The organism is Streptomyces sp. NPDC127119 (assembly GCF_042677425.1).
In the GTDB taxonomy this organism is placed as follows: domain Bacteria; phylum Actinomycetota; class Actinomycetes; order Streptomycetales; family Streptomycetaceae; genus Streptomyces.
This window is the reverse complement of the sequence record NZ_JBHXTO010000003.1, coordinates 1-56,533: the sequence shown is the minus strand read 5'-3', so window position 1 is coordinate 56,533 and position 56,533 is coordinate 1. Positions and strand designations below refer to the sequence as shown.

General features: G+C 70.6%; 53 protein-coding genes and 2 pseudogenes (1 of these 55 cut by a window edge). 27 read left to right on the top strand and 28 right to left on the bottom strand.

From position 1 onward, the window contains the following. Positions 1–1,206: the 5' portion of a SulP family inorganic anion transporter gene (locus ACFVH5_RS02290; RefSeq protein WP_385831379.1), read on the bottom strand. Its footprint begins 300 nt before the window's first position; only the first 1,206 of its 1,506 coding nucleotides appear in the window; the start codon lies at positions 1,204–1,206; its stop codon lies off the left edge, out of view. Positions 1,207–1,615: 409 nt separating this feature from the next. Between ACFVH5_RS02290 and ACFVH5_RS02285 the strand changes: the two genes are divergently transcribed. Further along, positions 1,616–2,026 (top strand): MerR family transcriptional regulator, encoded by a 411-nt coding sequence (locus ACFVH5_RS02285; protein WP_385831378.1) that lies wholly within the window; start codon positions 1,616–1,618, stop codon positions 2,024–2,026. A gap of 76 nt (positions 2,027–2,102) precedes the next feature. Here ACFVH5_RS02285 and ACFVH5_RS02280 read toward each other — a convergent pair whose 3' ends face one another. The 5 genes from ACFVH5_RS02280 to ACFVH5_RS02260 all read right to left on the bottom strand — a co-directional run bounded on the left by ACFVH5_RS02280 (position 2,103) and on the right by ACFVH5_RS02260 (position 6,369). Next, positions 2,103–2,684 carry a hypothetical protein gene (locus ACFVH5_RS02280; RefSeq protein ID WP_385831575.1) on the bottom strand — a complete coding sequence of 194 codons (582 nt, stop codon included), beginning with the start codon at positions 2,682–2,684 and terminating at the stop codon, positions 2,103–2,105. A 14-nt stretch (positions 2,685–2,698) separates the two neighbouring features. Beyond that, positions 2,699–4,090 (bottom strand): hypothetical protein, encoded by a 1,392-nt coding sequence (locus ACFVH5_RS02275; RefSeq protein WP_385831376.1) that lies wholly within the window; start codon positions 4,088–4,090, stop codon positions 2,699–2,701. Continuing rightward, the gene (locus ACFVH5_RS02270) at positions 4,087–4,896 is read right to left on the bottom strand and encodes an ABC transporter ATP-binding protein (RefSeq protein WP_384797845.1); all 810 of its coding nucleotides are present in this window, start codon (positions 4,894–4,896) and stop codon (positions 4,087–4,089) included. Before ACFVH5_RS02270 ends, ACFVH5_RS02275 begins: the two co-directional genes overlap by 4 nt. Before the next feature lie 88 nt (positions 4,897–4,984). Then, the gene (locus ACFVH5_RS02265) at positions 4,985–5,812 is read right to left on the bottom strand and encodes a zf-HC2 domain-containing protein (RefSeq protein WP_385831374.1); all 828 of its coding nucleotides are present in this window, start codon (positions 5,810–5,812) and stop codon (positions 4,985–4,987) included. After that, positions 5,809–6,369 carry an RNA polymerase sigma factor gene (locus tag ACFVH5_RS02260; protein ID WP_385831373.1) on the bottom strand — a complete coding sequence of 187 codons (561 nt, stop codon included), beginning with the start codon at positions 6,367–6,369 and terminating at the stop codon, positions 5,809–5,811. Before ACFVH5_RS02260 ends, ACFVH5_RS02265 begins: the two co-directional genes overlap by 4 nt. Before the next feature lie 214 nt (positions 6,370–6,583). Here ACFVH5_RS02260 and ACFVH5_RS02255 point away from each other — a divergent pair, with 214 nt between their 5' ends. Next, positions 6,584–7,324, top strand: a complete 741-nt coding sequence (locus ACFVH5_RS02255; RefSeq protein ID WP_385831371.1) for a vWA domain-containing protein — start codon at positions 6,584–6,586, stop codon at positions 7,322–7,324. 61 nt (positions 7,325–7,385) lie between these two features. Here ACFVH5_RS02255 and ACFVH5_RS02250 read toward each other — a convergent pair whose 3' ends face one another. Continuing rightward, positions 7,386–8,333 (bottom strand): LysR family transcriptional regulator, encoded by a 948-nt coding sequence (locus ACFVH5_RS02250; RefSeq protein WP_385831369.1) that lies wholly within the window; start codon positions 8,331–8,333, stop codon positions 7,386–7,388. Positions 8,334–8,421: 88 nt separating this feature from the next. Here ACFVH5_RS02250 and ACFVH5_RS02245 point away from each other — a divergent pair, with 88 nt between their 5' ends. From ACFVH5_RS02245 to ACFVH5_RS02235, 3 genes are all read left to right on the top strand, one after another. Next, positions 8,422–9,765, top strand: coding sequence for an aspartate aminotransferase family protein (locus ACFVH5_RS02245; protein ID WP_385831367.1), 1,344 nt, complete (start codon positions 8,422–8,424; stop codon positions 9,763–9,765). Positions 9,766–10,024: 259 nt separating this feature from the next. Next, on the top strand, positions 10,025–11,281 hold the full coding sequence (locus tag ACFVH5_RS02240) for a cytochrome P450 (protein WP_385831365.1): 1,257 nt from the start codon (positions 10,025–10,027) through the stop codon (positions 11,279–11,281). A 304-nt stretch (positions 11,282–11,585) separates the two neighbouring features. Next, on the top strand, positions 11,586–13,031 hold the full coding sequence (locus ACFVH5_RS02235; RefSeq protein ID WP_385831364.1) for an FG-GAP and VCBS repeat-containing protein: 1,446 nt from the start codon (positions 11,586–11,588) through the stop codon (positions 13,029–13,031). A gap of 373 nt (positions 13,032–13,404) precedes the next feature. On the opposite strand, the gene ACFVH5_RS02230 is transcribed toward ACFVH5_RS02235, so the two are convergent. Next, entirely contained in the window at positions 13,405–14,133 is a 729-nt protein-coding gene (locus ACFVH5_RS02230) for a S1 family peptidase (RefSeq protein WP_385831574.1), read from the bottom strand. Positions 14,134–14,238: 105 nt separating this feature from the next. Between ACFVH5_RS02230 and ACFVH5_RS02225 the strand changes: the two are divergent. The 3 genes and pseudogenes from ACFVH5_RS02225 to ACFVH5_RS02215 all read left to right on the top strand — a co-directional run. After that, positions 14,239–14,563, top strand: a pseudogene (locus ACFVH5_RS02225) (phosphotransferase); the annotation flags it as partial. Between the two features lie 176 nt (positions 14,564–14,739). Further along, the gene (locus ACFVH5_RS02220; RefSeq protein ID WP_385831362.1) at positions 14,740–15,192 is read left to right on the top strand and encodes an NUDIX hydrolase; all 453 of its coding nucleotides are present in this window, start codon (positions 14,740–14,742) and stop codon (positions 15,190–15,192) included. A 101-nt stretch (positions 15,193–15,293) separates the two neighbouring features. Continuing rightward, positions 15,294–15,473: a DUF6480 family protein gene (locus ACFVH5_RS02215; protein ID WP_384797804.1), complete on the top strand. Its 180-nt coding sequence runs from the start codon at positions 15,294–15,296 to the stop codon at positions 15,471–15,473. 43 nt (positions 15,474–15,516) lie between these two features. Here the strand turns inward: ACFVH5_RS02215 and ACFVH5_RS02210 are convergent. Beyond that, positions 15,517–16,334: pseudogene (locus ACFVH5_RS02210) on the bottom strand (phosphotransferase). A gap of 183 nt (positions 16,335–16,517) precedes the next feature. Between ACFVH5_RS02210 and ACFVH5_RS02205 the strand changes: the two are divergent. After that, on the top strand, positions 16,518–16,943 hold the full coding sequence (locus ACFVH5_RS02205) for a peptidase inhibitor family I36 protein (protein WP_385831360.1): 426 nt from the start codon (positions 16,518–16,520) through the stop codon (positions 16,941–16,943). Positions 16,944–17,047: 104 nt separating this feature from the next. Here the strand turns inward: ACFVH5_RS02205 and ACFVH5_RS02200 are convergent, their stop codons facing one another. Beyond that, positions 17,048–17,593 carry a 2'-5' RNA ligase family protein gene (locus ACFVH5_RS02200; protein ID WP_385831358.1) on the bottom strand — a complete coding sequence of 182 codons (546 nt, stop codon included), beginning with the start codon at positions 17,591–17,593 and terminating at the stop codon, positions 17,048–17,050. A 205-nt stretch (positions 17,594–17,798) separates the two neighbouring features. On the opposite strand from ACFVH5_RS02200, the gene ACFVH5_RS02195 reads away from it, so the two are divergent. The 6 genes from ACFVH5_RS02195 (at position 17,799) to ACFVH5_RS02170 (ending at position 22,743) form a co-directional block, all read left to right on the top strand. Beyond that, positions 17,799–18,209 carry a DUF4190 domain-containing protein gene (locus ACFVH5_RS02195; RefSeq protein ID WP_385831357.1) on the top strand — a complete coding sequence of 137 codons (411 nt, stop codon included), beginning with the start codon at positions 17,799–17,801 and terminating at the stop codon, positions 18,207–18,209. A gap of 580 nt (positions 18,210–18,789) precedes the next feature. Then, positions 18,790–19,641, top strand: coding sequence for an STAS domain-containing protein (locus tag ACFVH5_RS02190; protein WP_385831356.1), 852 nt, complete (start codon positions 18,790–18,792; stop codon positions 19,639–19,641). Beyond that, positions 19,638–20,054 carry an STAS domain-containing protein gene (locus ACFVH5_RS02185; protein WP_385831354.1) on the top strand — a complete coding sequence of 139 codons (417 nt, stop codon included), beginning with the start codon at positions 19,638–19,640 and terminating at the stop codon, positions 20,052–20,054. Before ACFVH5_RS02190 ends, ACFVH5_RS02185 begins: the two co-directional genes overlap by 4 nt. Continuing rightward, entirely contained in the window at positions 20,051–20,464 is a 414-nt protein-coding gene (locus ACFVH5_RS02180) for an ATP-binding protein (RefSeq protein WP_385831352.1), read from the top strand. The genes ACFVH5_RS02185 and ACFVH5_RS02180 overlap by 4 nt, the downstream gene beginning before the upstream one ends. After that, on the top strand, positions 20,461–21,687 hold the full coding sequence (locus ACFVH5_RS02175; protein ID WP_385831572.1) for an ATP-binding protein: 1,227 nt from the start codon (positions 20,461–20,463) through the stop codon (positions 21,685–21,687). Before ACFVH5_RS02180 ends, ACFVH5_RS02175 begins: the two co-directional genes overlap by 4 nt. A 204-nt stretch (positions 21,688–21,891) precedes the next feature. Continuing rightward, positions 21,892–22,743 (top strand): MarR family transcriptional regulator, encoded by an 852-nt coding sequence (locus ACFVH5_RS02170; RefSeq protein WP_385831351.1) that lies wholly within the window; start codon positions 21,892–21,894, stop codon positions 22,741–22,743. A gap of 170 nt (positions 22,744–22,913) precedes the next feature. Here the strand turns inward: ACFVH5_RS02170 and ACFVH5_RS02165 are convergent, their stop codons facing one another. Both ACFVH5_RS02165 and ACFVH5_RS02160 read right to left on the bottom strand, forming a co-directional pair. Further along, positions 22,914–23,636, bottom strand: coding sequence for an alpha/beta fold hydrolase (locus ACFVH5_RS02165; protein WP_385831350.1), 723 nt, complete (start codon positions 23,634–23,636; stop codon positions 22,914–22,916). Between the two features lie 149 nt (positions 23,637–23,785). Then, positions 23,786–24,757 (bottom strand): alpha/beta hydrolase, encoded by a 972-nt coding sequence (locus ACFVH5_RS02160; protein ID WP_385831349.1) that lies wholly within the window; start codon positions 24,755–24,757, stop codon positions 23,786–23,788. Between the two features lie 355 nt (positions 24,758–25,112). Here ACFVH5_RS02160 and ACFVH5_RS02155 point away from each other — a divergent pair, with 355 nt between their 5' ends. Then, the gene (locus ACFVH5_RS02155) at positions 25,113–26,561 is read left to right on the top strand and encodes an MFS transporter (protein WP_385831347.1); all 1,449 of its coding nucleotides are present in this window, start codon (positions 25,113–25,115) and stop codon (positions 26,559–26,561) included. 2 nt (positions 26,562–26,563) lie between these two features. Here ACFVH5_RS02155 and ACFVH5_RS02150 read toward each other — a convergent pair whose 3' ends face one another. The 6 genes from ACFVH5_RS02150 to ACFVH5_RS02125 form a co-directional block, all read right to left on the bottom strand. Further along, positions 26,564–26,755, bottom strand: coding sequence for a hypothetical protein (locus ACFVH5_RS02150; protein ID WP_385831345.1), 192 nt, complete (start codon positions 26,753–26,755; stop codon positions 26,564–26,566). Positions 26,756–26,760: 5 nt separating this feature from the next. Then, positions 26,761–27,225 (bottom strand): DUF5709 domain-containing protein, encoded by a 465-nt coding sequence (locus tag ACFVH5_RS02145; protein WP_385831343.1) that lies wholly within the window; start codon positions 27,223–27,225, stop codon positions 26,761–26,763. Positions 27,226–27,330: 105 nt separating this feature from the next. Beyond that, a complete protein-coding gene (locus ACFVH5_RS02140; RefSeq protein ID WP_385831341.1) occupies positions 27,331–28,356 on the bottom strand; it encodes a helix-turn-helix domain-containing protein in 1,026 nt (341 codons plus the stop codon). Beyond that, entirely contained in the window at positions 28,350–29,384 is a 1,035-nt protein-coding gene (locus ACFVH5_RS02135; protein ID WP_385831339.1) for a helix-turn-helix domain-containing protein, read from the bottom strand. Before ACFVH5_RS02135 ends, ACFVH5_RS02140 begins: the two co-directional genes overlap by 7 nt. 76 nt (positions 29,385–29,460) lie before the next feature. Further along, positions 29,461–30,438: an alpha/beta hydrolase gene (locus tag ACFVH5_RS02130; protein WP_385831338.1), complete on the bottom strand. Its 978-nt coding sequence runs from the start codon at positions 30,436–30,438 to the stop codon at positions 29,461–29,463. 31 nt (positions 30,439–30,469) lie between these two features. After that, a complete protein-coding gene (locus ACFVH5_RS02125) occupies positions 30,470–33,412 on the bottom strand; it encodes an AAA family ATPase (RefSeq protein WP_385831337.1) in 2,943 nt (980 codons plus the stop codon). A 691-nt stretch (positions 33,413–34,103) separates the two neighbouring features. On the opposite strand from ACFVH5_RS02125, the gene ACFVH5_RS02120 reads away from it, so the two are divergent. Continuing rightward, positions 34,104–35,813 (top strand): thiamine pyrophosphate-binding protein, encoded by a 1,710-nt coding sequence (locus ACFVH5_RS02120; RefSeq protein WP_385831335.1) that lies wholly within the window; start codon positions 34,104–34,106, stop codon positions 35,811–35,813. Between the two features lie 50 nt (positions 35,814–35,863). Beyond that, entirely contained in the window at positions 35,864–36,859 is a 996-nt protein-coding gene (locus ACFVH5_RS02115; protein ID WP_385831334.1) for a patatin-like phospholipase family protein, read from the top strand. A 251-nt stretch (positions 36,860–37,110) separates the two neighbouring features. On the opposite strand, the gene ACFVH5_RS02110 is transcribed toward ACFVH5_RS02115, so the two are convergent. Beyond that, entirely contained in the window at positions 37,111–37,680 is a 570-nt protein-coding gene (locus ACFVH5_RS02110) for a YrhB domain-containing protein (protein WP_385831333.1), read from the bottom strand. A 137-nt stretch (positions 37,681–37,817) separates the two neighbouring features. Beyond that, the gene (locus ACFVH5_RS02105; RefSeq protein WP_385831332.1) at positions 37,818–38,729 is read right to left on the bottom strand and encodes a LysR family transcriptional regulator; all 912 of its coding nucleotides are present in this window, start codon (positions 38,727–38,729) and stop codon (positions 37,818–37,820) included. A gap of 242 nt (positions 38,730–38,971) precedes the next feature. Here ACFVH5_RS02105 and ACFVH5_RS02100 point away from each other — a divergent pair, with 242 nt between their 5' ends. From ACFVH5_RS02100 to ACFVH5_RS02090, 3 genes are all read left to right on the top strand, one after another. Beyond that, positions 38,972–39,604 carry an NADPH-dependent F420 reductase gene (locus ACFVH5_RS02100; protein ID WP_385831331.1) on the top strand — a complete coding sequence of 211 codons (633 nt, stop codon included), beginning with the start codon at positions 38,972–38,974 and terminating at the stop codon, positions 39,602–39,604. Between the two features lie 55 nt (positions 39,605–39,659). Next, the gene (locus ACFVH5_RS02095) at positions 39,660–40,595 is read left to right on the top strand and encodes an SDR family oxidoreductase (RefSeq protein WP_385831329.1); all 936 of its coding nucleotides are present in this window, start codon (positions 39,660–39,662) and stop codon (positions 40,593–40,595) included. An 86-nt stretch (positions 40,596–40,681) separates the two neighbouring features. Then, complete coding sequence (locus ACFVH5_RS02090) at positions 40,682–41,353, top strand: NADPH-dependent F420 reductase (protein WP_385831327.1); 672 nt, start codon at positions 40,682–40,684, stop codon at positions 41,351–41,353. Positions 41,354–41,523: 170 nt separating this feature from the next. Here ACFVH5_RS02090 and ACFVH5_RS02085 read toward each other — a convergent pair whose 3' ends face one another. Further along, positions 41,524–41,997 (bottom strand): MarR family winged helix-turn-helix transcriptional regulator, encoded by a 474-nt coding sequence (locus ACFVH5_RS02085; protein WP_385831325.1) that lies wholly within the window; start codon positions 41,995–41,997, stop codon positions 41,524–41,526. Positions 41,998–42,059: 62 nt separating this feature from the next. On the opposite strand from ACFVH5_RS02085, the gene ACFVH5_RS02080 reads away from it, so the two are divergent. Next, positions 42,060–42,428: a VOC family protein gene (locus ACFVH5_RS02080; protein WP_385831323.1), complete on the top strand. Its 369-nt coding sequence runs from the start codon at positions 42,060–42,062 to the stop codon at positions 42,426–42,428. A gap of 67 nt (positions 42,429–42,495) precedes the next feature. Here the strand turns inward: ACFVH5_RS02080 and ACFVH5_RS02075 are convergent, their stop codons facing one another. After that, on the bottom strand, positions 42,496–42,723 hold the full coding sequence (locus tag ACFVH5_RS02075) for an aminoglycoside phosphotransferase (RefSeq protein WP_385831321.1): 228 nt from the start codon (positions 42,721–42,723) through the stop codon (positions 42,496–42,498). Positions 42,724–43,338: 615 nt separating this feature from the next. Here ACFVH5_RS02075 and ACFVH5_RS02070 point away from each other — a divergent pair. Genes ACFVH5_RS02070 through ACFVH5_RS02055 form a run of 4 tightly spaced genes read left to right on the top strand, consistent with a single transcriptional unit; the run spans position 43,339 to position 48,129 of the window. Further along, positions 43,339–44,490, top strand: coding sequence for a polyprenyl synthetase family protein (locus ACFVH5_RS02070; RefSeq protein ID WP_385831319.1), 1,152 nt, complete (start codon positions 43,339–43,341; stop codon positions 44,488–44,490). Next, positions 44,487–46,061, top strand: coding sequence for a phytoene desaturase family protein (gene crtI, locus ACFVH5_RS02065; RefSeq protein ID WP_385831317.1), 1,575 nt, complete (start codon positions 44,487–44,489; stop codon positions 46,059–46,061). The genes ACFVH5_RS02070 and crtI overlap by 4 nt, the downstream gene beginning before the upstream one ends. Next, positions 46,058–47,125, top strand: coding sequence for a phytoene/squalene synthase family protein (locus ACFVH5_RS02060; protein ID WP_385831316.1), 1,068 nt, complete (start codon positions 46,058–46,060; stop codon positions 47,123–47,125). Before crtI ends, ACFVH5_RS02060 begins: the two co-directional genes overlap by 4 nt. Next, positions 47,122–48,129: a DUF5914 domain-containing protein gene (locus ACFVH5_RS02055; protein WP_385831314.1), complete on the top strand. Its 1,008-nt coding sequence runs from the start codon at positions 47,122–47,124 to the stop codon at positions 48,127–48,129. The genes ACFVH5_RS02060 and ACFVH5_RS02055 overlap by 4 nt, the downstream gene beginning before the upstream one ends. A gap of 135 nt (positions 48,130–48,264) precedes the next feature. Here the strand turns inward: ACFVH5_RS02055 and ACFVH5_RS02050 are convergent, their stop codons facing one another. From ACFVH5_RS02050 to ACFVH5_RS02025, 6 genes are all read right to left on the bottom strand, one after another. After that, positions 48,265–49,767 carry an FAD-dependent oxidoreductase gene (locus ACFVH5_RS02050; RefSeq protein WP_385831571.1) on the bottom strand — a complete coding sequence of 501 codons (1,503 nt, stop codon included), beginning with the start codon at positions 49,765–49,767 and terminating at the stop codon, positions 48,265–48,267. A gap of 53 nt (positions 49,768–49,820) precedes the next feature. Beyond that, positions 49,821–50,552, bottom strand: a complete 732-nt coding sequence (locus ACFVH5_RS02045) for a class I SAM-dependent methyltransferase (RefSeq protein WP_384797714.1) — start codon at positions 50,550–50,552, stop codon at positions 49,821–49,823. Beyond that, entirely contained in the window at positions 50,549–51,775 is a 1,227-nt protein-coding gene (locus ACFVH5_RS02040) for a lycopene cyclase family protein (RefSeq protein WP_385831312.1), read from the bottom strand. Before ACFVH5_RS02040 ends, ACFVH5_RS02045 begins: the two co-directional genes overlap by 4 nt. After that, entirely contained in the window at positions 51,772–52,482 is a 711-nt protein-coding gene (locus ACFVH5_RS02035; protein WP_385831310.1) for an SDR family NAD(P)-dependent oxidoreductase, read from the bottom strand. Before ACFVH5_RS02035 ends, ACFVH5_RS02040 begins: the two co-directional genes overlap by 4 nt. Before the next feature lie 221 nt (positions 52,483–52,703). Beyond that, positions 52,704–53,378 (bottom strand): response regulator, encoded by a 675-nt coding sequence (locus ACFVH5_RS02030; RefSeq protein ID WP_385831308.1) that lies wholly within the window; start codon positions 53,376–53,378, stop codon positions 52,704–52,706. Beyond that, positions 53,378–55,585 carry a sensor histidine kinase gene (locus ACFVH5_RS02025; RefSeq protein WP_385831306.1) on the bottom strand — a complete coding sequence of 736 codons (2,208 nt, stop codon included), beginning with the start codon at positions 55,583–55,585 and terminating at the stop codon, positions 53,378–53,380. The genes ACFVH5_RS02030 and ACFVH5_RS02025 overlap by 1 nt, the downstream gene beginning before the upstream one ends. A 207-nt stretch (positions 55,586–55,792) precedes the next feature. Here ACFVH5_RS02025 and ACFVH5_RS02020 point away from each other — a divergent pair, with 207 nt between their 5' ends. Further along, the gene (locus tag ACFVH5_RS02020) at positions 55,793–56,455 is read left to right on the top strand and encodes a M23 family metallopeptidase (RefSeq protein WP_385831303.1); all 663 of its coding nucleotides are present in this window, start codon (positions 55,793–55,795) and stop codon (positions 56,453–56,455) included. Positions 56,456–56,533 lie beyond the last annotated feature (78 nt).

Sequence of the window (56,533 nt, the reverse complement as noted above, 5' to 3'; positions counted from 1 at the left end):
GAGATGGGCGACCCTCTTGGCGAAGATGACCATGGCGGTGATCGAGCCGACGACGACGCCGATGGCGAGGTTGTCCGTGGCGACCACGCAGACCACGGTGACAGCCATGACGGCGCTCTCACCGACCGGCATGCGCTTGAGGGTCTTGGGTGCGACGGAGTGCCAGTCGAAGGTCGCGAACGACACCATGACCATGACGGCGACCAGGGCGGCCATGGGGATGTCGGAGACGACCGGCCCGAAGACGATGCACAGCACCATCAGGAACACGCCCGCGAGGAAGGTCGACAGGCGGGTACGGGCTCCGGACACCTTCACGTTGATCATCGTCTGGCCGATCATCGCGCAGCCGCCCATGCCGCCGAAGAAGCCGGTGACGATGTTGGCGACGCCCTGCCCGATCGACTCACGGGTCTTCGAGGAGTGCGTATCGGTGATCTCGTCGACCAGCTTGGCCGTCATCAGCGATTCCATGAGACCCACGAGCGCCATCGCGAAGGCGTACGGGGCGATCGTCGTCAGGGTGTCGAGGGTGAACGGCACATCCGGCAGCCCCGGCACCGGCAGGGAGGACGGCAGGTCGCCCTTGTCGCCCACGGTCGGCACCGCGATCCCGGCCGCGAGGGTGATGACCGTCAGGATGACGATGGACACCAGCGGGGCCGGGACCACGGTGGTGATCCTCGGGAAGAACACCATCAGCGCCAGCCCGCCGGCGATCAGCGGATAGACGGGCCAGGGCACGTCGTGCATCTCGGGGACCTGGGCCATGAAGATCAGGATGGCGAGCGCGTTGACGAAGCCGACCATCACGGACCGAGGGACGAAGCGCATCAGTTTCGCCACCCCGAGCGCGCCGAGGACGATCTGGATGACGCCGGCCAGGATGACGGCGGCGACCAGGTATCCCAGGCCGTGCTCGCGGTTGAGCGGGGCGATGACCAGGGCGACGGCGCCGGTGGCGGCGGAGATCATCGCGCGCCGGCCGCCGACGATCGAGATGGTCACGGCCATGGTGAAGGACGCGAACAGACCGATCGCCGGGTCGACCCCGGCGATGATCGAGAACGAGATCGCCTCGGGGATCAGCGCGAGCGCGACGACAAGGCCACCCAGGACTTCGGTGCGCCAGACCTTCGGGTCGTTCAGCCACTCGGGCTTGAGGCCGCGCAGACGTACGGCAGGAGTTGGTGCGGTGGTGGACAAGGAGATGCGTACCTGTCGTGCTCAGGCACGTCCCACAGCGGACCGGGGCGTGCGGGAAGGACCGCGGGCTGCCGGGCCGGCGCCACGCGGACGACCCGCAGGACGGGTCGGATGTCGAGGGGAGGGAGGACGGAGCCGGAGCCCGGCGCGCGTGTTCGGCGCCGGCGGCTCGCCGTCAGGGGCGCAGGGTCACGGTGGGCAGGCAGCGGCGGCGACGGGCGTCGTGGGCTCGCGCACGCTCTCTCCTGCAAGAATCGGGACTTCGCCGGGGGCGCCATCGGCCCCGGAACGACAGCAGCGGGGTGGCCAGGCCACCCCCATCAGCAACTCTACCCTAACGTTAGAGTAGAGACTGGTGGGGTGGCACAGGACGCATACCGCCACGACGAGAAGGGCCGGGACCACGGGCGTGGACGACCAGCACATGCAGATCGGCGAAGTCGCCGCGCGGACCGAACTGTCCCTCCGCACCATCCGCCACTACGAGGAAACCGGCCTGGTCATCCCCTCCGCCCGCTCCCAGGGCGGATTCCGTCTCTACACCGAGACCGACGTCACGCGGCTCATGGTCATCCGCCGCATGAAACCTCTCGGCTTCACCCTCGACCAGATGCGCGACCTCCTGGACGCCACCGGCCGCCTCGACGACGAAGCCGGCCTCACCGACGACGAGCGCGAAGCGCTCGTCGACCGCATCCGCGTCTACGAGCGGGCCGCCTCCGAGCAGGTCGACAAACTCCGCGTCCAGCTCGCCCGCGCCGAGGAGTTCGCCACCACCTTGGCCACCCGCCTGCGGCAGAAGCCCGGCACACAAGCCTGACGTCCCGACACCGCAGGTGAGCCGGAGCCCTGCACAACCCGCACAACCCGCGGAACCGCTGGACGCCCGGGTCCGGCTACCGTCTCGGCCCCGCGAAGGCGTAGGCCGCTGTGCCGACGACGGTGAGAACCAGTGCCGTCCAGGTGCCCGCGGCCGTGCCGGGTGGCAGCAGCATCCAGGTCGCCACCTGCGTCGGCGTACTCGTCGGGGGCGGGGCGAAGAAGGCGTACGAGAGCCAGGCGAACGGCAGCGTCCAGGCGTACTGGCCGCCCGCGAGCGTCGCACCCAGGGCGACCAGCCCCATCAGACCCGCGCTGTCGCGGACGACGAACGCGGGGGTGGCCATGTCCTCGCCCATGCTCTGCACGGTCAGCAGCGCCGCGGCGACGACCGCTCCCGCGAAGAGCACGTGCGCCGCTCTGCGGGGCACCCAGCGGATCGCGGCCGTCCGGTCCAGCGCGAGGTCCTGTCCGCCGAGCCCGACCGAGAACGCCATCGCCCCGGCGGCGAGCACGAGCACGGGCAGCCCCGGCTCGGTGGGCCCCTCGCCCCCACTCCCGTCCCGGGCGAGGACCGCCACAGTGACCGCGCTGACGACCACCGCGGCGAGCGACGCGGGGACCTGGCGCGAGCGGGCGTACAGCGTCAGCCACCTCACCGGGATCAGCGGGATCACCGGGAAGCACCGCCCTTGAGCGCGGCGAGGGGTTCGCCCTCGCAGGACAGCGCGGTGGTGCGCATCGCGCTGATCCGGGACAGTTGTTCGTCCCGCGGCAGTGCCTTGAGCTTCTTCCACACCGGGCGGGCCGCGGCGGTCTGCTCGGCCGCGGGGAACCCGTTGCCCGCGAGGGGTTCGAGGGCGCCGGTGACCCAGGCGACCGCGACGCTCTGCGCGGCGGGGTCGGCCGCCGTGCCGCTCCAGCCGACGGGGACGCACATCGGCACCATGGCCTGCGCGATCAGGGCCCGGGTCAGTTCCTCGCCCCGCACGCCGGTGATCATGTCCTCGTCGAAGTCGAACAGCACGCTCTCGCGGGACCATCGGGGCGTGGAGCCCTGCGGCAGTACGGCGGCGTTCTCCCGGACCGTAACCGGCGCCTGCCCGCCCAGGGCGGCGTGCAGCAGGCGCAGCGCTTTCCTGCCCGGGCCCGCGACGTCGTCGAGCCGTGCCCGTTGTGTCGTCGTCACGCACACCGGGCCGTCGCAGACCGGTTCTGCGGCTGCCTGGTCGACGACGTACATCCGGTTCGGGTCGGAGGGCAGCACCAGCAGGGCGATCACCGCGCCCGCCAGGAGGGGTGTCAGTGCGGTGAGCCTGGCTCGCGGGGTCGCGGCGATCAGCAGGGCGAAGCCGGTCGCGGCCATGCCGAGCAGCCAGACCGTCTGCCCGAGGTGGACGGACGCGGAGAGCGTGACGAGTGCGTCGCGGACCTCTTCCACCGTCGGTGACAGCAGCGAGACCCGGTTCGGCTCGGTGCCCGGGAGCCCGCCCTCCATGACCGTTTTCGTCCGGCCCAGGGACATGTGCATCAGGACCGTGAACACGAAGGCGCCCATGGCCACCGCGGGCGGGGTGAGCGCGGACGGCAGGGCCCGCCCGGCCCCCATGCCCAGCACGGCCCCCGCGACGAGGAAGAACGCCCCGACCAGTGAGATCGGCAGCCAACCGGCGTGCGTGTAACCGGTGTTGCCCCACACCTGGACCCCGCCCACGAGGACCAGGAGCGCGAAGGCCGAGGTCAGCGTGAGTGCCGTCGTGCCCGCCAGTGCGGCAGCGCGGTGCCGGGCGGGGCGCGGCGTGCTCGTCAGTAGCTCGTACATCTTCGAGCGGTGGTCGCGCAGCCCTTGCAGCGCCCCGAGTCCCACGGCCAGCGGCCACAGGTAGAACAGCAGGGAGCGGGTCCACATGGCCATGGACGTCCACTGGGCCGTCCACGCCGTGGTGCCCCTCCACCACGCGGCGTCCACCAGGTACAGGAACGCCAGCGCCGGAACCAGGACCACCGCGCCGGCCCACGGGGCGACGGAGCGCCTCAACTCGGTGCGCAGCACACGGAGGTTCACCAACTGCCCCTTTCCTGGGCGGGGTTCTGCAGCAGCGCCGAGTAGCCGCGCTCCAGAGGGCTGTCGCCCACGTGCTCGGGGCCACCCGCCGCCGCCAGTTCGTCCGGGGTGCCCTGGAAGACCAGCCGCCCCTCGGCGAAGAGCACCACGTCGGTGCAGGCGGCGGCGACGTCCTCCACCAGGTGGGTCGAGACGAGCACACAGGTGTCGGTGCCCAGTTCCTGCAGCAGTTCGCGGAAGCGCAGGCGCTGTGCCGGGTCGAGGCCGACCGTCGGCTCGTCGAGGAGCAGGACCGTGGGGTCGTTGACGATGGCCTGGGCGATGCCGACGCGCCGCACCATGCCGCCCGACAGGGCCTTCATCCTGTCGTCGGCGCGGTCCGCCAGGCCCACCCGCTCCACGGCGCGCTGCACGGCGGCGGGGATGTCCGCCTTCGGTACCTCCTTCAGCCACGCCATGTACTCGACGAACTCGCGCACGGTGAAGCGCTTGTAGTAGCCGAACTCCTGGGGCAGGTAGCCGATCCGGCGGCGCAGCGCACGGTGCTCGCCCCGGCCGCCGACGGACTCGCCGAACATCTCCAGGGTGCCCTCGGTGGGGCGCAGCACGGTGGCCAGCGTGCGGATGAGGGTGGTCTTGCCCGCCCCGTTGGGACCGAGCAGGCCGTGTACGCCGGTGCCGAGCCGCAGGTCGAGGCCGTCGACGGCCATCCGTTTCCTGCCGACCCTGACCTTCAGCCCGGTGGCCTGGATCTCCCAGGCGTAGGCCGTCGGCGCGAGGTCGGCCGCGTTGACCGCGGACGTCATGTGGTGTTCCTTTCGGTTGGTTCTTGTCGACTGGCTTTTGTCGGCTGGCTTTTGTTGGTTGGTTCTTGTCGGTTGGTTGTTGCGTTGCTCATCGATGGGGGTCCAGCACGGTGTACGCGCTTCTGCGGGCGATCACGACCGCGGTGCCCAGTGCCGCGAGCAGCGCCCACACCGGCAGGCCGTCCGGCCGCAGCACGACGGCCGTCCGGCTGGTAGCCACGGTCGGCGCCATGACCACCGCGGCCCATACGACGCCCAGTGCGACAGCGGCACGGGTCATCCCGACGGCACCGCCGAGCGCCAGCGTCGCCGTGGTGAAGGCCAGGCAGGGCAGCAGCCACTGGGCCACCATCACCCCGGTCAGCCACCCGCACACCAGCAGCACGGGGACGACCACACCGAGCACGGACGCGGTGCGCCGCAGGACGAGTTGCAGCCCGGCCCTGGGCGCCGAGGCCGTCAGCTCGTACGCCGGGTCCAGTCCGCGGGCCCAGGACGCCGCGACGCCGAGTACGGGCAGGACCGGCGAGAACAGCAGCACCATCGACACCTCGCCCGTGCCCGCGCCGACCACGTCGAGCAGCAGGGCCAGCAGCGTGACGCCGACGACCATGGCCAGCCACGGCACCATCGCTGGTGTCATCCAGCGTGAGAGCCGCGACAGCCACGCCTGCCGGAACCGTCCGCGCCGCATCGTGGCGGTGACCGCCAGCCGGGGTTCCAGGCCGGACCACACGGTGCCGACCAGTGACGCCACCGCGGGCACCTCGGCGGTGACCACGGCGGACAACCGGTCGCGGCACACCCGGCACGCCTCCAGGTGGGCCTCCACGGCCCACACCTCGTCGGCGGCGAGGTCCGCGCCGCCACGCGCGTACCCCTCGATGATCCGCCCCGACGCGTGTTCCCCGCTCATACCAGCGCCCTCCGCATCGCCGTCCGGGCCCGCCTGGCCCGGGTCTTGACCGTGCCCTCGGGCAGCCCGAGCAGGACCGCGGTCTCCCTGACGGACAGCCCGTCGAGCACCATGGCCTGCAGTACCTGTCTCAACTCCGGCGCGAGGTAGCGCAGCGCGTCCCCGACCTCACCGCCGACGGTCTCCGCGAGCGCCTCCTCCTCGGCGGCGGGTGCGACCTCCGGCACGGCGGCGGCCGGTGGGGGCTCCGCGTGGTGGGCCCTGCGCCGGAACGCGTCGACCAGGCGGCGCGCCGCGATCGTCCACAGCCAGCCGGTGGCCGTCCCGCCGACCGCGGCCCCGGCGAACGCGCCCGCCGCCCGCCACACCGCCAGGTAGGTCTCCTGCATGACCTCCGCGACGATCTGCTCGTCCACGCAGCGGCGACGCAGGCGCACCGCCAGCCACGGCGAAGTACGCCGGTACAACTCCTCGAATGCGGCACGGTCGCCCTTCGCCACCAGCCGGACGAGACGCTCCTCGTCCAGCTCGTGCAGCGGTGCCCTGGCTGATCTCACACCTGCTAGACGCGCGGCCCTCGCGTCAGGTTTTCACTTTGCCGTGATCCACGTCACATCCGATCGGGGTCTCGCAGCGCAGCGGCAAAGCGGCGAACCAGTACTGCACAGACTGACCCCCGGCTCACGACTGCGCCCACTTCCGCGAAAAGCGCGCCAAATCCGCACCAGGGCACGCATTATGGCGATCGCACCCGCTACAGGAACGGCAACCATGACCGAAGTGCACAACGCCCCCGCGGCGGTCAGTCTGACCAAAGTGCAGACCGAGGCCCCGGGCCTCGTCAGTCTCTACAAGGCCGCCGGAACCAGCCTGCGCACACACGGCCTTGAGGGGGTGCGCGCCGCGGTGTACCTGGTCCTGGACCGGTCGGGGTCCATGCGGTCCTACTACAAGGACGGCACCATGCAGCACTTCGGTGAACAGGTCCTGTCCCTGTCCGCCCATCTCGACGACGACGGCACCGTGCCCGTGGTGTTCTTCTCCACCGAGGTCGACGGATCCACCGACCTCCGCCTCGGCAACTACCCGGGCCGCATCGACAAGTTGCACGAGAACCTCGGCCACATGGGGCGGACGAACTACCACTGGGCCATGGACGAGGTCATCGACCACTACCTCGCATCCGGCAGCACCGACCCCGCCCTGGTCATCTTCCAGACGGACGGTGGGCCCACCAGCAAGGCCGCCGCCGAGCGCTACCTGTGCAAGGCCGCCCGCCTGCCGCTGTTCTGGCAGTTCGTCGGGTTCGGCGACCCCGACGACAACGAGTTCGCCTTCCTGCACCGCCTCGACTCCCTGGCCGTACCGGACTGCCGCATCGTCGACAACGCGGGCTTCTTCCACGCCGGTCGCGACCCCCACACCCTGGACGACTCGCTGCTGTACGACCGGCTTCTGCGGGAGTTCCCGCAGTGGCTGACAGCAGCACGCACCGCCCAAGTGATCGAGTAGGCGCCGCCACTCGTCGTGGGAGGTGTCCGCGGGCAGTTGGCCGACGGCTCGCGGTGAACCGTCACGGCGTGCCGCTCGGCGGTGCCCCGGCGCCGCGCTCGGTGGGCGGTGTGAGGGGCGGAAGCGTCGGGTCGTGGCGCAGGGCGTCCAGGACGACGCGGACGGCGGCGCGGGTGGGGGTGCCGCGACGGACGGCGGCGGTGATGGTGCGGGTGACGGGGGTGGCGAGTTCACGCGTGGTCACGTCGTAGCGGCTGTGGGCGACGGCGAGGGCCGGGAGGAGGGTGATCGAGAGCCCGGCCTCGACGTGCTGCAGCGCCATCATGTAGTTGCTGAAACGGCACACGACCCGTGGTTCGAAGCGGGCCTGGCGGCACAGCCGCCGGGCGAGGTTGGCCATGTAGGACTGGGGCATGTCGAAGGCCCAGGCCTCGTGCGCGAAGGCGGCCAGGTCCGCGGGGCCGCGTCCGGCGGGATGGCCGGGTGGCAGGACCAGCAGGACCGGGTCCTCGGCCAGCGGCACCAGGTCGAGGTCCGGGCCCAGGGGAAGTTCGTCGAAGTCGGTCGTGGTGATGATGATGTCCGCGTCGGCCATACGCAGGGCGGGCATGCTCGCGTGCGGTTCCAGTTCGAGGATCTCGACGTCCAGGTGGGGGTGGGCGGCCGCGAGCCGGGTCACCGCCGGGACGGCCAGCGTGTGGATGGCGCTCTGGAACGCACCCAGCCTCACCAGCCCCGACGGCTCCTCACCGAAGCCGCGCAACTCGCACTCGACGCCGTCCATGTGATCGAGGATCGCGCGGGCCCGCTGGGCGAGGATCAGCCCGGCGGACGTCAGCCGTACCCGCCGCCCCGTGCGTTCCAGCAGTTTGGTGCCGGTCTCGGCCTCCAGGACGGCAAGTTGCTGGGAGACGCTCGACGGGCTGAGGTGGCCGGCCTGCGCCACCGCGCGCACCGTACCGAGCGTGTCCAGCTGGCTGAGCAGCCTCAGCCTCCACGGGTTCATCACCCCGGCGATTCTTGTACGGTTCTGCCGCACAGGAAAGCCGACATCGTGTGATGGACGCGAACCTCGACCCGTCCCTACCGTCGACGTCATGGCAGACGACAGGGCAGGCGACATGACCGGCACGGACCGCGACGCACAGTTCTGGCACGACGCACGGCGCCATCTGCTGCGCTACGGTGTGGCCTTCACCCCCGAGATCATCGAGCGCGCGAGCGGCAGCTTCGTGTACACCGCCGACGGCCGCCGGATCCTCGACTTCACCTCCGGCCAGATGAGCGCGATCCTGGGGCACAGCCATCCACGCATCGTGGAGTGCATCCAGCGGCAGATCGCCGGACTCGACCACCTCTTCAGCGGCATGCTCAGCCGCCCTGTCGTCGACCTGGCCCGACGGCTGGCCGGTACGCTGCCCGACCCGCTCGACAAGGTGCTGCTGCTCACCACGGGCGCGGAGTCGAACGAAGCCGCGGTACGGATGGCGAAACTCGTCACCGGCCGCCACGAGATCGTGTCGTTCGCCCGGTCCTGGCACGGCATGACCCAGGCCGCCGCGTCGGCGACGTACAGCGCGGGACGCAAGGGCTACGGACCGGGTGCGCCGGGCAACTTCGCCATCCCCGTCCCCCACTCCCACCACCCCGACATCACGCACCCCGACGGGACCCTCGACTGGCAGCGCCAGCTGGACCTCGCCTTCGACCTCGTCGACGCCCAGTCCACCGGCAGCCTGGCCGCGTGCCTGGTCGAGCCGATCCTCAGCTCCGGCGGGGTGATCGAGCCGCCCGCAGGCTACTTCGCCGCGCTGCTCCGCAAGTGCCGGGAGCGCGGGATGCTTCTCATCCTCGACGAGGCGCAGACCGGCCTGTGCCGCACGGGCACCTGGTACGCCTTCGAACGCGACGGGATCGTCCCCGACATCCTCACCCTGTCCAAGACACTCGGCGCGGGACTTCCGCTCGCCGCTGTCGTCACCAGCGCGGAGATCGAGGAACGGGCCCATGAGCGCGGCTTCCTCTTCTTCACCACCCATGTCTCCGACCCGCTCGTCGCGGCGGTCGGCAACACGGTCCTCGACGTCCTCGAAGCCGACCACCTCGACGAACAAGCGCGCAGCCGCGGGGAGTTCCTGCGCAAGGGTCTCGACGAACTCGCCGTCCGCCACCCGGTGATCGGCGACGTACGCGGCAGGGGCCTGCTCCTCGGCGTCGAGTTCACCACGGGCGACACCGACACCTCGGCCGGGGACGCCCTGGGCGCCCGAGTCACGGCCCGCTGCCTCGAACTGGGCCTGCACATGAACATCGTGCAACTCCCCGGCATGGGCGGCACGTTGCGCATCGCCCCGCCCCTGACGGCCACGGAGGAGGAACTGGCATGGGGCCTGGAAATCCTGGACCGGTCCCTCACGGAAACGGCCCGTTTCGTGGCTTGATACCAGGCTATCCGGTCACCTTACCGGGAGAATGAGACGACTTGAGTTCTTCGGTCTCAGCTTCGTCCGCTTCGTACATATGCGCGGGGGCCCCGTCGTTACGATGACGGTGGCGGGGTCGGATCCGGGGTTCGTGTCCGGCTGCGGTCCCGGCCCTGTCGGGCGGTCGGCCCGCACCCGGTACAGCTTCCTTCGCGGTACGGCCGCACACGGTAGGCGGACGCAAGGCAACGTATCCCACGTGCACTTGGAGCTGTCCATGCGGATCGACCGTTCGGAACTGTCGCTCGACCAGCCCGTGTCCTCGCTCGATCCCAACCGCGGCACCCACGAGGAGGCAGCCGAGTGGCTGCGGCACGGCCCCGTGGTGCCGGTGGCGTTGCCGGAGGACGTCCGCGCCTGGGCGGCCATGTCGGCCGAGGCGGCCCAGACGGTGCTGGACGCGCACCCCGACCTCTCCAGCGATCCGCGGCACTGGGGTGCGTACACGCGCGGGGAGATACCCGCCGGATGGCCCCTGCTCAACCTGATCGTCGGCGAGTCGATGCTCAATGCCGACGGGGTGGACCACCGCAGGCTTCGCCGACTGGTGAGTCACGCCTTCACTCCCCGGCGTATCGACGCGTTCGCACCCCGGATCCGTGAGATCACCCGGGAGTTGCTGGACGGTCTGGCGTCCGTGGAGCCAGGCGCGGTGACGGACCTCAAGGAGGGTTTCGCCTATCCGCTCCCGCTGTTGATCATCTGCGAGCTGTTCGGCCTCACCGATTCCGATCAACAGCGCCGATTACGTGGCCACTTCACGACCATGCTGAGCGTCGAGGTCAGCGGCGCCGAGCGGCAGGCGGCCGCCATCGGGCAGCGCGAGGTGCTGGCACGGCTGGTCGCCGACCGGCGCGCGGCCCCGCTCGGCGATCTCACCAGCGCGCTGATCGAGGCGTTGGACGACGAGGACGACAGGCTGACCGAGAAGGAACTGATCGACACCCTGGAGATCATCCTGCTGGCCGGCCACGAGACCACGGTCAACTCGCTGACCAGCACCGTCCACGCCCTGCTCACCCATCTCGACCAGCTCACCGCGCTTCTCGACGGCGAGCTGGACTGGCCGGCCGCCGTGGAAGCGGGCCTGCACTGGAACTCCCCGCTGCGCAACCTGTTCATGCGGTACGCGCTGCGGGACACCGTGCTCCACGGAGTGACCGTGCGCCGCGGCGAGCCGATCGTCGTCGGTCTGGCCGCCGCCAACCGTGAACAGCGCGGAACGGTCCCGGCGCGCTTCGACATCCGCGACTCCCGCCTCTACGACCGCCAGCTCGCCTTCGGCGCGGGCCCGCACTTCTGCCTCGGCGCACCTCTGGCCCGCCTGGAGAGCGCGATCGGGCTGTCCCAGCTCTTCGCCCAATTCCCCGCCATGCGGCTGGCCGTGCCCGAGTCGGAGCTGGTGCCTGTGATCTCCACGGCGATCAACGGCCTCGCCGCGCTTCCGGTCGTCCTGCGGCCGGCGTCCGCCTGACGCTTCGGCGATCCGATCCCGCCGCGCGGCTGTGCCCCTTCGCTGAGGCGAGGGGCGCCGCTGCTCCGGCTGCCTGAGGTCCGCTGGGTCCCTGACCCTGACCCTGTCCACGGACCACGTGGTCCGTGGACAGGGCGGACAGGAAGAGCAAGTCAGCAGGAGTGGGTCAGGTCAGCGGGAGCGGGATCGCGGTCAGCCACGTTCACCGGACGGCCACCTTCGCACAACCCTTCGTACGCCTCATGAGTCACAGCCCCGGAAGCCAGTAACCCTTGTTTCCCCTTCTGACTACGGGAGTTGCCCTGTGCGCGTACGTATCCTGGCCGCCACCGCCGCCGTTGTGGCACTGTCCGCCACCGGTCTCACGCTGCCGCTCACCGCAAGCGCCGCAGACGCGACAACCCCGCGGTTCGACTTCAACGGCGACGGATACGCGGACATCGCGGTCGGCATGCCCGACGCGACGGTGGACGGCAAGGCCAAGGCCGGCTACATCAGCGTGATCTACGGCGGCGCGGAGAGCCCGTACCAGTCCACCGGCGTCATCAGCCAGGCCGAGGCCGGCATCCCCGGCACGCCCGAGGCGGGCGACCGTTTCGGCTCCTCCCTGGCGCCCGTCGACGTGAACGGCGACGGTGTCTTCGAGCTCGTGGTCGGAGCGAGCGGGGAGTCACTCACCTCCGACCAGCTCAAGGACGAGGGCACCATCACCGTTCTGGAGAGCTTGCAGTGGCACCCCAAGGGCACCACCGTGGCCAGGGGCACATCCGAGTACAGCAGCATCGGGCGCACCATCGCCACGGGTGACTACGACGGCGACGGCGACACCGACCTCGCGTTCGGCGAGAACGGCGAGGAGCACGGTGCGCTCCGGTTCCGCCCCGGCCCTCTCACCGCCGCCCCGGTGACACCCACCACCCTGCGCCGCTACAGCATGGGCGGCGCCACCCGCGCCCTGGCCACCGGCGACTTCGACGGCGACGGCCGCGACGACCTCGCCGCCACCTGGCGGGGCACCGAGGACTCCAGCACCTTCATCACGCGCTGGGACGACCAGTCCGGGCCCGCCCAGTGGTACGCCGACGCCGACCGCGGCAGTGCGCTCGCCGCCGCCGACTTCGACCAGGACGGTACGGACGACCTCGCGGTCGGACTCGTACAGCCCAACCCCGAGTCGGAGAACACCCATTGCGAGAACCGGCTCGGCGGTGCGGTCCTCGTACTCAAGGGCTCGAAGGGCTCGAAGAGCGCAAACTTCGGCGCCGAGTACGAGTGCATCACCCAGTCGAGCCCGGAGGTCGGTGGTGCCGCCGAGGAGGGCGACGACTTCGGTGCCGCGCTGTCCGCGGGCGACCTGAACGGCGACAGCCGTCCGGAACTGGTGGTCGGCGTGCCCGGCGAGGACGTGGGCACCGTGAGGGACGCGGGCGGATACGTAACGATGAACGGCACGGAGCAGGGCCTGTACGGAGGACTGGCCCGTAGCCAGAGCACCCCGAACATGCCCGGCACGGCCGAGGCCGGCGACCGCTTCGGCGCCCAACTGGCCGTCGGCGACTACAACCGCGACGGGCTGTGGGACACCGCGGTGAGCGCACCCGGGGAGAACGCCGGTGAACTCAGGTCGGGTGGCGTCTGGTTCGCGCCGAGCAGCACGCAGGAGACGTACCCGCTGGGCAAGGCGCTGACCCCGTACGGCTTCGCGCTGCCCTACGGGGCCATCAAGTACGGCGAGGTACTGGGGCTTTAGGCATTCGCAGACATCCGCGTGCCCTCCGGCGCCTGCCTCTCGCCTCCCCGTCGTACGCTCCGGGCAACCGGTGCGCCTTCGGAGATACAGGAGCCTGATCGTCGCGCTCCGACGGGTTCCAGTAGCGGCCTGTCGGAGGGAACTGAGGCGGCCCCGCCCGGCGGGGAGGTGAAACGGGGCCGCCTGCGAGAGCGCCGTGAGCTCTCCGGCCGTGCGGCGCTCGATGCGACCGCCTGAGGTCCGGCGACGCCCTCTTATGGCGACTATCTCATCGCCCTGGATGCCTATGGCATATTCCAGCCACATGTTGGAGCGTGCAGCCCGGAGTACGGTTTCGGTTGTCTCACCTGCCTGCTTCGGTCACCCGGCCACCTCAGTAGATGCTGAGGCCATACGTCGACAGCCACTCGACCACGGGCTGGTAGTAAGTGACGCCGCCTACGCTGCAGTTCCCGCTGCTGCCTACGATGACGCCGAGCGCCGTGCCGCCCGAGAAGGCCGGGCCTCCGGTGTCTCCCGGCTCGGAGCAGATGCTGGACCTGAACAGCCCGGACACCACTCCCCCGCCGTAGTTGACGGTGACATTGACCGCTTGGATGCTGCCGCAGCGGTATCCGCCGACTCGCCCGACATGGCAGAGCGACTGCCCGATCGTGGGGTTCGCCGCGCCCGTGATGTCGCGAGTACCGGCGCCGGCGCCCAGCGACACCTCACCCGGGTAGGAAACGGCCGTGTTCGTGTACCGGACACTCGCATAGTCGTTGCCCGGAAAACTCACTCCCACGGTGACACCGACACTGACCGTCAGAGCGGCATCGGCGTACCAGGTGGTGGCGCCCTGAGCACACCGACCCGAAACGAACGCGTACATCGTGGAACCGGAACGGGCGTTGAAGCCCACCGTGCAACGGCTGACCGTGCTGTAGAGCGTGTCGCCGCCACGCACCACAACAGCCGCCTGCCCCTCCGCCCGCTCAACGGTGTGAGCGACCGATCCGGCAGCAGCGGACCAGCCGAATAGCAGCGCCACTACGACAACGGCACGGACGACAACTCGCAGATGCTTCACAGAGCGCAAGGCAGAACGCTTGGCAGTACGCATGGCAATCACGACGACCCCCTACGGCATGTACGTGCCAGCATGTGGCCCCTCGAACCTCGACGAACAGGCCGAAAAACGCCAACAACACGACACAGGAGACGCTACGACCCGGCCGGTTCGGACCAGGTGATCTACCGGCTCGGCAATGACCTGTCCGTGCGGGGCCCCGCCATACGGGAGCCATCCGACAGGCCATGAAGGAATCCGAACCGCTTGCTCAGCTCGCCCCGCACCTCCCGTTGGCCATCTGGCGGGGCTCCTGACCGCTCTTCAGGCCTTCGTTCCTGGGGATTCCCCGATCGAGGACGCTCGCGAGGACCTCACCGGCAGGCCGCTGGCCGACCGAGACCGCGCGACGCGGGCCGCTATCGCGGAGGTCGACGATGCGTTCGACGCAGCGGCCTTGACCGAGCTGTGGGATGCGGCGTTGATCAAGCGATTCCAGGTTGTCTTCCCGGTCAACCCCCAGGTAGATGATGGAGACCGTCCTGCCAATGAGATCGGCACCGTCGAAGGAAACAGACAACGCGCCGCCATGGGCACAGAGACGAGGCTGTAGCGTTCCCAACGGTGACGTCCCGTTTGATTCCGACCGTCCGAGGCCCCGTGCGACAACTCATTGCCCGCCTCTGGCGGCTCCTGCGCCCCGTTCAGAACCGCATTGTGTGGACCCTGAACGCCAAGTTCGTGGTTGGCGTGATCGGTGTCGTACGCGATGACGAGGGGCGGGTTCTGCTGCTGCGCCACCGCATGTGGCCGCCGAACCGTCAGTGGGGTCTGCCGAGCGGTTTCGCGCACAAGGGTGAGGACTTCCGGCACACCGTGGTTCGCGAGGTCAAAGAGGAGACCGGTCTCGATGTGGAAGTGGGCCGCCTGGTCATGCTGAACAGCGGCTTCCGCACCCGCATGGAAGTGGCCTATGAGGCGCGTCTCCTCGGCGGTGAACTGGTCCTCGATCCCTTCGAGATCCTGGAGGCCCGCTGGTGCCGCCCCGATGACCTCCCCGAGGGCATCCAGCCCGTGTGTCTACCCCTGGTACGCGGCGACACCACCCCCTGAGAGCATCGCCCGCTGCTTTGCGAGTGAGTTCTTGATCATCTGCTCCTGCATAGCGGTGATCTGCGGATGCGCGCACGTGCGACCTGCGTGAGCCTGAAGTCATGACAGATCCTCGCGTGCCACCACAGGAAACGCCCCCGGCCGAAGGCTCGATCGCCGAGGCACATGAGGAACGCGCGGACGGAGGAATGTGGGAACACCCCGGCGTCTGGGTCTGGCTGATCGCCCTGGGCGCCGTGATCTTCGCGGGCTTCTTCATCGCCCGCATCTTCGCTCTCTGAGCTTCTTCCGTAACCCCTGAAACCTCTGAGATCCCTGAAGCCGTCAGTCCCGCAGGGCAGCCTTGAACACCTCGTGGTGGGTCGCCAGCCAGCCCTGGAGGCGGTCCCAACGCTGCCAGCCACCGCGTTCGGACAACACCTGGGTGAAGACCGGGTCGCCGTCGGCCACTCGGTCGGCGACGAAGGTCCGACAGGTCGCGGTGGCCTGTTCGATCACGCCGGGCAGTTCAGCGCGCTCCTGTGCGGAGAGGCCGTAGCCGTCGGCGAGGATCCGCAGACGTGTCGGAACGTCCAGTCCCGTGGGATAGAAAGCCGCCGCGGACACGGGATCGAGCATGGGAACCCAGTAGCGGGCTGTCATGGCAACGTCCCACACGGCTCGGCCCGGGGCCGCCATGTCGAAATCGATCAGGGCTGCGGCACGGCCGTCGCGGAAGACGACGTTCTCCGGGCACACGTCGTTGTGGCACAGCATCGTTCCTCCGGCCGGGTCGGCCAGGGATCGGGGCCACTGGACACATGTGTCGACCGCGAGGGCCGCGCTGGCGTCGTGCAGGCGCCGCAGCAGGTTTCCCACCGATCTCAGCGCGGTCTCGGTCATCACCCAGCTCGGAAACGGCGGCAGAGCGACATCGCCGGGGATGAAGGTCAGTCGCTCACGGCCGTTCGTTCGGTGAGCTCGACCGGCTTCGGAGCCGCGTCGAACCCTTGCTCGTCGAGCGCCAGGAGGTGGGCATGGAGGGCGTGCGCGGAGTGCGGCGCCGGGCGTTCCACCAGGTCACCGTGGCGGAAGACCGCGCCCACATTCGCCATCCCGCCGAGCAGGGCTTCGCCCTCTGCCGTCTCGCCCTCAGCCGCCATGCCGATCACGCTACCGGCAGGTCGGCCCTGTGAGTCATGTGAGGCACGCCAAGGAGAACGGTCACAGCGTGTTCGCGTCTGTCCGTTCCGTCGCATTTCAATGCTCGCTGAATTGTTTGAGGCCGATGTGCTCGACAGGTGACGATGCGCGGACCGCATCACCGTCAACGAGGGGGAATCACCATGAGATTCAGCAAAGTCGCGGCACTCGCCGTGGCGTCCTTGGCGCTCACCACCGGCACTCTCGCCGGCCCCGCCTGGTCCGCACCGGCGGGCGCCAGCGACAACTCGCAAGCGAGCGTGGACGGTGTGGACGGCGTACCGGCACGGGGTGACGGCGGAGACTGCGCCTACGGACGGCTCTGCCTCTACACCCAGCCGAACTTCAAGGGCACCCGCTTCGATCTCTACGTCTGCGGCGACTACCGGCTGGTCCAGTGGAACGGCGCGGGGTCGGCCTGGAACAACCAGACGGTGGGCACGGTCGCCGCGTTCAAGAACCGGCAGTTCACCGTCATCGGCACCATCCCGGGCCGTGAGGCGAACGGGACGATCCACGGCTACAACAGTTACAACTTCTCGCCGGTCTGGTACGCGTACAACTGCTGACTCCGATCTCGGGGGCGGCTGGCCTTCGTCCTGGTCACGTGCACCTTGGTCGGAGCACCTGATCAGACGGAGGCCGCCCGCTTCCCGTAACCCTGGAGCGTCGGTCAGGATCTGGGAACACTGTCCAGCGGGGTGGCGGAGCGGACAACAGTGTCATACGTGCGGGCGCCGACCCACTCGCCCGTCAAGACGTCGTCCGGTCCGCCGGGCGCCGCGGAGAACAGCGGAGTTTCGGGGTACGCGGCGTCGCGGCCACGCGCGAGGGTGATGTGCGGCTTCCAGCGCTCGGGGTCATGGAGCGGGTTCAGCCGTCCGCAGGCCGGGGTCTCGCGCAGGGTGCGCCAGACCGCCTCGTGCAGGTGCAGCAACGCTTCGTCGGGCCGGACGGCCCAGGCCAGGACAGGCGTCCTGCCGTCGAACCGCACCGTTCCGTCGAGGTGCAGGGGAACGGGCAGAACCGTGAGGATGTGCTTGAGCCGGACGCGTACCTCGGGATCGAGTGTGTCGGCCGTGGCGAGAGTGAGGTGCGGGCGATTGGTCGGGTGCCGGTGAGCGGCCTGACTGGGCAGACCGGCATCCGACAGGCGGCGCCACACTTCGCGTACGGTCCGCTCGGTCGTCACGTCGGGCAGCAGCTCGACAGTCTCCACGCTGTCAGCGTACGTCGCCGCAGGTGGAGGTCGCGTCCCGCGGCGGGCCGCGAACACCTTCCACTCCCCCCCCCCACACACACGCCCTCGGGACAGTCGCCGTCGTGCGGCCCGTGTGACGGCATGTGATGCACGCCACGGGGAAGACGCCTGAGCACACCTACGACATGTGCTGCTCACGGTCAACGGAAAGCGAGGCCCGCGGATGGCTCACTACGGTCAACCCGCCTACCCCTATCCCGGACATCACGACAATCCCGGGGCGAGGACCAGCAACGGTCTGGCGATCGCGGCGTTGGTGCTCGGCATCACGGCCTGCGTGTTCTTCTGGACGGTCTTCGGAGGCGTCATTCTGGGCCTGGTGGGGCTGGTACTCGGAATCATCGCCGCCCGGCGCGCCCGCGGCGGTCGGGCTCCGCACCGGGTCATGGCCATCCTGGGCGCGCTCCTGAGCGCCCTCGCGGTCATCGCGTCCTCCGTCATCGTCGCGATCGGCGTCTCCTTCCTCACCTCGGACTCGTTCAAGGACTACAACGACTGCGTCCAGCACGCGGACAACAAGTCCGAACGTGAGCAGTGTTCCGATGACTTCGAACGCGATGTCAACGGCAACTGAATGTCCTGGCACAGCTCATCGGTCAGCAATCAGCGGTCAGCCGTCTGCAATCAGTAGCCAGCGGGGCACCATCCGATGCCACCGACGGTGGTTGCCGTCGGTGGCATCACTCACGGATGACGGCCGGATCCGCACCCGGAGCCGACCTTCACGCACTCGCCGGGCGAGGTCGAAGAACTCGTTCGTGCCCAGGCCGAGCACGGTGTCCCGGTCGGCGGCGCGGCCCGCGCCGACCGCCAAGGGCACCCGCCTCGCGCGCGAACGGTTCGGCATCGCGAAGTCGCTGCTCGGCCAGGCTCGGTCAGGCTCGGCCAGGGGCACACCTCTACGCACGCGGCGTCGTCAGGCGGTATCCCGGGCTACGACAGTCTTCGCCAGGTCTTCGCGCGGGAGATGTCCATCAGCCCTGCCGCCCACAGCGGCGGTGCACCACCGCACGCCGCCTGAGTCGCTGAGTTCTGCTGCTCAGCTGAGAGGGACCAACAGCCCGGATACTGCGGCAAAGTGGCGTCATTGGGACTCCCCTGGATGGCTTATGGTTCCCGGAGGGCCGTCTGGTCTGCTGACGAAGGATGTGCTCGTGGCTGGTGGGGGCGTTTCGGACCGTTTGGTCGAGTTGCTGTCCGTGCAGGGGGAGGACCTCGGCGCGAGCTGGGCGGACAAGGTGACCGGCCGGCTGGGTGGGCGTGTGAGCCGCGCGGAGATTCACCATGAGCTCCAGGAGATCTATACGGCGCTGGTGGCCGCGCTCGGCAGCGGGAGCCTGGACGGGCACGGTGACGCGTACGGCGAAGTCCGTGCTCTGCTCACCGAGCTGTCGCGCAACCGGGCCCGGCAGGGTTTCACCCCGACGGAGACCGCGGTGAGCGTGTTCGCCCTCAAGGAGGTCCTGGAACCGGCCTTGTCGGGCAAGGGCAGCGACCTGCAGGCGTATCTGAAGTTCGCCGGGCTGCTGGACACGCTGGGCCTGTTCACCATCGAGGTCTACGCGGCCACGCGTGAGGAGCTGGTGGCGGCGCAGGCCGAGCAGCTTCTGGAGCTGTCGACGCCGGTGGTGAAGCTGTGGGACGGGGTGATCGGTGTCCCGCTGGTCGGGACCCTGGACTCGGCGCGCACGATGGTCGTGATGGAGAAGATGCTCCAGGCACTGATCGACACGGGTTCCGAGCACGCCATCATCGACATCACGGGTGTACCGGCGGTGGACACCGAGGTCGCCCAGCACCTGCTGAAGACCGTGGTGGCGGCCCGGCTGATGGGCGCCGAATGCACGATCTCCGGGATCCGCCCGCAGATCGCGCAGACCGTCGTCGCCCTGGGAATCGACTTCGGTGACATCGTCACCAAGGCCACGCTGGCCGACGCGCTGCGGCATGCGCTGCGCCGCTCGGGCGTCACCCTCTCGACCACGCCGCAGGCGCGTGCCCGGTGAGTGAGCGCGTCCCGGTCCTGCAGATCGGCCAAGTACTGCTGGTCTCCATCCAGATCGATCTGGACGATCAGTCGGTGCTGGCGCTCCAGGACGACCTGGCGGCCAAGGTCGTCGAATCCGGCGCGCACGGGGTGGTCATCGACATCACCGCCCTGGACATCGTGGATTCCTTCGTCGGCCGGATGCTGGCCACGGTCGCCTCGCTCTCGCGTCTGCTGGACGCGCAGACCGTCGTGGTGGGCATGCGCCCCGCGGTGGCCATCACCCTGGTCGAGCTGGGCCTTTCGCTGGGCGGCGTGCGGACCGCGCTGACCCTGGAAAAGGGCCTGCAGGTGCTGGAGCGGGCGCATGTCTCGTCGCTGGGGGCCGCCGGCCCCGTAGGCGTGCTGCCGGATACCGCGGCAGGACGGTGAACGGCACTGCCGAGGCTCCTCAGCTGTTGGAGATCACGGCCAGTGCGGGCGTCGTACAGGCGCGTCAGCTGGCGCGCGCCCTGGCCCAGGAGTGTCGCTTCTCCCTGGTGGAGCAGACGAAGCTGATCACCGCCGCCAGCGAGCTGGCCCGCAACACGCTGATACACGGCGGCGGTGGCAGCATGGCGGCCCAGCTGGTGGACGAACGCGGCCGTCGCGGAGTACGCCTCGTATTCAGCGACAGCGGTCCGGGCATTGTTGACGTGGAACTGGCCCTGACCGACGGCTGGACCTCCGGCGGCGGTATGGGCCTGGGGCTGTCCGGTTCCAGGCGGCTGGTCGATGATTTCGTTCTGGACACCACCGCGGGGCAGGGAACCACAGTGACCATCACCAAGTGGGTGCGATGACCGGCCCGGGCGTCATACAACTGGTGGACTGCGAGGACGTGGCCTGGTTCCGTGACGGGTCAGAAGGCGCCCGTGGTGCCGCCGCCGCTCTGGGGCGGCGCGTCGGTCTGGGTGAGCAGCGCACGGCCGAGCTGGTACTGGCCGTGACGGAACTGGTCACCAACCTCACCAAGCACGCCGTCGACGGCTCTCTGCTGCTGCGCGTCCTGCGCAGCGACACCACGGCCGGGGTGGAAGTGGTGACCGTGGACGCGGGCCCCGGGATGGCGGACGTACCGGCAGCCCTGCGGGACGGCATGTCGACGCTCGGCACCCTGGGCATCGGCCTGGGTGCCATCCATCGGCTGGCCGATTCCCTGCACATACACTCCCGACCCGGTCTGGGCACGGTGCAGCTCGCCCGGTTCTGGCCCCGTCCTGTGCCTCCCCGCGTGGCCGGAGAACCCTCCGTCGGAGGCGTCACCCGGCCAATCAGCGGCGAGGAGGTCTGCGGCGATGCCTGGGCCGCGCGAACAGACACCGGCGTAGCGGCGCCACCGGTCCCGACCGAGAAGGCCGCCGACCTGTATCCGTCGGCCTCCGCCGTCCCCAACTGGGCGGACCTGACCGGGTTTCGGTCACCTGCGGCACGGACGCGGACGGCCTTGCGACAGCAGTCTTCCCTGCCTGCGGAAGCAACAGGGCGTTCCGCGCCCGTGCGTGCCTCTGTCGCCGGTCCGGGCCCTGGCGTGCTGGTGATGTCCTGCGACGGGCTGGGCCACGGACCGATGGCCGCCGCGGCAGCGCAAGCCGCTGTCCGCGCCTTCAGGACGGAGACGGCGGCCCGCACCCCGGAACAGGTGATGGAGCAGGTACACCGGGCGCTGCGCGGCACCCGCGGCGCGGCGGTGGCCATCGCCCGCCTGGAGCCCGACGGCCGCCTGCTGTTCTGCGGTGTCGGGAACATCACCGCCGCGCTGGTCACCCGCACCTCCCGCACCACGCTGCTGTCCCACCCGGGCATAACGGGCCATCAGATGCGCCAGCTGCGCACCTACGAGCATCACTTGCCCGCCGACGCCGCCCTGGTGATGCATTCCGACGGCCTCAGTGACCGCTGGAGCCACACGGATCTGGCAGGACTGCTGCACCACCCGCCCGCCGTGATCGCCACCGCACTGATGCGCCAGTCCGGAACCCGTCGCGACGACGCCAGTGCGGTGATCGCCAAGACGCCCCAGTGAAGGCGCAGGGGGCGTCTGGGAGCGGGTGTTCACCGTCCTGATGGCTCAGGCGGACGCCGATGAGGACCCCGGTCGGACGATTTCGGCGGACTCCACGTCTGCACTGCTCTCCTTCGGTCACCGATGAGTTTCGGTGAGCCCGGCGGTCCAAGTCGGTACACCTGACAAAGGGCCTGCCGAAGGGCCTGACAAAGGGAGAATCCGATGGGCACGACGCGCTCGCATCCGAGGACTCACATCGCCCGCCGCATGTTCGAGCTCCTGGAGCCGATCTGCCTGGTCACCTTCTTCGCCGACGAGTGCAACGAGGAACTGGCCGCACTCGGCCACCGCACCTACTGGGACGGCTACTTCGCCAGCCGTGCCGCACCACTGGGACGGGTGCCGGCCCAGGTCGTGCACGCGGCCTTCTACAACTTCGCCGACGGGGAGGCCGCACGGCACATCCCCAGCGCCTGGGAGACGATCCCGCCCGAGGCCTCCGTCGCCGCACGGTTGCGGGGCAGCGCGGCCTCCCTGCGGCGCATCCTCGGCGACGAGCTGGCCGGCTCCCCGGGCCTGGCGCGCGCCGCTGACCTGACCACCAAGGCCGCGACGAGCGCCCCCACCGAAGGCCGGGTGATGTACGCCGGCATGCGCACCCTTGAGGTGCCCGGCGAGCCCGTCGCCCGGCTGTGGCACTCCGCGACCATGCTGCGCGAGCACCGCGGTGACGGGCACATCGCCGCTCTCGTCGGCGCGCGTATCGGCGGCACGGAGGCCCATGTGCTCTCCGCTCTGGAACAGGGCATCCACCCCCCGGAGTCGTTCGGACGCATCCATCACCTGCCGAAAGAGCGCCTGGCCGCGGTCATGGACGGCATGCGCGCACGCGGACTCGTCGACATCGACGGCCACTTCACCGACGTCGGCCGCGCGACCAAACAACGCATCGAGACCCTCACCGACGAACTCGCCACCCCGCCCTACGACGCCCTGTCCCCCGCCGAACTCGACGAACTGATCACCGAGCTCGAACCCATCACCGCGGCCTTGGTGACCACAGGTTCGCAGTGACCAGCCTGCGGCCGAGGCCCGCAGAAAGGGGCCCCGGCCGGCGAACCCGGCTTCACCAAGGTCCCCGTCTTCACCAAGGTCAGGGCCCGCCCGTGTGTCTCCCGACGGGGCCGGCCGCGTACCGGACCGGACGTGATCCCGGCGGACCCGGCGGACAGGAAGCAGCCAGGTCAGGCGGAGACGCTCCGGACTGCTTCGCGGATGAGGTCCGCGACCTTCTTGGGGTGCGCGAGCATGACCAGGTGGGACGAGTCGACCTCGGTCGTGGTCATACCGGCGCGCTCGTAGCCGAAGCGCTCGACGTCGGGGTTGATGGTGTGGTCCGAGGAGGACACCAGGCCCCAGGACGGCTTGGTCTTCCAGGCCGCGGCCGGGGCCGCCTCGCCGAAGGCCGCGCCGGCCAGCGGACGCTGGGAGACCGCGAGCACCTTGGCCAGCTCCGGGTCCACGTCGGCCGCGAAGATGGCGGGGAACTTGTCGATCTCGACGGTGACATCCGTGCCGGGCTCGTCCGATCCCTCGACCGGGAACGGCGTGTACACCAGGGCCGAGGCGAGGTCGGAGTCGGGGAAGCGACCCTGCAGCTCGCCGAGGCTCTCACCCTCCTCAAGGGCGTAACCGGCCAGGAAGACCAGGCCCTTCACGTTGTCCTCGACACCCGCGACGGTGATGACGGCACCGCCGTAGGAGTGCCCCACCAGGACGACGGGGCCGGGTACGGCGCGTACGACCGAGGCGATGTAGGCGGCGTCGCCGGTCAGGCTGCGGTTGGGTACGGCCGGGACGAGCACCTTCAGGCCGTCGGCCAGCAGCTCGGGGACGACCCGGGCGAAGCTGGACGCGTCGGCGAAGGCGCCGTGCACCAGGACGACGGTGGGCGTGGAGTCGGTCATGGGAGTTCCTTGTCGTCGGTTGCGTGCGGTCCGAGATGTCTCAGGCGCGGGCGGCCGTCGCGCGCGGATGTTGGTCCGTTGTGGACGTTCGTCCCCGGTGGACGTTCATCCGTGGTGGACGTCCACCCGTGGTGACGGCCTCGCCCGGCTCAGCCCGCGTACAGGGCCTCGTGCAGCGTGCGTACGGCCAGGGAGATGGCCGTGTCGGCGGCGTGGGTCTCGCGCAGGGCGTTGAGCATCACGAAGTCGTGGATGACGCCCTGGAAGCGGACGGCGGTGACGGCCACGCCGGACTCGCGCAGCTTGTTGGCGTAGGCCTCGCCCTCGTCGCGCAGGACGTCGGCCTCACCCGTGATGACCAGGGCCGTGGGCAGACCCGTGAGCTGCTCCGTGGTGGCGCGCAGCGGGGACGCGGTGATCTGGGCGCGCTCGGCCTCGTCGGTCGTGTACTGGTCCCAGAACCACTGCATGCCGTCGCGGCGCAGGAAGTAGCCCGTGGCGAACTGGTGGTAGGAGTTGGTGTCGAAGTTCGCGTCGGTCACCGGGTAGAACAGCACCTGCTGGAGCAGCGGGACTCCGCCGCGCTCCTTCGCCATCAGGGTGAGGGCGGCGGCCATGTTGCCGCCGACCGAGTCACCGGCCACGGCGATCCGCGTGGGGTCCAGGTCCTTGGTCGCGCCCTGCTCGACGACCCAGCGCGCCACGGTCCAGTTCTGCTCGATGGCGACCGGGTAGCGGGCTTCGGGCGAGAGGTCGTACTCGGGGAAGACGACCGCGGCGTTGGCGCCGACGGCCAGTTCGCGCACGAGGCGGTCGTGGGTGTGGGCGTTGCCGAAGACCCAGCCGGCGCCGTGGATGTAGATGATGACCGGCAGGGTGCCCGTGGCGCCGGCGGGCTTCACGATGCGTACCCGGACGGTGCCCGTGGGGCCGCCCGACACCGTGATCCACTCTTCGTCGATCGCCGGCTTGGCGATCTCGCCGGACTGCACCTCGTCGACGGCCTTGCGGCCGTCCGCGGGGGCGAGGTCGAAGAGGTAGGGCGGGTTGGCGGTCGCCTCGGCGAAGGCAGCGGCGGCGGGTTCGAGCACGGGCTCCACGGGCGTGAAGGCTTCGGACATGTGCGTCTCCTGGGACTGCGTGGGCCCCCGGTCGGTCCGGCGCCCTTGAGGCCACCGTAGAAACGCTGTGCGCCCGGCAGTTGTCCCCGAGTGCACTCCTGTCGCCCCCGGAGTGCGGGTGCGGGGCGAGTGCGGGTACGGGGACGGCGACGGGTGAGGTCGCGGACGTGGTCCTCTGTGAGGTCGGTGCGCTGGAGGGGTGGTGGTGCGCTGGGGGGAATGCGCTCTGGGTGAGCGAGTGCGCTCCAGGGCCGGTGCCAGTGCGCGCACGGGACACCCCGCCGCTCGGACCGCTCCTAACGTGGCGGCTCGGCGGGTGACATCCCCGCCCGGACCGGACCCACTCGGGAGCACCATGAACGCCACCACCACCGACTCCCCCTGGGCGCCGCTCGCGGCACGTGTCTTCCGGGCGCTGTGGATCGCCCAGCTGGTCTCCAACATCGGCACCTGGATGCAGACGGTGGGCGCCCAGTGGCTCCTCGTCGGGGACAGTGCCGCGCTGATGACGCTGGTGCAGACGGCCGCCGGCCTGCCCGTCGTCCTGCTGGCGCTGCCCTCCGGGGTGATCGCCGACCGCTTCGACCGGCGTACGGTGCTGGTGACCGCGCAGTTCGCGATGCTGGCGGTGTCCGGCGTACTGGCCGTACTCGCGTTCCTGGACGCCCTGTCGCCGACGGTCCTGCTGCTCCTGACGTTCCTGCTGGGCTGTGGCACCGCGCTGATGGGCCCGGCCTGGCAGGCGATCCAGCCCGAGCTGGTGGAGCGGGAGCGGCTCGGTCAGGCGGCGGCCCTCGGGGCGGTGAACATGAACCTTGCCCGTGCCGTCGGCCCCGCGCTCGGCGGGGCGGTGGTCGCGGCGGCGGGCGCGGGCTGGGTCTTCGCCTTCAACGCCGCGTCCTATCTGGGCATCGCGACCGTCCTGCTGCTGTGGCGGCGCCCCGCCGCGGCGACCGCGCCACCCGCCACGAACGAGGGGCTGCTGGCCGCCCTGTACGCCGGCCGCCGCTACGTCTGGAACGCACCCGGCATCCGCCGGGTCCTGCTGCGCACGCTCCTGTTCATCCCCGGCGGCGCCGCCCTGTGGGCCCTGCTGCCGCTGACCGCGAGCCGCTCACTCGGCCTCGGCTCCGGCGGCTACGGACTGCTCCTCGCGGCGGTGGGCGTCGGCGCGGTGGGCGGAGCCTTCCTGCTGCCCCGCGCCCATCGTGTGCTGGGCGCCAACGGCACCCTCGCGGTCGGCGCCCTGATGTTCGCCGGGGTCCTCGCGGTGCTGGCCACCGTCCACACCCCGTGGCTGGTCGCGCTCGCCCTGCTCCCCGCGGGCCTCGCCTGGATCGCCGTCCTGTCCACGCTCAACGCGGCCGTGCAGACCCGGCTCCCCGGCTGGGTCAGGGCCCGCGGCCTCTCGGTCTATCTCCTGGTCTTCCAGGGCGGGCAGGCGCTGGCCGCTCCCCTGTGGGGCACGGTCGCCGACTGGATCGGGCTGAGCGCCTGTCTGCTGATCGCCGCCGCCACGATGCTGCTGAGCGCGGCGAGCGTACGGCGGTGGCCGCTGCGGAACGCCGAAGGCATCAACCCCTCGCCGTCCGACCACTGGCCGGCCCCTCCCCTGGTGTTCGCGCCCGGGGAGGCGGACGGCCCGACAGGACCGGTCCTGGTCTCCGTCGTCTACCGGGTCCAGGCGGAGCACTGGGCCGAGTTCACGGACCGGATGCACCGCGTGGCCCGTTCCCGGCGCCGTACCGGAGCCCTGTCCTGGGGTCTCTACCAGGACGGCCACGTCCCGGAGCGGTTCGTCTAGAACTACCTGGTCTCCTCCTGGGCCGAGCACCTGGACCAGCACCACGTCCGGCTGACGGCCACCGACCGCCGGTTCGAGGAGGAGGCGCGGGCGCTGCTCACCCCGGGCAGCGCGCCCGAGGTGACACACGCCTTCGACACCTCGGCGGGACCGCCGGTACGGCCCACGTCCCCAGCGACGGGAATCGAGGACAAGCAGGTCAGAAGTCCTCGGATTCGGGGATGACGTGCATCGCGGCCTCCTCCGCCGAGGCCCCGGCGCCGTCCAGGCCGCGGTCGGAGGCGAACAGGTCGGACTCGGTCACCTCGTGCGTGCCCTCGTCCGGCGCGAGGAGCCGGCCGGCCCGGACGTCGCCGACCTCGTCGTCGACGAGCTCGCCGTCCGTGTCCTCGCTGTCGCCGAGGTCGTCGCCCTCCGGGACGCCGATGTCCGGCACCTCCTCGGCCAGACGCTCGTCGAGGGTCTCCCCACGCTGCGCCTCCGCCGCCGTCACGCCCGTGTGCTCCACGGCCCAGGGCCGCTCCGGCGGCGAGTAGCCCTCGTCCAGGGCTTCCGTGCCGGCCCGGTAGTCCAGGGTGTCCGACGCGTCCAGTACGCCCGCGTCGTCCTGCACCTCCGAACCGTCCGGCTGGTAGACGTCGTCACCCATCGTCTCGTCAGTCATGTGCGCTCCATCGTTGTCGGGGTCGTGCAGATCGATCCGGCCGTCGCCCGGAAAGGGTAGAGGGCCTGCGGCTCGTCGTACGTGCAGTCGTACGCGTAGTCGCGGTCAGAAAGGGGCAGACAGAGACTCGGCCGTGTCGGAGGGGTTCCCGGGGTGTCGGTCCTCCGCCCGGACCGCGCCCGCGGCCCTGCGCCACTGCGCCGGCGACATCCCGTACACGTCGCGGAACGCGCGGCTGAAGTGGGACGGGCTGGTGAAGCCCCAGCGGACGGCCACTGCGGCCACGGGACGGTGGGCCGTCGAGGGGTGGACGAGTTCCGCGTGGGCCGCTTCCAGTCGCCGGGTACGTACCCAGGCGCCCACGGTGGTGTCGTGCCGCTGGAAGAGCTGGTGCAGATAGCGCAGCGAGATGCCGTGCCGGTCGGCGATGCTCTGGGGGCCGAGGCCGGGTTCGCCCAGGCGGGTGCGGACGGACTCGGTGATCCGGTCCCACAGGTCCGCCGGTTCGGTCGGCCGTCCGGCCTGTTCGAGGGCCACGGTCGCCAGGATGTCGACGACGGTACGGGCGAGTTGCTCACGCCGGGCTGGCCCGGCCCGCGCGACCTCGTCGACGAGTCCGTCGAGCAGCGGCAGCAGCAGCCCGGCGGCGCCCTCCGCGGTCTCGTCCACCACCGTGGCCGTTAGGGCGTGAAGTTGCCGTTCCTCCAGGCGCAGCAGGGCCCGGGGCACCATGAGGATGCGGGCCCGCTGCCGCTCGGGGAGCACGATCCGAAAGGGGCGCCGGGCGTCGAGGAAGGCCAGGTCGCCGGGGCGGAGTTCGGCGGTGCGGCCGTCCTGGAGCAGCCGGGCGGTGCCCTCCAGCTGGCGGCGGACCAGGAGGTGGGTCCGCGGGTCGGCGGCGACCGAGGCGGCCCCGCGCAGGACGGTTCCGGGGCCGAACTCCTGGGTGGCGATCTGGAGCGCGCCGAGCCGGTCGGCGGTCAGTTCGCCGTCCCACGGACGGTCCTGCTCGACGGTGACCTCGACGTCCACGAAGGTCCGTGAGAGGGCGCGCTGCCAGGAGGGGAGACGGTCGGCGGGCACCAGGTCCCGGGTGGAGCAGGACGCCCAGGGGGCGTGGCCGGTCAGCATGACGCCGTTCCTGCCCATACCCGGTCCCGCCAGTCCGTCGGTGACAGCCCGAAGGCGTTTCGGAAGGCCTTGCCGAGCCCGGCCGGGCCGGTGAACCCCCAGCGCTTGGCGACCTGGCCCAGGCTGACGGAACCCGGCGGCCGGGCCGCGAGCTCCTTGCGGCATTCCTGCAGTCGCTGTTCGCGGATCCACCGGCACACGGTGCTGTCCTCGGCCTCGAACAGCCGGTGCAGACGGCGGACCGAGATGCCGTGCGCACCGGCGATGACGGACGGCGTCAGCCCGGGGTCCGAAAGGTGCCAGCGGATGTATGTCCGGACGCGCAGCAGGAGCACGCCGTCGGCGCCCGGCAGTTCGGCGGGGTCCGCCCCCAGCTGGTCCGCCGCGGTCGCCGCCATGAGGTCGATGACGCTCTCGGCCAGCCGGTCGGCCGTCGGCGTCGCGTACGACGCCGAGGTGTCCGCCAGCCGGTCCAGCATCGGGGCGAGCAGTGCGGGGAGGCCGCCGCTCGGGCGTACCGAGCGGCCGGTGAGCTGCCGCAGGCCGCCGTCGGGGAGCTGCAGCAGCACGCGCGGAACCGCGAAGATCTTCATCCGGAAGCGTTCCGGGAAGACGGTGCGGAAGGGGCGGACGGTCTCGAAGAACCCGATGTCCCCGGTCCGCAGTTCGGTGGTGCGGCCGTCCTGTTCGACCTGGGCCCGGCCGGCGCTCTGCACGGCCACGAAGACCTGGCGTCCGTCGCCGCGGGCGATGGAACGCGGCGTCCGGTGGACCTGGCCGGGGTCGCACTCCACTGTGGTGATCTGCATGTTTCCCAGGTGGTCCGTCCGCAGGGCGGCGTCGTAGGCACGGCCTTCGGTGGTGATGTCCATCCCCACCAGGGTGTCGAACACGGCGTCGTGCCAGTAGTCCAGGCTCTCGCTCGGCGCGACCGAGCGGGTGGTCAGCACGGTGCTTCGCCCGCTCGCCGGTGCGGCCGGGCGCAGACGCCTCTCCTCGTGGGAGTGGGAGTCGATCGCGGTTGGCATACCGCCAGCATGGCGCGGCGGTGCCGGGCCGCGCATCAGTCGGCCGACTGCTCTCGGTCCGCCACGATGGCGATCGTCACGATGGTGATCGTTTCGAACGCGTACGCAAGAAGGCGCATCCGGTCAGGATCGCCGCCCGCGTGGGCTCGCTCTCGGCCAGGGCATGCAGTGCCACGAAGTCGTGGATCGTCCCGAGGAACCGTACGGACGCCGCCTCGACCCCGGCCTCGGACATCCGGCGCGCGTACTGCTCGCCCTCGTCGCGGGCCACGTCGGCCTCGGCGGTGACGACCAGCGCGGGCGGCAGCCCCGCCAGCTCCTCCGTGCGCGCCCGCAGAGGTGCCGCGGTGGGTTCGCTCCGCCGCGCGGGGTCGGCGACGTACCGCGTCCAGTAGGCGCGCAGTGCCTGGCGTGTGAGGAGGTAGCCGGTGGCGAACTGCCGTTGCGAGGCGCTGTCGCAGCGGGCGTCGGTGAGCGGGTAGTAGAGCAGCTGCGCCCCGATCCGCGGACCGTTGCGGTGCTTCGCCAGCATCGTGACCGCGGCTGCGAGCGTGGCCCCGCCGCAGTCCCCCGCCACCGCCAGCCGGTCGGGATCCAGCGCGAGGCCGTCGGCCTGGGAGACGGCCCAGCTCAACAGGGCGTAGCACTCCTCCAGGGCCACCGGGTAGCGGGCCTCGGGGGCGCGGCTGTACTCCGGGACCAGGGCGCACATCCCCGCCCCGGTGACGAGTTCGCTGATGAGCCGGGCATGGGTCTGTGCGTCGCCGAGCGCCCATCGGCCACCGTGCAGGTACAGCAGGGCCGGCAGCGGGCCGGACACTCCGGCCGGGCGGACGGTCCAGAAGCCGAGCAGCCCGGACGGGCCGACCGGTGCCACGCGGAAGACCGCGTCGACGTCGAAGTCCTCGAACCGTTCGGGCTGGGTCTCCCGCAGGGCCCGCCGCGCCGTGTCCGGGCCGAGGTCGTCGAGAGAGGGCGGGGTGGCGGAGGCGGTGATCAGGCGCTGCACGACGTGGTCGAGGGTCACAGCCGCACCCGGCTCTCCGGGTCTCATGGGCTCTCCTCCGACCGTTCTGTGGCCGCTCTCACCGGTCCTGTACCAGGTCACGGAGCTGATGACGGCTACTGATGCCGAGCTTGGGATACACGTTGTACAGATGCGAGCCTACGGTGCGCGGTGAGAGGAAGAGCCGCTCCCCTATCTCGCGGTTCGACAGACCGCTCGCGGCGAACTGGACGATCTGCCGCTGCTGTGCCGTCAGTTCCTCCAGCGGACCCGCGCTCGTGGGGGCCGGTGCGGCGCCGCTGGCGCGCAGCTCGATGCGGGCGGCGGCCGCGAGGGCGCCGGCGCCGAGGCGTTCCGCGGTCTCCAGGACCGTGGTCAGCTGTCGGCGTGCCTCCAGGGTACGGCGCCGGCGGCGCAGCCGGATGGCGTAGTCGAGGCGGACATGACCGCGCTCCCACGGCCATCGGCCGGCCCCGTGATTGACGAGCGCGAGCTGGAAGTGCTCCTCGGCCTCGCCGTCCGGGCCGACCATGGCGGCGGCGTGGTGCATGAGCAGCGTCATCCTGGTGCTCGGGCGCTCCCCCTGCTCGGCACGGACCCGTTCCAGGATCGGCAGCGCCTCGGCGGAGTGCCCGGTGCGCTGGGCGGCGACCGCGAGTTCGGCGATGCTCCGCGCGGACAGGTGGGGGTGCAGCGGCGCTCCGTCGGCGGTGAACAGTTCGCGCAGGTGCCGCCAGGCTCCTTCCATGTCCCCCTGCGCGAGGGCGGCGAGTCCGCGGGCACGCAGCAGCCGGGCGTGCGTGGCCCGGTTCTCGTCCAGGCCGACGGCACGCCACACGGCGGGGGTGAGCCGGAGCGTCTCCGTGAGGGTTCCGCGCAGCGCCCGGACGGTGAGTGCCTGTGCCTCCAGATCGGCCTGGAGGCGGGGCAGACGCAGTACCTCGGCCTCGGTCAGGGCGTCCTGGATGACGGTCTCGGCCTCCGGAAACCGTCCGATGGCCAGGAGGGTGTCGATGAGAGGGAGGACCGACCAGCCGCGCAGTCCGAAGGCTCGGGCGGCCCGCAGCCGGTCGTCGGCCGTACGCGACTGCCCCAGGTCCACGTCCGCCTCGTCCGCGTGGCGGGCCACTGTGGCGAGGACCGCACGGGCGGCCGGCGCGTCCGGTCCGGCGGGCTGGGCGTCCGGTCCCGCGGGCGAGGCGCCGTGCGGGCGGCCGAGGCCGGAGTGCGAGCCGGTGGCGGACTCCGGCCGGGCCACCACCGTGACCAGTGCTTCCAGTGCCCGTCGTGCATGCGGGGTGTCCAGGCGGAGCAGTGGGCCGGCCGCAGCGGGGTGCCACCGCGCGGACGCCTCGGCCTGCTGGGCGCGGTCGAGCAGTGTGGACAGGGCGGCCGTGTGCTCCGGCAGACCGGACTGGTCGGCGATGGCCGCCGCGAGGCCCGCGAGCGCGAGCGCGTGGGTCCGGTCGATCACCGGAAAGTGTTCGGCGACATCGGCCAGCACTTCGAAGGCCTCGCGCTGGGCGGACTCCTGGGAGAGGACGGAGGCCAGGGCGCCTGCGGCGGCACAGAGGAGTTCCGGGTCGGGTGCCTGGTCGGCTTCCGGGTCGGCCTTCGGGTGGGTTTCCGGGTCGGGTACCGGATCTGCACCCGGGTCGGCCTTCGGTTCGACTTCCGGATCGGCTTCCGGATCGGCTTCCGGATCGGCTTCCGGATCGGCTTCCGGATCGACGAACTCCCGGACGAGCCCTCCGTACAGCTCCCGTACCCAGCCGGGATCGCCCACCATGTGGGCCGCCGTCAGGGCTTCGGCCAGCCGACGCGCCCGTTTCGACCGGTGCGGGCTGAGCCGGGCCGCCTGCTCCAGGGCGTGCGCTGCCGCCACCGCGTCCCCGCGCCGCCAGGCGGACTCCGCCAGCAGGGCGGCGACGAACGCGTTGGGTCTCACGGTGGTGGCGGCCAGATGGCGGGCCCTGGCCTCGGGCAGCACGGCGATCTTCGCGAGGTCACGGTGTGCCTGCTGGCGTTCGCCGGCCGGACGCCTCAGATACGCGGCCGATCGCGCCAGCGGATGCCGGAAATCGAGCCGGTCCTCGACCAGTACGACCATATCCGCGGCCTCCGCCGGTGCCCACACCGCGAGGTCGTCGGTGCCCAGGGCCGCCATGACGGCGCCGACGGTCTCGCCGGGCCCGGCGGCCGCCGCGTACAGCAGGGCCCGGCGTGTCGGCGCGGGAAGCGCGTCCAGTCGTACGCCGAAGACGTGCTCCGCAGGCGGGTGCCGCGTCACTCCGGTGAGCGCGGGCACACCGCGGCTCAGTTCCACGAGGGCCAGTGGATTTCCCTCGGCCTCCGCGAGGATCTCCAGCCGGTGCCGGCCCGTGGGTGCCGACGGCTGCCGGTCGAGGAGCGCGGCGGCCGGGGCGTCGCTCAGCGGGCCCAGTCGCAGGGTCTCGGAGCCGGGCGGCGGTCCGGGAAGGTCCGTCTCGTGCCGGGCGGCGAGCAGCAACGTCAGCGCACTACCGGACAACAGCCGGACCGCGGTGAACAGTGCGTCCAGGAAGGTGCGGTCGCACAGGTCGGCGTCGTCCACGCACACCAGCACCGGCCGGTCCGCGGCGAGCCGGTCCAGCAAGGCCGTCACCGCGGAGTGCAGCTCCGCCCGGTCGCCGTCGTCCGCTCCCGGTAGGGCCGTCAGCACCCGTTGTTGCGCGGTAGGCAGGGCAGCGAGCTCGCCTCGCACCGGCGCTGCCAGCAACTGCTGCAAGCAGGCTTGCGCGTGCCCCGGATCCTCGGCCCAGCCCTGCGCGGACAGCACCAGTACGCCGTCGGAGGCGGCCCGCTCCCGAACGTACCGGAGTACGGTCGACCGCCCGATCCCCTCCTCGCCGAGGAGCAGCAGCGTCTGAGAGGTACCGGGCTCGCGCGTCACGCACCGCAGGATCCGCTCGACCTCGCCGTCCCGGCCCAGGACGACGGCCTCGTGGCCGGCCACGGGCTGCTGGGGCGGGTGGAGCGTCATGCACGTACTCCTGGGGCGGTGCGTTTTCCCTTACCTGAGGATTGTCGCCGAGACAGGGGCGAGACCGCTTCTGTCAGGTGACTGGTCACCGGCCCAGGTGACCGGCCTAGACAGCACCGACCACGTCCAGGCGCTCCCCGATGCGCCTCTCTCCGAGGACGCGGCTCCGCTGCTCTGCGCCGACAGGACGGCGTTCTCCCCACTCCTGGACTTGGTGGATGGAGACGAATACCCCGTGGTCGCTGGCAGCCGCCTGGGACTGGATGGAGGAATGCGCGCGCTCCGCAGACGCCGCGGTGCGAGGGACCGACTCGTGGGTTCCTCCTGTCGCGGAGGAGTTGGTGCTGGCCGCCAGGGCGAGCGCGTTGAGTCAGTGGTATCCGTTCAGCAGCCACAACTGCCTTCGGTGCGAGGACGGCCCCGCGTTCCGGATGCCTGGCGCACAAGACGTGAAGGAGCTTGCGGGGTCCATCTCCTTCGACTCCGACGGACCGCAGGGCCGTCCTGTCTTCCGCATCTGGAGCGGCCTCCTCCTCCGGAGGCCCGACCCCGTTGCCAAGCCCCGCACGGAGTGGCCGGTTCTCGCGCGTGGAGCCTCTCGGTCCTCAACTACGCTGCGGGCTTCAAGACCGGACAGAACGTAAGGAAGATCGCAAGACGGACATGCGGTGGGGCGAGACGGGGAGGGGCCATGAGGGTCTACGAGGCCATCGTCAAAGGGCTGGAAGGGATCGGGGTGAAGACCGCCTTCGGCGGTGCCGGGGAGAGTGTCGCCGACCTGATGCTGGCCCTGGAGGAGTCGCGGCGGATCCGGACGGTCATCACCCGTAACGAGCAGGCCGCGTCCTTCATGGCCTGTGGTGAGGCCATGTACACGGACCGGCTGGGTTTCTGCTTCGCGACGGCGGGCCCGGGCGCGTTCAACCTGATATCCGGGCTGGGTGTGGCGATGACCGACTCCTATCCGGTGCTGGCCGTCTCGGGTTACGCGCGGATGGAGTGGGAGGGGTGGGGGGCGCTCAACGAGACCTCGGGGGTGCACCGTACGGCCGACTCCCGGACCATCTTCGCGGCCACGACCAAGAAGTCGTTCCTGATCTCCGACCCGTCCGACACCTGTGATGTCCTGGAGGAGGCCGTCAACATCGCTCTGGGCGGACGGCCAGGACCGGTGCACATCCATGTGGCCAGTGACCTGAACGAGCGCGGCACCGAGGTGAAGAACTTCCGGCCGCTACGGCTCGACGTGGCGCCGGTACGGCCCGACCCCGCGCGGGTGGAGGAGATCGCGTCGGTTCTGGCGGACGCGCTCGGCCGGCGGAAGAAGATCGTGCTGCTCGCGGGCTTCGGCGCGGTACGCAGCGGGGCCGGGCCGGAGATCAGGCGGCTGATCGAGCGGTTCCAGATCCCGTTGGTCACCACGCTGGACGGCAAGGGCATCGTGTCGGAAGGGCATCCGCTCGCCGTGGGGGTCTTCGCCGACAGCGGTCACTCCAGCGCCTGGAAGGCCTTCCGTGAGGCCGATGTCGTCCTGGCCGTCGGGAACTCCTTCAACCAGCACGCCACCTTCGACTTCCGCGGCGACCTGTTCGAGGACAAGCAGCTCATCCATGTGAACATCGACGCGAACGAGTTCAAGAAGAGGTACCGGGCCGACCACACCCTGGTGTCCGACGCCCGCGAAGCGGTGGCGGCACTCGTCGACGCGCTGGATCGGCGGGTCGGTGAGGTGCCGCAGGTCGAGGTCGACGGCCAGGACTACGAGGCCCGGCGCATCGTCCGCCTGCCCGGCAAGCTCCACCCCGGCCAACTCGCGCAGGCGATCGGCCGGATGCTGCCGCCGCAGGGGATCCTGCTGGGCGACGCGGGCGCCCACACGGCCTGGCTCGGCTACTACGTGGAGCTGGAGGACGGGCAGCACTTCCGCAAGGCCGGTTCCTACGGGCCGATGGCCGGAGCCGTCAACAGCGCCATCGGCGTACAGCTCGCACACCCGGGACGGACCGTCGTCGTCGGCTGCGGTGACGGGTGTTACGCGATGAGCGGGTTCGAGCTGATGACCGCGGTCGAGCACGAGATCCCCGTCATCTGGGTCATCTTCAACGACGAGGAATTCAAGCTGATCAAGCTCTATCAGCTGTCCCAGCACGGCGAGTCCGGTCTGACCGAATTCCGGAACCCGGACTACTCGGCGTACGCGCGCGCCTGCGGTGCGGACGGCTACCGGGTGGAGACGCTCGACGAGTTCGAGGACGCGTTCCGCAGGGCGCTGGGCTCCGGCCGGCCCACGCTGATCGACGCCCACATCACCCGGTGGGCCGTTCCGCACTACAGCCCCTCACCCGACGGTGTGATCGCCGGTCTCGTGGAGGGCGTCGAGGAACGCCTCCGGGAGAACTGAGAAGAACCGACACCACGAGGAACTAGAAAAGGAACCAGAAGGGGGGAGCCATGTCCAAAGCGGATCTGGTTCTGGAAGGCGGCGGGGTACGCGGTCTGGGCACCGCGGGTGCGGTGATCCGGCTACTGGAGGAGGGGTACAACTTCCAGCGCGTGGCGGGCACTTCGGTGGGCGCCGTCGCCGCGGCCTTCGTGGCGGCCGGCATGGAGGCGGAAGAACTGCGCGAGGTCATGGAGGACCTGGAACTGCACCTGATACCCGACCGGGACCGGCTCGGCAGGTGGCCGATGCCGGGCGTTCCGATGCTGAGCGAAGGCGTTTCACTACTCCGCCGGCACGGGGCCTACCAGGGCGCCTGGATCCACAACTGGACAGAGACCGTACTCGCCAGGAAGAAGGTCACCACCTTCGCCGACCTGCGCCGCGAGGACAGCGGTAACTCCGCGGAACTGACCGAGGACCAGAAGTACAAGCTGGTGGTGACGGCCACCGACGTCACACGCGGTCGGCTGCTGAGGCTTCCCTGGGACTACCACCTCTACGGCCTCAAGCCGGAGGAGCAGTCGGTGGCCGACGCCGTACGGATGTCCCTGTCGATTCCCTTCTACTTCCAGCCGCGCACACTCCCCCACGGCGAGTCCGGCCAGGATTCGGTGATCGTCGACGGCGGGGTGCTGTCCAACTTCCCCGTCGAGGTGTTCGACCGCACCGACGGGGAGAAGAGCCGCTGGCGGACGATCGGCGTACGCATCCTGCCCGACCTGCCCGCGGGCATCGCCCAGCTGTTCTCGCTCCCGGCCCTGAAGCTGTTCCCGTTGCTGCACCTGCTCCAGCAGGTCGTGACGACCGCCGTCGTGGGCAACGACCAGAGCCATCTGGACCGCCCCGGGGTACGGGACCGGACCATCGCCGTCGACCTCCCGGCCCTCGGCGTCACCGACTTCGGCCTGAACCCGGAGCAGCGACAGGAGGCCGTCCAACGCGGCTGGCACGCGGCCGACGCGTATGTGAAGCGGTGTCCCACTGATCCGGATGAGGGCTCGTGACTTCTGATCGGAGGTGACGACTCAGGACTTCTGATCCGGGGTGACGGTTCGTGACTTCTCAAGAACCAGCGGCTCGCAGCGAACGGCCCCGCATACAAGGTTTAGCGACCCCTCTCAGATGGTGGATGAACGGTGACGGTGCTGCTGGGGACAGGCCAGCGAATACGGATGCGGATGCTGAAACAGCGGAGCTCCTTGTGCAGCAAGGGCTTGAGGTGCCCGGATGCTCCGCTTGGGCCGCCGACCCGTGCTCAACCGGTCTGGTCCCGGGTCCCGCGGCGAATGGTTTTGACCGCGAGTACCGGATCCAGAGGCTGCACGAGTTCACGGGCGGCCACGGCGAGAAGACGGTCCGGTACAACCTCATCCAGCAAAGCATGCACGTACTCGATGGCTTGCGCCGGCGACAGTACCGGCAGCTTCTGGCGCAGGGCCCGAACCGCGTGCATGCGTCCACGGGCAGCGGCGACTTCTCGTATCGCATCGTGGAGATCGTCTACTGCGGTTCGTACGGGCAACCCACGTATCCGACCCCGGTAGTCGTCCTCCCACGCTTCCGTCAGGGCGGACACGGGCCCGATCCCGTGAAGTCCCCCGTCGACGCGGTCAGCCAGGTACGGCCCGTTGCCGGCCAGCCTGTGTCTCGAATCCTGGGTGCGTACGAACTCCTCGGAATCCCAGACAACGATCCACACCAACTCGTGCTCCTCGACATGGACCACCGCCATGCGCATCGCCGCCACACCTGCAGTCCGCCATGCCTGATAGTCGCGCTCCAACTGTTCCTCGACAGCCTGCACCGCGGCCTCTCGACTGATCATGCGTGCAGCATCCCGTACAGGAGACGTACCCGCCAGGTTGGCGTGGTGCCGTCGATCCGCGGGTAAGCCTTGGCGCAATCGCATCTGGCGTACAGGTGCTTGCGCCGCTGTTGGCGCTGCTCTACCAGTCGGGTTCCTCAACCGCGCTTGGAAACAGCACCGCTCATGAGCTGCCACATTTCATCGTTTCCGCATTCCGCCGTGATCTCGGCCGTCGCCTGGGCCGCGGTGAAGAAGTCCTCGACCAGGGGCGAAGTGCGCGATGCCGCCACCGCGAGACATACCTGCTCGGGAGCGAGATCCGGAATGGGCACGTAGACGACTTCCGGATGTGAATAGAACACGGTCGCCGAGCGCGCCAGGAACGAGATGCCCCGGCCCGCCGCGACATGTTCGAGCGTCTCGTCCACTCCGCGCACCAGATACCCGGCGTTAGGGTGCGGGCGCCTGGTGGGCTGCGTGCTCGGGTCGGCGTGCCAGAGCAGCGGTTCGCCGGCCAGGTCGGCCTCGGTGACCTCCTCCTTGCCGGCCAACCGGTGGCCGACGGGCAGCACCGCCACCCGCGGCTCGGCGTACAGCGGGATGACACGCAGGCCGGTCTCGTCGATGGGCAGCCGCACATAGCCGACGTCGATGCGGCCGTCGAGCAGCATCGGGGCCTGGTCGTCCCATTCGATCCGCTGCACGTCCACGACCACGTCCGGGTGCCGGGCCTCGAACGCATGCGCCGCCGGAATGACCGGGATACCGGCCCGGAAACCGATCATCAGCCGCCGACTGCCACGTGCAGCCGCGGACACCCTACGACGGACCGCGTGCGCGGACGCGAGCAACGGACCGGCGTCGGCCAGCAGTTGTCGGCCCGCGTCGGTGAGCGCTACGCCGTGGCGATCCCTGGTGAACAGCGCGGCGTCGAGGTCCTGCTCAAGCGCGCGGATCTGCCGACTGAGGACCGGCTGCGCGATGTGCAGCTCATCGGCGGCGCGGCCGAAGTGCAACCGGTCGGCCACGGCGACGAAGTAACGCAGTTTGCGCAGGTCCAGATCCATGGCACCTCCCGGCCCGGTGATGCCTTCAGGGTATCACCAATGCCAAAAGAGGTCTTGGACACCCACTCAGGAGAATGGCAGCCTAAATGAGTGCCTAATGCGGCACCTGAATACGGCCGAAGCGAATTCAGCGTGTGAGTTCGGTATCGGAAGTTGAAGGATGGGCTCAGGTCTCTGAACGGCCACGTCGAGAATTCATCGCCGCCCGTCACTTCGTCATTCACAAGAAAGCAGGCGCACCAATGAGCAGCATCAGCATTATCGGCGTGGGGAACATGGCCGGCGCCCTGGCCGAGCGGGCGCTCGCCGGTGGCAACGCGGTCGAGATCATCGGCCGTGACCCGGCCAAGGCCAAGGAATTGGCCGCCTCACTCGGCGGCGCCACCGTCGGGACGGTCGGCGCCGTCCCGGCCGGGGACATCGTCGTCCTCGCCGTGCCGTACACCGGCGCGAAGGCGGTGGTGAGTGAGTACGGAGACGCGCTACAGGGCAAAGTCATCATCGACCTCACCAACCCCGTCTCCCCTGATGTGCAGAGTTTTGTCACCCCCGACGAGAGTTCCGGCGCGCAGGAGATCGCCAAGGATGCACCTGCCGACGCATATGTCGTCAAGGCGTTCAACACCCTGTTCTCCAATGTGCTGGCGGCCGGTTCAACCGAAGGTCGCCCATTGGACGTATTCATCGCCGGTGATGACGCGAAGGCGAAAGCACGCGTGTCGGCATTCATCGAAAGCCTGGGACTGCGCCCGAGGGACACCGGGCAGTTGGCCATGGCGCGGGCCCTGGAGAACGTCGCCCTGATGCAACTGGGTCTCGTCGCCCACTCCGTCAAGCACACCAACTTCTCCCTCGGCGTCGGCATTCTCAGCTGAACACCCGCACCACCATTTCTCGCGCCACACCATTCACATCACAAGGAGCAGTAGCGTGCGCGTTTTCGTCACTGGCGGGACCGGCCATTCCGGTTCGTACATCGTCCCCGAGCTCATCACCGCCGGACATGAGGTCACCGGCCTGGCCCGTTCGGACACGTCCGCGGCGGCGCTGTCCGCGCTCGGCGCGAAGGTGCGTCGCGGTGACCTTGAGGACCTCGATGGACTCAAGGAGGCGGCAGCGGACGCCGACGGCGTCATCCACGTCGCGCACAGGCAGGACCTGCTCCCCACCGGCGGGCTCGACGCCGTGGCCGCCGCGGAGCTCCGGATCATACTCGCGTACGGCGAGGCACTGGCGGGGACCGGAAAGCCGCTGGTCGCGGCGGGGAGCATAGGCTCGCCGGGGAATCTGGGCCGGCCGGTCACCGAGGAGGACCCGGCTCTTCCCGGCGGCGACGAGCACAAGGGCACCCTGCGGGTTCGCAACGTCGTGGAGACCACCGTGATCGGCCTCGCCGAGCAGGGCGTACGGTCTTCGGTCGTACGGATTGCCAACATCGCGCACAGCACGACCGATCGTGCCGGTTTCCTCATGCAGCTGATCGCGCTCGCGAAGGAAAAGGGTTTTGTCGGCTACCCCGGCGACGGCGCGAACTTGTGGAACGCCGTGCATATCCGCGACGTCGCCTCATTGTTCCGCCTGGCGTTGGAGAAGGGGTCGGCCGGCTCGTACTGGCACGCGGTCGGTGACGGGGCCATCCCGCTCCGCGAGATCGCCGAAGCCATTGGCAGCCGTCTAGGCCTTCCCGTCGCGAGCGTTCCCGCGGACGTGCTCATGATTCCTGGCTATTTCGGATTTCTCGCGAACATAGTCACGCAGAACTACCCGGCGTCCAACCACATCACTCGCCGGACCCTCGACTGGGAACCCACTCAGCCTGGCCTGCTCGCCGATTTGGACAACGGCCATTACTTCGCAGCCAGTTGACGGCAGGGACCCGCATCACAACGGTCCGGCAAATGACGAGTGTTCGACTCTTCTGACTGAAATCTGGCTGAAAGGACGCTGAGAATATGACGACGACTGTGGGAATCATCGGAAGCGGCAACATCGGCAGTACCGTCGCGCGGCTCGCCATCGCGGCCGGGCACAAGGCCGTGCTCAGCAACTCGCGCGGTCCGGAAACGCTAGCTGATGCTGTCGCGGAGTTGGGGCCGAGGGCGTCCGCGGCGACGAGCGGGGAGGCCGCGGCGGCCGGTGACATCGTGGTGGTCACGGTGCCGGTCAAGGCTTTCCCTCACTTGCCCGCCGCAGCACTGGCCGGGAAGACGGTCATCGACACCTGCAACTACGGCCCCGAGCGTGACGGGCACATCCCCGAACTCGACAGCAAGTCGCTCACCTCCAGCGAACTGCTGCTGCGGTACATCCCGGACGCCGTGCTCGTAAAAGCGTTCCACAACATCTTCTTCAAGCACCTGCTGTCACTCGCCCGCCCGGCTGGGGCGGCCGACCGTTCGTACCTGCCGATCGCCGGGGATTCCGCGCCGGGGAAGGCGGCGGTGACCGCGTTCATCGAGTCCATCGGGTACGGCGTGGTGGACGCGGGATCGTTGGCCGACAGTTGGCGGCAGGAGACGGGCACGCCCGTGTGGGGGACTCCGTACGGTCCGTTCTCGGACGAGAAGGGCCAGCCGGTGGGCGAGGACGCCATCCGCGCGGCACTGGCCACCGCAACGCGGTAACCGCAGATCGGCACGGACGGCGGCGCGTACGGCCCGGCCGCGTCAGCGGCCCCGCCCGGTGGAGCTGCCGGGCGGGGCAGCTGATGCCTGGGCACCCTTTGCCCGAGTGGTGCACGCGGCACTCCTCACCCCACCCCTCCTCAACGGTCTGCCGCAGAGGCGGACGAGATCTACGCACCACCACCGCGGTCACTGCCGCCGTTACCGCCGTCGCGCAGGGAATGAATCATGCTCTGCAGGATCCGGAACGCGCCCGACTGCTCGGCCTCGGTCATGCCGGACAGCATTCTCACCTCGACGGACCGGACCGCCACGGTGGCCTCCTCCAGGCTCCGCCGGCCGCGAGGCGTGAGCCGCGTGGGAAGCACCTTCCCGACGGGTGCCTCCGCGGGCCTGGTCACGTAACCCTCTCGCTCCAGGGTCTGGAGCAGCACGTTCATCGACTGCCGCGTGACGAACGCGCCCCGCGCGAGCTCGGAGTTCGACAGGCCGGGTCGTTGCGCCAGCAGTTCAAGGCAGGAGTAGTGCGTCACGCTCATCCCGAGCGGTCGCAGCACCTCCTCCATGGCTACGCGCAGGACGCTCGACGCCTCTTTCAGCAGGTAGCCCAGAGACGTCTCCAGGTCGACACCGTCTTGATTCATGTCAGGATTCTGACATACAGTGAGTCATGTCAGAAAGCTGACACGAACGAAGGAGCATCACCATGCCCGTCACCGGCCCCGACTTCATCTCGCTCCAGGCGCGCGACCTCGACGCTTCGCAGGCGTTCTACGAGCAGTACCTCGGCCTCGTCCGCTCGCAGGCCGGGCCCCCGCACGCCGTCGTCTTCGAGACGAAGCCGATCGCGTTCGCACTCCGCGACATCGTTCCCGGCACGGATCTCACATCCGTTGCCCAGCCCGGCATCGGTGCCGCGATCTGGCTCCACGCCACCGACGTGCAGGCCATCCACGATGCTCTCGTCGCCGACGGTCACACCATCGTCTCCGCACCGATCGACGGCCCCTTCGGCCGAACCTTCACCTTCGCGGACCCCGACGGCTACCAGGTCACTCTCCACGACCGCGCCTGACACCCCGACGCCGCGGCCGCGGACGACTGGGCCGCCAGCGCCCATCGCGGCGGGCGGCAACAGCCACTCAGCCGTACGCGTCGAGGAGTGCTGCAAGGTAGTCCTCCAAGCGCCCTGCCAGCGCGGATGACGTCAGGTCTTCCCTCCCGAGCTCGCGCCACGGCCCGGCGACCTTCTCCGCGTCCGGCGCGAACGCCAGCGCATCCAGTACGCGCCAGTACAGGTGATCCGGGTTGGAACTGAGCGTTCCACCGGCTGCGGTGTAGTGCTCCGCGAGCCGCATGCCGGCGGGCACGCCGTGCAACAGAGCAAGTGCGGTGGAGCAGTGGGCCACATCCAAGTCGGCCGGCCCCAGGACGTCTCCACCCAGTCCAAGTCAATGCACACCATCCCCGCACCCGCCAGCAAAACCACGGCACCTGGCGGCAGTTCGGCCGGGTGCCGGGCCATCATCCGCAGGCATGCCTCGCGAGTGCCCTCCGCAGGCGGGTAGTCAAGGGCGAGTTCACTCGGCTCGGGGACGGCACCCGCGAGGTGTATCTCCGCCGTGTGCACCCCGCCGGAGAGATCGCCGCCCAAGATGCCGAAGGCCGCCGTGTCTCTGCCAGCGGCGACACACTCGTGGATATCGAAGCGCCAGTGTCTCGCCGCGTCAGCCAGCAGCGGCCGTCAGGGGCCCGTGAGGGTCGGTCGATGCCACCACATCTCCCCCGCCTCCCGCGCCTGCCACAAACGCGATGCGAGGCGCGCCTCCGAGCCACACACCGCCATGAGGACGCAGCGTGATGCGCCAGTGGAGTGACTGCGACCAGTGACAGGGCCGTTAACGGGCAGGAATCAGCGCATCCGTTAACCGGTCCGCGAGAGAAGCACTGGTGTGCAGGTGACCGAGAGTGAAGGGAAGTTGTGCATGCTGGGACTCCGGCCCACCGCGGCCGAAGCGGTCGTGCCCGTCGACTGTCCGCTCACGGCCCTGGACGCCGTCAGCGCCGTCGAGGCGGAGCTCGGGCGTGTCCTCGACACCACATTGCGCGGGGCCTTCGACGTGGACGAGGTGTTCGCCCAGGACGTGGCCGGCCGGGTCACCGCGTTCGTCCGCCGGGGCGGCAAGCGGCTGCGCTCGGCGTTCGCGTGGTGCGGCTGGCGGGCCGCGGGCGGCTCGGGCGACCCCACCGCGCTGCTGCGGACCGCGGCCGCGCTCGAACTCGTACAGGCGTGCGCTCTGATACACGACGACGTCATGGACGGATCACCGCTCCGCCGGGGCGCACCGGCTGTTCACGTGGAACTGGCCCACATGCATCGGGCCGAGCGGATGACCGGGTCTGCGGAGGCGTTCTCGACCTCCGTCGCGGTACTCGCAGGCGACCTCGCCCTGGTGTGGGCGGACGACGTGCTGACCGAGACGGCGCTCGGTTCGCCGCACGGGCCGCGCCTGTTCCAGGAGTGGCAGGCGATGCGCACGGAGATGGTCGCCGGTCAGTACCGCGACATCCACGCGCAGGCCGCCGGATCGTCCGGGCTCGACGAGGCCGTGGGCATCGCCACGCTCAAGAGCGCCCTCTACACGGTCGAGCGGCCCCTGGCGCTTGGCGCGTCGCTGACCGGTGGCGACGAACCCACCCTGAGCGCCCTCCGCTCGGCCGGGCGCTGTGCCGGGCTGGCTTTCCAGTTGCGGGACGACCTCCTCGGCACGTACGGCGACCCGAACATGACCGGCAAACCGGCCGACGACGATCTGCGGACCCGCAAACTCACCTACCTCCTCGCGGTCGGCCTGTGGCTCGCCGACGCCGCCGGTGACGAGGAGGCGGGCGACGCCCTCGGCCCCGTAACCGACGACGTCGGCATCCGGTCGGACGACGCGGTGAACCGGATGCGAGCCGCGCTGGAGCGGACCGGTGCCAGGGACGTCGTGGAGTCCAAGATCTCGGAGTTGGCGGCGACGAGCGTGCGGCACTTCGCGGGGGCGACTCCCGACCCCGTCGTACGGCGGGAGTTCACCATGTTGGTCGAGCGCGCTTCGGGCGTCGCACTGGGACACACCGGGGAGGCGGCGTGAAAACCGTACCGGGGCGCACGGACCATGTCGTCGTGGTGGGTGCCGGGCTGTCCGGCCTCGCGTGTGCGCTGCACCTGCTGGGTTCCGGCCGTCGGGTGACCGTCGTCGAACGGAACGCAGGACCGGGCGGCCGAGCCGGTCACGTACGCATGGGCGGCTTCGAGGTGGACACCGGTCCCACCGTGCTGACCATGCCGCACCTGGCCGACGAGGCGTTCGCCGCCGTCGGTGACAGCCTCGCCCAGCACGTCGAGCTGACGGCCCTGCACCCGGCCTACCGGGCGGCCTTCGCGGACGGGACCTCACTCGACGTGCACACGGACGGCGAGGCCATGGAGGCGGAGGTGCGGCGGTTCGCCGGGCCGGCCGAGGCAGCGGGCTACCGCGAACTGCGGGCCTGGCTGGAGCGGCTGTACCGGGCGCAGATGCGGCGTTTCATCGACACCAACTTCGACTCCCCCTTCCAGCTCCTCCACCCGGACCTGGCCCGGCTGGCGGCGCTGGGCGGCTTCGGGCGGCTGGACCGCCGTATCGGCCGCTTCCTCTCCGACCCACGGCTGCGCCGCATCTTCTCCTTCCAGGCCCTGTACGCCGGAGTGGCCCCGGCCAGGGCCCTCGCGGCGTACGCGGTGATCGCCTACATGGACACGGTGGCCGGTGTCTGGTTCCCGAAGAACGGCATGCACGCGCTGCCCCGGGGCATGGCGAACGCAGCGGCCGGCGCGGGCGCCGACTTCCGCTGGTCGACCGACGTGACCTCGCTCGAACGGAGCGGCGGCCGGGTGCGTGCCGTCCATGTCGCCTCGGGCGATCGGATCCCCTGCGACGCGGTGGTGCTGACCTGCGAACTGTCCACGGCGCACCGGCTCGTCGGACGGACGCCCCGCCGCCCGGTGAGGCTGCGGCACTCGCCGTCGGCCGTGGTGCTGCACGCGGGGACCGACCGTACGTGGCCCGGTCTCGCCCATCACACCCTCTCGTTCGGCGCGGCCTGGGAGGGCACCTTCGAGGAGCTGACCCGGTCGGGGAAGCTGATGAGCGACCCGTCCCTGCTGATCACCCGCCCGACGGCACACGACTCCTCCCTTGCCCCGCCGGGCCAGCACCTGCACTACGTGCTGGCCCCGTGCCCGAACACCGACCTCGGCCCCTCCGCCGAGGCCTGGCGGGACCTCGGCCCGCGCTACCGCGACAGCCTGGTCGCCGAACTGGAACGCCGGGGCCTGCACGGATTCGCGGACAGCGTGCAGGAGGAACTGCTGGTGACGCCGCTTGACTGGACGGCGCAGGGGCACGCGGCGGGCAGCCCGTTCTCGGTGTCCCACACCTTCGCCCAGACAGGACCGTTCCGCCCGCGCAACCTGGTGCGCGGCCTGGAGAACGTCGTGCTGGCCGGCTGCGGCACCACACCCGGCGTCGGTGTGCCGACGGTGCTCATCAGCGGAAAGCTCGCCGCCGCCCGCGTCACGGGAGGTCTCTCAGGCGGCGTACGAGGCAGTGGCCCGCGCATCCGTCCCGTACCGCGCGCGGCACGTTCCGCCGCGGTCCCCACCGAGGAAGGTCGCTCATGACCCGTCGTGAGCTGGACGCCGCAGACATCACCGATCCCGCCCTGCGCCTGGCCTACACCCACTGCAGGCAACTCAACGCCCGTCACGGCCGGACCTACTTCCTGGCCACCCGCCTGCTCCCGGTGGAACGCCGCTCCGCGGTCCACGCGCTGTACGGTTTCGCCCGCTGGGCGGACGACATCGTGGACGACCTCGACCGACACCTGACTCCCGACGAGCGCGACCGGAAGCTGCGGCGCCTGGAGAGCGACCTCACGCACGGGCTGCGTACCGGAGCCGAGGCACGTACAGGAGCCGAGGCGCGTACAGGGGCCGGGGCACATCCGGGAGATGGGGCGCGTGCCGGGGCCGGGGACGAGCCGGTCGTCCGGGCCGTGGCCGACACCGCCAGCCGGTACGACATCGAGCACACGCTGTTCGCCGACTTCCTGGCCTCGATGCGCAGCGACCTGCACATCACCGACTATCCGACCTACGCCGACCTGCGCGCCTACATGCACGGCTCGGCCGCGGTGATCGGGCTGCAGATGCTGCCTGTGCTGGGCACGGTCACCTCGCGCGAGGAAGCGGCACCGCACGCCGCCGACCTGGGCGTGGCCTTCCAGCTCACCAACTTCCTGCGGGATGTCGGCGAGGACCTGGACCGGGGCCGCGTCTATCTGCCCGCGGACCTGCTCGCGGCCCACGGCGTGGACCGTTCGCTGCTGGAGTGGAGCCGCCGCACGGGGCGTGCCGACGCGAGGATTCGCGGTGCGCTCGTCGCCGCGGAGGACATGACCAGGAAGGTCTACCGGGCAGCGGAACCGGGCATCGCCATGCTGGATCCGCGGACGCGGCCCTGCATCCGCACCGCGTTCACTCTCTACGGTGGCATTCTCGACGCGATCGCGGACCAGGACTACACCGTGCTGCACCGCCGCGCGGTCGTGTCGCGCGGGCGCCGTGCGGCGACCGCCGCCGCGGGGATCGCCGGCATCGCGAGGGCGCGTTGGGGCGCACGTGCCTCGCGTCGAAGATCGACGGCGGGCGTCACGGCCCTGCGGCGGAAGGGACCCGTGCGGTGAGTGAACGGACGAACCGAAGCCGTTGGACGCCTCCGTTGCGGCGCCGACACCGGTCGAACTGGGCGGCACAGCCGCCGACCTGGCAGGAGGCACGTCCGGCGGTCATCTCCGACGCGCTCAAACGGGCGTCCGCGCGTCCGTCCGGGAACTGGTTCGTCGTGGGTGCCTCGCGGGACGTACGCGTCGGCGAGCGCCCCTACGGCAGAACGGTCGGCGGCGTCGAAGTCGTGCTGTGGCGAACGGACACGGGCGAACTCCGGGCCGGCCCGGGCGCCTGCCCGCACCTCGGCGCCCCGCTGCGCGACAGCCGGGTCGTGTGCGGCACGCTGGTGTGTCATTGGCACGGACTGGCCCTGGACGGGGGGTCGTTCGCCGGCTGGGATCCGTTTCCCGCGCACGACGACGGTGTCCTCGTATGGGTCCGGCTGGACTCGGTCGGCGGCGAGGAGCCGTCCGAGCGGCCCGTGGTACCGGAGCGGCCGACGACGGGCAGCGGAGTGGACGCCGTCTTCATGGCCGTCGGCCGGTGCGAGCCACAGGACGTGGTCGCCAACCGGCTGGACCCGTGGCACGGTTCGTGGTTCCACCCCTACTCGTTCGTCGACCTGACGGTGACCCGCCCGCCGCTCGACGAGACGGACGACGCGTTCGTCGTCGAGGTCTCCTTCCGTCTGACGGACCGTCTGGTGGTGCCGGTGCGGGCGGAGTTCACGGCGCCCGCACCTCGTACCGTGGTGATGCGCATCACCGAGGGCGAGGGGACCACGTCCGTGGTCGAGACCCACGCCACGCCGCTGACCGGCGAGGCCGAGGAGCAGCCGCGGACCGCCGTGATCGAAGCGGTCGTGGCGGCCTCGGACCGGCGGGGTTTCGCCCTGGCACGGGCTGCCGCGCCCGCGCTCCGCCCGTTGATGCGCCGGACGGCCGGCCGGTTGTGGCGCGACGACCTGGCCTACGCGGAGCGGCGCTGGACGTTGCGCAGCACGGGCCGCTTTCCGGGCTGAGCGCAGGGGTGTCGGCGCGACGGACGGGGGCTCGACGGACAGGGGCCGGTCCTGCGCTGACACCGCTTTCCGCACCGGCGTCTTCGACATCTCCGACGTCGTCGGCGTCTTCGGCGTCTCTTCGAGGAGCTCGGCTCAGCGGCTCCCGACCGTGCCGAGCGCCCGCAGCACGGGCGAACGGCCTGCCCGAGGCACCGTCCACAGCACCTGGCCCTGGACTCCCCACCCGGCCAGCAGGGCGTTGGCCGCCAGGAAGCCGGTCGTGGCGGCGCGTTCCATGAGGGCCACGGGCAGGTCGCACCGGATCGCGTCACCGGCGAGCACGACCTGCGGGTGCGGAGTGGTCACCGTGGGCCGCCGGGCGTAGGAACCGACCGGGAAGAGCGGGCAGTCGGAGCGCCACTCGTGCCGGGCGTCCACGATCCGCGCCTCGCGCGTCTCCGGATAGATCTGGTGCAGACGGTCGACGAGGCGGGCCTGTACGGCGTCGGGCTGCGCGTCCTCCGGAACGGCGTACGCGTGCAGTTCCACCACCGCGCCTGCCGTACGCGACGCCCACCGGGCCGCCTCGTCCTCGTAGCGGTCCAGGACGCTGATGTTGTCGAGGCCGTCGTAGCCGCTGGTGCCGAGGAACGCGGCGCGGTCGGCGCGGACCGGGCGGTCGAGCCAGAGCCGCGAGACGAGAAACCGAGGAGCGGTGCGCAGGCCGGCGACGTCATCGCGCCAGGCGGCCGTGCCCAGACCGGGGGACGCCGCGACAAGACCCCGCAGTGCGCCGGAGTCGAGGGCGAGAACCGCCGCCTCATGACGGTCCACGGCGTTGTCCGTCCGTACGTCCACTCCCCCGCCGTCTCCGTCGCGTGGCTGGACGGCGCGCACCGGTGTGCCGGTGCGGATGTGCGTCCCGAGGCGCTGGAGGTAGGCACCGAGCGGGTCCCACAGCGCCTGGGGAAAGGGGTCGGTCGGTACGTCGAAGAGCAGTCCCTCGGACGAACCGAGGAAGTAGATGTGGAACATCAGCAGGAGCTCCGCGGCGGACAGTTCACGTGGGTCCGCGAAGAAGCTGCGGGAGAACACCTCGAACGCGAGATGGTGCGCGGCTTCGGGGAAGCGGACGCTTTCGAGGAAGTGGGTCGCGCTGACCGAGTCGAATCGTTCGTAGACCTCGGGTACGCGGACGTCGAGGAGTGGCAGTGCGGCCCTGGCGTCCATCGCGGTGAGGTCGCGCCAGCCGAACGTGGGGCTCAGGGCGACGAACCCGAGGGCGCTGAACGGCGGTGTGCGCGGTACGCGGGCGAAGCTGTCGGTCAGCCCGCCGCTGTGCTGCAGTGGATAGTCGGGCAGCGGCCGGAGACGGTCGAGGGCCGGGTCCGTGCGCCGCAGCAGGCCACGGAGGTTGTAGTACTGGCGGAAGAAGGCGTGGAAGCCCCGGCTCATGGTGGCCTCCCCGCCGTCGGCCAGACGGGTGCGCCAGCCCGCGAGTCGGCCGCCGAGCGACTCCTCCCGTTCGTAGAGGGTCACGCGGGCCCCTCGTTCGGCCAGAAGGGTGGCCGCGGCGAGGCCCGCGATGCCCCCGCCGATCACGGCGACACTCGGGCTGTCGGCGGAGGCGAAGCGCTTCAGGCCGGGCGCGGGCATCACGACCTCGGCCTTGCGGTCCCGGCCTCGCCGAGCGGCATGTCGTGCGTCGTTCACCGTGCGTACTCCGCCGTGGTCGCCGAGCCCTCGCGGGCAAGAAAGGTGTGCACGATCCCGGTCTGCCACCCGGCGACGGGCAAGGCGCGCACGGCCGAGAATCCGGTGCTCCGCAGACGGTCGCTGAAGTCGGGAACCGTGTCGAAGTCCAGAACGCTCCGCCACAGATGGCGGTACAGGACGCGGTCACCGCTGACCGTCCCCGCCGGGATGATCACGCCTCGGCAGACGGCCGTCCACACGGCCCGGTGGACGGCGGCACCGCTGAGGCTGTACTCGTGGACGGCGAGCCGCCCGCCCGGGCGCAGCAGACCCCGAACGGTCTTGAGTACGTCGTCCGCGTCCGTGACGTTGCGGAGCAGGTAGGCGGCGAACACCGCGTCGTACGGCCCCTCGTCGGCTGCGGCCAGTGCTTCGGCCGTCATGTGCTGGAAGCGCACGCGGTCGGGCCATGGTTTGGACCGTGCGCGAGCCAGCATGCCGGACGACGCGTCGACGGCCGTGATCCGGGCGCGGGGCGCGGCCCTCAGCAGGGCCCGGGTGGAGGCACCCGTGCCGCATCCGAGGTCGAGCACGTGCAGACCGGCGCCGGCCCGGGGCAGCCGAAGCCGACGCGCCGAACGCAGGAGGTCGGTGCGGTATCCCGGGTTGAGGCCCGTGAGGCGGTCGTAGCGGTGCGAGGCGTGGTCGAAGGCGAGTGCCAGGTCGTGGTCACGCAGCAGGGTCATCGGTGGCTCTCTCCGATACGTGGGGCTGGGTGGGTACGGCGCCGCAGGAAAGGGAGTTCGACGGCGGTCCGCAGCATGGGACCCACGGGGGTGCGCAGGCCGATGCCCCACTCCTCCCAGGGTGAGGTGCGCCCGTCCAGAAAACGCAGCAGCCGCTCCGGCGGGACGTCGCGGAAAAGGCCGGTGAAGAAGCCGGGTCCGTCGATCCGCCCGGTGTCCAGGGCCCGCAGCAGGATCGCGTCCATGGCCAGCACACGCCGCGCATGGGGTCGGGGCGCGACCGCACGGCCGTCCCCCCGCAGGGCGGCGGCGATGGCCCGGCTCTGGCGCTGCACCGCGGCGAAGGTGTAGCCGGTCGCCGGGCGGGTGGCGCCGCCGGCTGTCCCGATCCGGGAGACGGCTGCGCCGATCCGGCGGGGGAAGCGCGCGTCGGTCATCGGGATCACACCCTGCTCCGCCCTCTCGACGGAGAACCCACCGAGTTTGAGGATCTCCCGGCTGTAATGTCCCAACGCCGACTCGTACGCCGCACGGGTCAGCGGGGTCCGGGAGAACTCGGTGTACTCGACGAGCGCACGATCCGGCGCGAGCGGCAGTACGTATCCGAAGGCGAGGCCGTGGCGCGGCTGTGGCACCCGGAAGTCCATCAGGTCCGCGACCACCGGATCGAACCGGTCCGTGTCCGTGCGCACGAACCAGCCGCGGAAGTGCTGAAGCAGTTGTGTCCGGGCCGGTGGCAGGGCCGCAAGGGGGCGGGAGTCGAACACATGGCGGGCCTGGAGTGTCAGTGCGCGGCCGTCGGGCGCCGTGCAGTCGACGGCCGCTCCCCCAGGTGTGTCGCGCACCGTGTCCGCGGTCGCGCGCACGATGCGTGCGCCGGGCGACCGGGCGATCCTGGAGTACGCCCATTGCTCGAAGGCCGAGGAGCGGAGCATGCGGTAGCGCAGCGGGGCGGGATCCACGGTGATGACGCCGCCGTCGGCGTCATGGATGCGAAGCCGCGACCAGGACGCGTCGACCGCTTCGTCGAGTTCGCCGCTGCCCGCGTCCCAGTAGCACCAGGTCCGTTCAGGCGCTCGCAGCGGTCCGTCCGGTGCTTCCACCAGGGTCACGGTCATGGACTCGGTGGCCACCAGGCGCTGCGCGAGGCTGAGTCCGGACGCGCCGCCGCCCACGATGATCACGTCGGACACCTCGTCCGGAGCGTGGGAACGCCGGGTCACCGGGCACGCCGTTCGACGACCGGTGTGCCGTCGGGCGCCGTGCGCAGCAGCTCGGCGTCCGCCGCCATCGCCTCCACGACAGCTCCGACGACGTCACGCGGATCGCCTCCCGCGGGCAGCGGCGGGGCCGTGCCCACGACGGCACGGTCGGCGAAGCCGGTGTCCAGGTGTCCGGGCCTGACCTCCAGGACCCGGATGCCCGCGGTACGTGCCTCGCGGCGCACGGCACCGAGCCAGGCACTCAGCGCGGCCTTCGAAGCGCTGTAGTCGGCCATTCCCGCCTGCGGGCGTTCCGCGACCACACCCGTGAACGCGACGATCGTGGAGCCGGGTTCCATGGTGGCGAGCGCGGCACGGAAGAAGGCCGCGGGTGCGAGGACGTTGACCGCCATCACATGCTCGGCGACCTCGTCACCGACCACCGCCGCCCCGCCGAAGGCGACCGTCCCGAAGACCGTCACCACGGCGTCCAGCCCGCCCAGGGCGTCCGCGGCACAGGCCACGGCGTCGGCGCAGGAATCGGGCGCGTACGCGTCGAACAGGACGGTGGGAGCGCCCTGGCAGACCTCGGCAGCGCGGGCGAGGCGGGCTCGGTCCCGTCCTGCGAGCACCGGGCGCGCACCGCGGCGGACGAGCTCCGCCGTGAGCGCGCCGCCGAGGACACCGGTGGCTCCGGCCACCAGCACCCGCGCGCCGTTGATCTCCACGTCTCACTCCCGATCACGAGGCAGGCTGCGCCCCCCTCTCACACGTGTGGTTCCGTGAGCCGGCGGTCCATGGATGCGCCGGACGGGGATCTATCGAAGTCAACCGCAAACGCTGTCGCTCGGCGCGTCGCCCAGCACGCCACTACGAGGGTCGGCTCGCTTGAGGGTCGGCCCGTCTGAGAGGCCGCCTGCTTGAAGGTCGGCCTGCATGAGGGGCGGCCTCACTCCTGTGCCTGTCTTCGTCCCGGCTCCTCGCCCAGCCCGGCGTTCCGCGCACGGGCCACCGCCTCGGCCCGGTCGCGGACGCTGAGCTTGGTGAAGATGTGCGAGACGTGGTTGCGGACCGTCTTCTCCGCGAGGAACAGGCTCCGCGCGATCCGTTGGTTGTTGTGGCCCCGGGCCAGCAGATCCAGGATTTCCCGCTCGCGGTCGGTCAGTTCGGGGAAGGCGCAGGGGGCGGCCGGTCCCGCGGGCCGGGTGAGGAAGGCCGTCAGCCGATCGGCGACGCTTCCGCTGAACACGGCACCGCCCACGGCCACCGTCCGGACGGCGTACAGGATCTCCGAACGGCCCGCCAGTTTGACCAGATAGCCCCGGGCGCCGGCTTTGAGAGCCGCCAGGACGGTCGGGTCGTCCTCGGACATGGACAGCACCAGGACCGGTACGCCGGGCAGTCGGCGGATGGCGTCGAGGCCGCTCATGTCGGGCAGCCCGAGGTCCATCACCACGAGATCGGGCCGGAGTTCGGTGGCGAGGCGGATCCCCTCCTCACCGGTGGCGGCCGTGGCGACCACTTCGATGTCGTCAGTGGCGGACAGGGCCGCGGTGATGCCGTCCAGAAAGATCGGGTGGTCGTCACAGAGCACGACGCGCAGGGTCATCGTCGTACCACCCATCAGTCCAAGGTGCGGGGCAGTCGGGCGTGCACCCGGGTGCCCCGCACGCCGTCGTCGCGGGCACCGGTCGTCAGCGCACCACCGATCTCCTCGGCCCGCTCGGCCATGGACCCGAGGCCGACACCGCCGGTCCGTCCACCGTTCCCGTCTCCGACTCCGATCCCGACGATTCCGATTCCGGCGATTCCGATTCCGTCGTCCACGACCTTCAGGACCAGGTGTTGGTCATCCACCTCCAGGCTCAGTACGGCGGTGGACGCCTGGGCATGCTTGACGACGTTCGTCAGCGCCTCCGCGGCGATGCGGTAGGCGGCGACCTCGCAGGCCGCCGCGAGCCCCGGCACCATGTCCGCGATACGGGCCTCGACGCGCAGTCCGGGGTGCGCGGCCCGCTCCGTCAACCGGCGCAGTGCTTCCGGCAGTCCGTGTTCGTCCAGATCCGGTGGCCTGAGCCCGTCCACGAGCCGCCGCACCTCCGTGATGCTGTGCAGGGTGTCGGCGCCCGCGTCCCGCAACAGGTCCCGGATCTGCCTTTCGTCCGCCGAACCGACCTGCTCGGCCGCGGTCTCCAGCCGGAGCCGTACGCCGGCCAGGGTGGGCCCGAGCCCGTCGTGCAGATCACGGCGGATCCTGCGGCGCTCCTCCTCCCGGGAGGCGACCACACGCTCTCGGCTGGCGCGCAGTTCCTCGCGCAGACCGAGGCCCTGGACCAGGGGCGCCAACTGGCCGCCCACCACGTCGAGTACGGCCGCGTCATGGGTGTCGAGGCGACGCTGCCCCGGCCGCAGCAACACCCCGAGCCGACCCACGGTGTCGCCCTGGTGGGACAGGTCGACGACGTGGTGCGGGCCGGCGTCGTCCGGCTCGAAGGACACACCCGCGCGCGCCAGTTCCTGGTTTCCGTGCCGGGTGTGGGCCCACAGGACGGCACCCGGCATGCCCAGCCGGGTCACGACGGTGTCGCACACCGTCCGGGCGACCTCGTCGGCGGGCATGCGTCGTGCCAGGCCGTCGGAGAGGGCGTGCAGCATCTCGTACGGTTTCGCGCGGCGGCCGTAGAAGAGCAGGTCCACGATGCGCAGCAGGAGGGTGGCCGCGGGGCGCAGGGCGAGGACCGCGAGGGCAGAGGCCAGTGCGGCATCGGTGACCGGGGATCTGCCGGGCAGGGTCGACAGGATCTCGTAGAGCCCGCGGTAGCAGTAGAAGAGCCCCAGGAACAGCGCGAGGGCGACGAGCGCGGGGCGCAGGACACGGTCGAGTCCGGTCAGGTCGTGCGGTACGACGGCAGTCACGGTGCCGAGAGCGAGCGCGGCGGAGGCCGGGCCGAGCATCAGCAGGTACATCCAGTGGGGCGGGTTGCCGCCCTGGCCGAACTCCTGGACCTTGTCGGCGATCTGGACGCCCCAGTAGACGCCGTAGCAGACGGTCATGACCGCGAGTTGGCGACGGACCAGCCCTCCAGCCCGCCACATCCGCCACCCCAGGGAGGCCAGCACGGCGACCGCGAAGAGCCGCGGCATCCAGATCACCGGCTCGGTCATCGCCTCCCACCACGGCAGATGACGTGCCACGTCCTGGTTGGGCCACGCCGGGTCCCGCGAACGCAGCCCGTACCAGGCGATGGGAGCGAGGTAGACCGCGTACACGCCTGCCATCGCGGCCACGGCGACGAGCCAGCCGCGCGCGGGCCTGAGGCCGTCCGGGAACCACAGGGGCAGGACGGCGAGAGTTCCGTGCAGACCGAGGACGGCCATCCCCATGATCAGCCGCTGCCAGCCGATGTGGAGGTGCCCGCCCACCCCGTCGAGTCCCCCAAGCCCTGGAGACGTCCGCTGCAGCATCACCGCGACCGTGAACAACCCCGTGGCCGCGGAGACCGCCAACAGGCACCGCGCCAGGGAAGCGAGCCGGTCCGAACGACGCAGCACCACATGGCCGGCGGCGAGGAAGCAGCAGGCCAGGGCGAGATTGCGGCCGACCCTCCACTCTTTGTGGGCGAACTGGCCGAGGTCGCCCGTCGTCGCGATCAGCACGAGCGTGGCGGCGACGAGCGTGACGCAGATGCCGAGCACACAGCGGTCGACGCGTGGGCCACGCCCGGAGAGCGCCAGGGGCGGCGGCAGCAGGGCAGGCAGTAGTGGCGTAGGGGTCGGCCGGACGTCCTCGTTCGGCGGGGCGGGTGGGCCGCCCGGAGTTTTTGATGACACTCCGTAGTCATGCCTACGCACAGCTACCGGTAATCCACCCTCACGGTGGTTGCGGGAGCGTGAGGGGCGCGCACGACCGGGACCGGGCGCCGGGCGGCAACGGGACACCGGACTCAGGCGCCCGGGACAGCGGGCGCAGCACCGTGGATCACGAAGCACCCACCGCGCTCGCCACCACAGGAGCGCTCCTACCGGCCGGAGGCCACCATGCCCACGCTGTACCTGCCCTTCCGGGGCGCCTACGGAATCGTCCGGGGTTTCACCGGCACCGACTACCGCCGACACCACACGGGGATCGACTACCGCACCCCGCACGGCACCCCGATCCTCGCCTCGGCGGCCGGCACCGTGGTGAAGTCCGTGGATCTCACCTATTCCTACGGTCGCTTCATCGTCGTCGCCCACGCCGACAAGACGTTCACCGTCTATGCGCACCTCTACAAGCGCCAGGCCCCGCTGGGGGCCCGGGTCGCGGCGGGCCAGCAGATCGGCCTCTCCGGGAACACCGGCAACTCCTCCGGCCCGCACCTCCACTTCGAGGTACGCAAGGGGCGCAACAGCTCCGGTGCCACGGTGAACCCTCGGCCGCTGCTGCGAGGGAACCCGCCGGTGGCTGCGGCGCTCGCGGGACTGCCGGAGACGGGCGCGGCGGGCGCGGCAGGCGAAACGGCCGACCTCACCGAACTGATCGACCTGATCGACCTGATCGACCTGTCCGACCCTGCTGACCTGCCCGACTTGGCTGGTCTGGTGGACCAGGCCGGCCTGGCGGACGAGCCCGACACGGTCGAGGCGGCCGGTGATGTGCCCGCCGCCGGTTCCTGCGGCAGCGCGCGAAGTGGCGACGAGGGGGCGGTGCCGATGCCGTAACCGCGCCGGACGTGGGGGTGGGGGGGGTTGGTGTGAGGTGGCGAAGCGAGATATAGTTTTTGTGTAGTTTTTAAAATA

Bases quoted from the DNA above. Each gene is read 5' to 3' on its own strand.
- ACFVH5_RS02145 (WP_385831343.1), bottom strand. From the start codon at position 27,225: ATGACTGACGAGACGATGGGTGACGACGTCTACCAGCCGGACGGTTCG.
- ACFVH5_RS02120 (WP_385831335.1), top strand. From the start codon at position 34,104: ATGAGGGTCTACGAGGCCATCGTCAAAGGGCTGGAAGGGATCGGGGTG.
- ACFVH5_RS02245 (WP_385831367.1), top strand. From the start codon at position 8,422: ATGGCAGACGACAGGGCAGGCGACATGACCGGCACGGACCGCGACGCA.
- ACFVH5_RS02130 (WP_385831338.1), bottom strand. From the start codon at position 30,438: ATGAGACCCGGAGAGCCGGGTGCGGCTGTGACCCTCGACCACGTCGTG.
- ACFVH5_RS02140 (WP_385831341.1), bottom strand. From the start codon at position 28,356: ATGCTGACCGGCCACGCCCCCTGGGCGTCCTGCTCCACCCGGGACCTG.
- ACFVH5_RS02030 (WP_385831308.1), bottom strand. From the start codon at position 53,378: ATGGGTGGTACGACGATGACCCTGCGCGTCGTGCTCTGTGACGACCAC.
- ACFVH5_RS02135 (WP_385831339.1), bottom strand. From the start codon at position 29,384: ATGCCAACCGCGATCGACTCCCACTCCCACGAGGAGAGGCGTCTGCGC.
- ACFVH5_RS02085 (WP_385831325.1), bottom strand. From the start codon at position 41,997: ATGAATCAAGACGGTGTCGACCTGGAGACGTCTCTGGGCTACCTGCTG.
- ACFVH5_RS02050 (WP_385831571.1), bottom strand. From the start codon at position 49,767: ATGCCCGCGCCCGGCCTGAAGCGCTTCGCCTCCGCCGACAGCCCGAGT.
- ACFVH5_RS02255 (WP_385831371.1), top strand. From the start codon at position 6,584: ATGACCGAAGTGCACAACGCCCCCGCGGCGGTCAGTCTGACCAAAGTG.
- ACFVH5_RS02100 (WP_385831331.1), top strand. From the start codon at position 38,972: ATGAGCAGCATCAGCATTATCGGCGTGGGGAACATGGCCGGCGCCCTG.
- ACFVH5_RS02240 (WP_385831365.1), top strand. From the start codon at position 10,025: ATGCGGATCGACCGTTCGGAACTGTCGCTCGACCAGCCCGTGTCCTCG.
- ACFVH5_RS02160 (WP_385831349.1), bottom strand. From the start codon at position 24,757: ATGTCCGAAGCCTTCACGCCCGTGGAGCCCGTGCTCGAACCCGCCGCC.
- ACFVH5_RS02155 (WP_385831347.1), top strand. From the start codon at position 25,113: ATGAACGCCACCACCACCGACTCCCCCTGGGCGCCGCTCGCGGCACGT.
- ACFVH5_RS02125 (WP_385831337.1), bottom strand. From the start codon at position 33,412: ATGACGCTCCACCCGCCCCAGCAGCCCGTGGCCGGCCACGAGGCCGTC.
- ACFVH5_RS02170 (WP_385831351.1), top strand. From the start codon at position 21,892: ATGGGCACGACGCGCTCGCATCCGAGGACTCACATCGCCCGCCGCATG.
- ACFVH5_RS02060 (WP_385831316.1), top strand. From the start codon at position 46,058: ATGACCCGTCGTGAGCTGGACGCCGCAGACATCACCGATCCCGCCCTG.
- ACFVH5_RS02080 (WP_385831323.1), top strand. From the start codon at position 42,060: ATGCCCGTCACCGGCCCCGACTTCATCTCGCTCCAGGCGCGCGACCTC.
- ACFVH5_RS02045 (WP_384797714.1), bottom strand. From the start codon at position 50,552: ATGACCCTGCTGCGTGACCACGACCTGGCACTCGCCTTCGACCACGCC.
- ACFVH5_RS02195 (WP_385831357.1), top strand. From the start codon at position 17,799: ATGGCTCACTACGGTCAACCCGCCTACCCCTATCCCGGACATCACGAC.
- ACFVH5_RS02165 (WP_385831350.1), bottom strand. From the start codon at position 23,636: ATGACCGACTCCACGCCCACCGTCGTCCTGGTGCACGGCGCCTTCGCC.
- ACFVH5_RS02105 (WP_385831332.1), bottom strand. From the start codon at position 38,729: ATGGATCTGGACCTGCGCAAACTGCGTTACTTCGTCGCCGTGGCCGAC.
- ACFVH5_RS02265 (WP_385831374.1), bottom strand. From the start codon at position 5,812: ATGAGCGGGGAACACGCGTCGGGGCGGATCATCGAGGGGTACGCGCGT.
- ACFVH5_RS02020 (WP_385831303.1), top strand. From the start codon at position 55,793: ATGCCCACGCTGTACCTGCCCTTCCGGGGCGCCTACGGAATCGTCCGG.
- ACFVH5_RS02230 (WP_385831574.1), bottom strand. From the start codon at position 14,133: ATGCGTACTGCCAAGCGTTCTGCCTTGCGCTCTGTGAAGCATCTGCGA.
- ACFVH5_RS02270 (WP_384797845.1), bottom strand. From the start codon at position 4,896: ATGACGTCCGCGGTCAACGCGGCCGACCTCGCGCCGACGGCCTACGCC.
- ACFVH5_RS02175 (WP_385831572.1), top strand. From the start codon at position 20,461: ATGACCGGCCCGGGCGTCATACAACTGGTGGACTGCGAGGACGTGGCC.
- ACFVH5_RS02115 (WP_385831334.1), top strand. From the start codon at position 35,864: ATGTCCAAAGCGGATCTGGTTCTGGAAGGCGGCGGGGTACGCGGTCTG.
- ACFVH5_RS02110 (WP_385831333.1), bottom strand. From the start codon at position 37,680: ATGATCAGTCGAGAGGCCGCGGTGCAGGCTGTCGAGGAACAGTTGGAG.
- ACFVH5_RS02090 (WP_385831327.1), top strand. From the start codon at position 40,682: ATGACGACGACTGTGGGAATCATCGGAAGCGGCAACATCGGCAGTACC.
- ACFVH5_RS02070 (WP_385831319.1), top strand. From the start codon at position 43,339: ATGCTGGGACTCCGGCCCACCGCGGCCGAAGCGGTCGTGCCCGTCGAC.
- ACFVH5_RS02215 (WP_384797804.1), top strand. From the start codon at position 15,294: ATGACAGATCCTCGCGTGCCACCACAGGAAACGCCCCCGGCCGAAGGC.
- ACFVH5_RS02205 (WP_385831360.1), top strand. From the start codon at position 16,518: ATGAGATTCAGCAAAGTCGCGGCACTCGCCGTGGCGTCCTTGGCGCTC.